Origin of the sequence: [Pseudopropionibacterium] massiliense (assembly GCF_900607225.1) — a bacterium.
GTDB classification, from domain to species: domain Bacteria; phylum Actinomycetota; class Actinomycetes; order Propionibacteriales; family Propionibacteriaceae; genus Arachnia; species Arachnia massiliensis.
Genome location: NZ_LR027842.1, coordinates 2,301,195 through 2,358,865, shown reverse-complemented (window position 1 = coordinate 2,358,865; position 57,671 = coordinate 2,301,195). Strand labels below are relative to the sequence as shown.

General features: G+C 68.0%; 43 protein-coding genes, 1 tRNA gene, 1 pseudogene and 2 riboswitches (2 of these 47 cut by a window edge). Of the genes and pseudogenes, 22 read left to right on the top strand and 23 right to left on the bottom strand.

The genetic code is table 11. From position 1 onward, the window contains the following. From E0E39_RS10510 to E0E39_RS16805, 3 genes and pseudogenes are all read left to right on the top strand, one after another. On the top strand, positions 1-340 hold the 3' portion of the coding sequence (locus E0E39_RS10510) for an S-methyl thiohydantoin desulfurase domain-containing protein (RefSeq protein ID WP_130874688.1). Its footprint begins 782 nt before the window's first position; only the last 340 of its 1,122 coding nucleotides appear in the window; its start codon lies off the left edge, out of view; it ends in the stop codon at positions 338-340. Next, positions 327-1,964, top strand: a complete 1,638-nt coding sequence (locus E0E39_RS10505; protein ID WP_130874687.1) for an HAL/PAL/TAL family ammonia-lyase — start codon at positions 327-329, stop codon at positions 1,962-1,964. The genes E0E39_RS10510 and E0E39_RS10505 overlap by 14 nt, the downstream gene beginning before the upstream one ends. 535 nt (positions 1,965-2,499) lie before the next feature. Further along, positions 2,500-2,904 (top strand): annotated as a pseudogene (locus tag E0E39_RS16805) (aminoglycoside phosphotransferase family protein); the annotation flags it as partial. Positions 2,905-2,991: 87 nt separating this feature from the next. Here the strand turns inward: E0E39_RS16805 and E0E39_RS10485 are convergent. Then, positions 2,992-3,618 carry a TetR/AcrR family transcriptional regulator gene (locus E0E39_RS10485; RefSeq protein WP_130874686.1) on the bottom strand — a complete coding sequence of 209 codons (627 nt, stop codon included), beginning with the start codon at positions 3,616-3,618 and terminating at the stop codon, positions 2,992-2,994. Positions 3,619-3,746: 128 nt separating this feature from the next. Between E0E39_RS10485 and E0E39_RS10480 the strand changes: the two genes are divergently transcribed. The 5 genes from E0E39_RS10480 (at position 3,747) to E0E39_RS10460 (ending at position 7,970) form a co-directional block, all read left to right on the top strand. After that, on the top strand, positions 3,747-4,922 hold the full coding sequence (locus tag E0E39_RS10480) for an alpha/beta hydrolase (protein ID WP_165444740.1): 1,176 nt from the start codon (positions 3,747-3,749) through the stop codon (positions 4,920-4,922). Between the two features lie 191 nt (positions 4,923-5,113). Continuing rightward, complete coding sequence (locus E0E39_RS10475) at positions 5,114-5,974, top strand: helix-turn-helix transcriptional regulator (RefSeq protein ID WP_130874684.1); 861 nt, start codon at positions 5,114-5,116, stop codon at positions 5,972-5,974. A gap of 111 nt (positions 5,975-6,085) precedes the next feature. Further along, the gene (locus E0E39_RS10470; protein ID WP_130874683.1) at positions 6,086-6,448 is read left to right on the top strand and encodes a PadR family transcriptional regulator; all 363 of its coding nucleotides are present in this window, start codon (positions 6,086-6,088) and stop codon (positions 6,446-6,448) included. Beyond that, entirely contained in the window at positions 6,445-7,269 is an 825-nt protein-coding gene (locus E0E39_RS10465) for an ATP-binding cassette domain-containing protein (RefSeq protein ID WP_130874682.1), read from the top strand. The genes E0E39_RS10470 and E0E39_RS10465 overlap by 4 nt, the downstream gene beginning before the upstream one ends. Beyond that, a complete protein-coding gene (locus E0E39_RS10460; protein ID WP_130874681.1) occupies positions 7,269-7,970 on the top strand; it encodes an ABC transporter permease in 702 nt (233 codons plus the stop codon). The genes E0E39_RS10465 and E0E39_RS10460 overlap by 1 nt, the downstream gene beginning before the upstream one ends. Before the next feature lie 704 nt (positions 7,971-8,674). Here E0E39_RS10460 and E0E39_RS16405 read toward each other — a convergent pair. Continuing rightward, positions 8,675-8,863, bottom strand: a complete 189-nt coding sequence (locus tag E0E39_RS16405) for a hypothetical protein (protein WP_245988277.1) — start codon at positions 8,861-8,863, stop codon at positions 8,675-8,677. Between E0E39_RS16405 and E0E39_RS10455 the strand changes: the two genes are divergently transcribed. After that, positions 8,784-9,197: a MarR family winged helix-turn-helix transcriptional regulator gene (locus E0E39_RS10455; RefSeq protein ID WP_245988473.1), complete on the top strand. Its 414-nt coding sequence runs from the start codon at positions 8,784-8,786 to the stop codon at positions 9,195-9,197. The two genes, E0E39_RS16405 and E0E39_RS10455, sit on opposite strands and share 80 nt — an antisense overlap. Here the strand turns inward: E0E39_RS10455 and E0E39_RS10450 are convergent. Further along, positions 9,159-9,231: transfer RNA gene (locus tag E0E39_RS10450), tRNA-Lys, on the bottom strand. The genes E0E39_RS10455 and E0E39_RS10450 overlap by 39 nt on opposite strands. A 54-nt stretch (positions 9,232-9,285) precedes the next feature. On the opposite strand from E0E39_RS10450, the gene E0E39_RS10445 reads away from it, so the two are divergent. Then, entirely contained in the window at positions 9,286-9,909 is a 624-nt protein-coding gene (locus E0E39_RS10445) for a hypothetical protein (protein ID WP_130874680.1), read from the top strand. A gap of 57 nt (positions 9,910-9,966) precedes the next feature. After that, positions 9,967-10,884, top strand: coding sequence for a cation diffusion facilitator family transporter (locus tag E0E39_RS10440; protein ID WP_130874679.1), 918 nt, complete (start codon positions 9,967-9,969; stop codon positions 10,882-10,884). Positions 10,885-10,983: 99 nt separating this feature from the next. Here the strand turns inward: E0E39_RS10440 and E0E39_RS10435 are convergent, their stop codons facing one another. From E0E39_RS10435 to E0E39_RS10425, 3 genes are read right to left on the bottom strand one after another with little or no spacing between them, the layout of a single operon-like run. Further along, positions 10,984-11,862, bottom strand: coding sequence for a pyruvate, water dikinase regulatory protein (locus E0E39_RS10435; RefSeq protein WP_130874678.1), 879 nt, complete (start codon positions 11,860-11,862; stop codon positions 10,984-10,986). A 45-nt stretch (positions 11,863-11,907) separates the two neighbouring features. Beyond that, a complete protein-coding gene (gene murJ / locus E0E39_RS10430) occupies positions 11,908-15,570 on the bottom strand; it encodes a murein biosynthesis integral membrane protein MurJ (protein ID WP_130874677.1) in 3,663 nt (1,220 codons plus the stop codon). Positions 15,571-15,601: 31 nt separating this feature from the next. After that, on the bottom strand, positions 15,602-17,527 hold the full coding sequence (locus tag E0E39_RS10425; protein WP_130874676.1) for a DUF6049 family protein: 1,926 nt from the start codon (positions 17,525-17,527) through the stop codon (positions 15,602-15,604). An 83-nt stretch (positions 17,528-17,610) separates the two neighbouring features. Next, a riboswitch (TPP riboswitch) is annotated at positions 17,611-17,713 on the top strand. 68 nt (positions 17,714-17,781) lie between these two features. Between E0E39_RS10425 and E0E39_RS10420 the strand changes: the two genes are divergently transcribed. After that, positions 17,782-18,417 carry an ECF transporter S component gene (locus E0E39_RS10420; RefSeq protein WP_130874675.1) on the top strand — a complete coding sequence of 212 codons (636 nt, stop codon included), beginning with the start codon at positions 17,782-17,784 and terminating at the stop codon, positions 18,415-18,417. Further along, complete coding sequence (locus tag E0E39_RS10415) at positions 18,410-20,638, top strand: ATP-binding cassette domain-containing protein (RefSeq protein ID WP_130874674.1); 2,229 nt, start codon at positions 18,410-18,412, stop codon at positions 20,636-20,638. Before E0E39_RS10420 ends, E0E39_RS10415 begins: the two co-directional genes overlap by 8 nt. 15 nt (positions 20,639-20,653) lie before the next feature. Here the strand turns inward: E0E39_RS10415 and E0E39_RS10410 are convergent, their stop codons facing one another. The 8 genes from E0E39_RS10410 to E0E39_RS10375 form a co-directional block, all read right to left on the bottom strand. Beyond that, the gene (locus tag E0E39_RS10410) at positions 20,654-21,997 is read right to left on the bottom strand and encodes an AfsR/SARP family transcriptional regulator (protein WP_130874673.1); all 1,344 of its coding nucleotides are present in this window, start codon (positions 21,995-21,997) and stop codon (positions 20,654-20,656) included. Continuing rightward, on the bottom strand, positions 21,937-23,250 hold the full coding sequence (locus E0E39_RS10405; protein WP_130874672.1) for a LysM peptidoglycan-binding domain-containing protein: 1,314 nt from the start codon (positions 23,248-23,250) through the stop codon (positions 21,937-21,939). Before E0E39_RS10405 ends, E0E39_RS10410 begins: the two co-directional genes overlap by 61 nt. A gap of 35 nt (positions 23,251-23,285) precedes the next feature. Then, positions 23,286-23,465, bottom strand: a complete 180-nt coding sequence (locus E0E39_RS10400; RefSeq protein WP_130874671.1) for a hypothetical protein — start codon at positions 23,463-23,465, stop codon at positions 23,286-23,288. 84 nt (positions 23,466-23,549) lie between these two features. After that, entirely contained in the window at positions 23,550-24,434 is an 885-nt protein-coding gene (locus E0E39_RS10395) for a hypothetical protein (RefSeq protein ID WP_130874670.1), read from the bottom strand. A 1-nt stretch (position 24,435) separates the two neighbouring features. Beyond that, positions 24,436-25,287, bottom strand: a complete 852-nt coding sequence (locus tag E0E39_RS10390) for a type II secretion system F family protein (RefSeq protein ID WP_130874669.1) — start codon at positions 25,285-25,287, stop codon at positions 24,436-24,438. Further along, positions 25,275-26,672, bottom strand: a complete 1,398-nt coding sequence (locus E0E39_RS10385) for a TadA family conjugal transfer-associated ATPase (protein WP_425470710.1) — start codon at positions 26,670-26,672, stop codon at positions 25,275-25,277. Before E0E39_RS10385 ends, E0E39_RS10390 begins: the two co-directional genes overlap by 13 nt. Positions 26,673-26,698: 26 nt before the next feature. After that, positions 26,699-27,502 carry a hypothetical protein gene (locus E0E39_RS10380; protein WP_130874667.1) on the bottom strand — a complete coding sequence of 268 codons (804 nt, stop codon included), beginning with the start codon at positions 27,500-27,502 and terminating at the stop codon, positions 26,699-26,701. Beyond that, the gene (locus E0E39_RS10375) at positions 27,502-28,212 is read right to left on the bottom strand and encodes an SAF domain-containing protein (RefSeq protein ID WP_130874666.1); all 711 of its coding nucleotides are present in this window, start codon (positions 28,210-28,212) and stop codon (positions 27,502-27,504) included. Before E0E39_RS10375 ends, E0E39_RS10380 begins: the two co-directional genes overlap by 1 nt. Before the next feature lie 391 nt (positions 28,213-28,603). Between E0E39_RS10375 and ptsP the strand changes: the two genes are divergently transcribed. From ptsP to E0E39_RS10360, 3 genes are all read left to right on the top strand, one after another. Then, entirely contained in the window at positions 28,604-31,189 is a 2,586-nt protein-coding gene (gene ptsP / locus E0E39_RS10370) for a phosphoenolpyruvate--protein phosphotransferase (protein WP_130874665.1), read from the top strand. A gap of 9 nt (positions 31,190-31,198) precedes the next feature. Further along, complete coding sequence (locus E0E39_RS10365; RefSeq protein WP_130874664.1) at positions 31,199-33,037, top strand: PTS transporter subunit EIIC; 1,839 nt, start codon at positions 31,199-31,201, stop codon at positions 33,035-33,037. Between the two features lie 228 nt (positions 33,038-33,265). Then, entirely contained in the window at positions 33,266-36,484 is a 3,219-nt protein-coding gene (locus tag E0E39_RS10360; protein WP_130874663.1) for a S8 family serine peptidase, read from the top strand. An 87-nt stretch (positions 36,485-36,571) separates the two neighbouring features. Here E0E39_RS10360 and E0E39_RS10355 read toward each other — a convergent pair whose 3' ends face one another. Beyond that, positions 36,572-37,036: a hypothetical protein gene (locus E0E39_RS10355; RefSeq protein ID WP_130874662.1), complete on the bottom strand. Its 465-nt coding sequence runs from the start codon at positions 37,034-37,036 to the stop codon at positions 36,572-36,574. Positions 37,037-37,431: 395 nt separating this feature from the next. On the opposite strand from E0E39_RS10355, the gene ppdK reads away from it, so the two are divergent. Beyond that, complete coding sequence (gene ppdK, locus E0E39_RS10350; protein WP_130874661.1) at positions 37,432-40,086, top strand: pyruvate, phosphate dikinase; 2,655 nt, start codon at positions 37,432-37,434, stop codon at positions 40,084-40,086. A gap of 126 nt (positions 40,087-40,212) precedes the next feature. On the opposite strand, the gene E0E39_RS10345 is transcribed toward ppdK, so the two are convergent. The 8 genes from E0E39_RS10345 to thiM form a co-directional block, all read right to left on the bottom strand. Continuing rightward, positions 40,213-41,025 carry an ABC transporter ATP-binding protein gene (locus tag E0E39_RS10345; protein WP_130874660.1) on the bottom strand — a complete coding sequence of 271 codons (813 nt, stop codon included), beginning with the start codon at positions 41,023-41,025 and terminating at the stop codon, positions 40,213-40,215. Beyond that, complete coding sequence (locus tag E0E39_RS10340) at positions 41,022-42,098, bottom strand: FecCD family ABC transporter permease (RefSeq protein ID WP_207302477.1); 1,077 nt, start codon at positions 42,096-42,098, stop codon at positions 41,022-41,024. The genes E0E39_RS10345 and E0E39_RS10340 overlap by 4 nt, the downstream gene beginning before the upstream one ends. Positions 42,099-42,102: 4 nt before the next feature. Next, positions 42,103-42,234, bottom strand: coding sequence for a hypothetical protein (locus E0E39_RS16630; RefSeq protein WP_281275591.1), 132 nt, complete (start codon positions 42,232-42,234; stop codon positions 42,103-42,105). Between the two features lie 209 nt (positions 42,235-42,443). Continuing rightward, complete coding sequence (locus tag E0E39_RS10335) at positions 42,444-43,256, bottom strand: ABC transporter substrate-binding protein (protein ID WP_165444738.1); 813 nt, start codon at positions 43,254-43,256, stop codon at positions 42,444-42,446. A gap of 154 nt (positions 43,257-43,410) precedes the next feature. Beyond that, positions 43,411-44,091 carry a TenA family protein gene (locus tag E0E39_RS10330; protein WP_130874658.1) on the bottom strand — a complete coding sequence of 227 codons (681 nt, stop codon included), beginning with the start codon at positions 44,089-44,091 and terminating at the stop codon, positions 43,411-43,413. Continuing rightward, positions 44,088-44,936 carry a bifunctional hydroxymethylpyrimidine kinase/phosphomethylpyrimidine kinase gene (gene thiD / locus E0E39_RS10325; protein WP_130874657.1) on the bottom strand — a complete coding sequence of 283 codons (849 nt, stop codon included), beginning with the start codon at positions 44,934-44,936 and terminating at the stop codon, positions 44,088-44,090. The genes E0E39_RS10330 and thiD overlap by 4 nt, the downstream gene beginning before the upstream one ends. Beyond that, positions 44,933-45,586 carry a thiamine phosphate synthase gene (gene thiE, locus E0E39_RS10320; RefSeq protein ID WP_130874656.1) on the bottom strand — a complete coding sequence of 218 codons (654 nt, stop codon included), beginning with the start codon at positions 45,584-45,586 and terminating at the stop codon, positions 44,933-44,935. Before thiE ends, thiD begins: the two co-directional genes overlap by 4 nt. Further along, positions 45,586-46,383: a hydroxyethylthiazole kinase gene (gene thiM / locus E0E39_RS10315; protein ID WP_130874655.1), complete on the bottom strand. Its 798-nt coding sequence runs from the start codon at positions 46,381-46,383 to the stop codon at positions 45,586-45,588. Before thiM ends, thiE begins: the two co-directional genes overlap by 1 nt. After that, positions 46,372-46,468, bottom strand: a riboswitch (TPP riboswitch). (Overlaps the previous gene by 12 nt.) Before the next feature lie 190 nt (positions 46,469-46,658). Here thiM and E0E39_RS10310 point away from each other — a divergent pair. From E0E39_RS10310 to E0E39_RS10290, 5 genes are all read left to right on the top strand, one after another. Next, a complete protein-coding gene (locus E0E39_RS10310) occupies positions 46,659-49,847 on the top strand; it encodes a S8 family serine peptidase (protein ID WP_130874654.1) in 3,189 nt (1,062 codons plus the stop codon). Positions 49,848-49,934: 87 nt separating this feature from the next. Further along, positions 49,935-51,425 carry a DUF2397 domain-containing protein gene (locus E0E39_RS10305; protein ID WP_130874653.1) on the top strand — a complete coding sequence of 497 codons (1,491 nt, stop codon included), beginning with the start codon at positions 49,935-49,937 and terminating at the stop codon, positions 51,423-51,425. Next, on the top strand, positions 51,425-52,537 hold the full coding sequence (locus tag E0E39_RS10300; RefSeq protein ID WP_130874652.1) for a TIGR02678 family protein: 1,113 nt from the start codon (positions 51,425-51,427) through the stop codon (positions 52,535-52,537). The genes E0E39_RS10305 and E0E39_RS10300 overlap by 1 nt, the downstream gene beginning before the upstream one ends. Next, entirely contained in the window at positions 52,537-56,640 is a 4,104-nt protein-coding gene (locus tag E0E39_RS15800; RefSeq protein WP_165444736.1) for an SbcC/MukB-like Walker B domain-containing protein, read from the top strand. The genes E0E39_RS10300 and E0E39_RS15800 overlap by 1 nt, the downstream gene beginning before the upstream one ends. Then, positions 56,637-57,671, top strand: the 5' portion of a protein-coding gene (locus tag E0E39_RS10290; RefSeq protein ID WP_130874651.1) for a TIGR02679 domain-containing protein. It continues 96 nt past the right edge of the window; the window shows 1,035 of its 1,131 coding nt (coding positions 1-1,035); the start codon lies at positions 56,637-56,639; its stop codon lies off the right edge, out of view. The genes E0E39_RS15800 and E0E39_RS10290 overlap by 4 nt, the downstream gene beginning before the upstream one ends.

Below are 57,671 nucleotides of genomic sequence, written 5' to 3'. Positions count from 1 at the left end.
AGGCGGCTGGGACCACGGAACCTTCCGGATCGGTGAGCACACCGTCCCCTATCTCAACGAGTACATGGCCATCGACGGCCCCGGCGGGCGCGTGGCCACCTACCCGGACACCATCGTCATCCTCCGGAGGGACACCGGGCTGCCGCTGGCGGTGAAGGACGCCACCGAGGGATGCGAGGTGACCCTGGTGAAGGTGGACGCCACGAAACTGCCGCTGTCCTCCTCGGCGGTGGACCGCGTCGCCGTCGGGGAGTGCGAGGAGATCATGGGCATCGAGTTCCTGAAATACCTCCCGGAACGCCGGGAAACCCCGGACGGCGGAACCCGTGCACAGGCATGAGACCCCCGAGAAACGCTCCCGGGCAGGGAGCAGGCCGCTCCGACTGACCCTCAACGGCGCCTCCCTGACCTGGCGCGACCTGGCCTCGGCCCTGAAAACCGAACACGTGGAGGTCGCCCTTGACCCCGTGTCACGCAGCCACATGCAGCGCGCCCGGGAGGCGGGGCTGGAAATCCTGGAATCGAACCCCGGGATGAGGGCCTACGGCTGGAACCAGGCACTCGGGCCGTTCAAGGACCGGCGGCTGGAGCCCGAGGAACAGCTGCGCTTCCAGGTCAACGTGCTGCGTTCGCACAGCACCGGCCTGGGCGAGGCGCTGCCGCGCCGGGTGTCGCGGCTGGCCCTGATCATCCGCGCTAACTGCCTCGCCAGGGGCACCTCCGGGGCCCGTCCAGAACTGGTCGAGCGGATGAACGACGCCGTCAACCTGGGGCTCGTCCCGGTGATGCCCGGCACCGGTTCCATGGGCACCGGCGACCTCCAACCCATGGCGGCCGCCGGGCTGGCGCTGACCGGGGACGTGGCGGGAAGGGTGTGTGGCGACGACGGTGCGGAACGCTGCGCACCCCGGGCGTGGGCGGCCATGGGACGAGACGTCGAGTTCCAGCTGGCACCGGGGGAGGCGATCGCGCTGATCTCGGGATCGGCCGTGCTGACGGCCCACCTGGCGCTGGCCGTCGAGGAGGTCTACCGGCAGGTTGAGACCTTCCTGGGCGCGTTCGCGCTGTTCTGCGAGGCCGCCAGGGTGGAACGCAACGCCTTCGACCCGCGGATCCACGCCGAACGCCACATGCCCTGGGAGATGCAGGCCAATGACCTGATCCTGAGGCTCATCGGCGACAGCCAGTGGGCGACGGACGAGGGCAGGCGCCGAGCAGGGGAGAGCGCCCCGCGCATCCAGGACGCCACCTCGGTCCGGTCGGTGCCGCACCAGATCGGCGTCATCCTGCGGGAACTGGAACGGGCCCGGGAGGACGTCACCCGCGAGGCCAACTCCTCGACCTGCAACCCGATGCTCATCCCGGACCACACGGGCGAGAGCTACGAGTTCCTCTCCGGCGGCAACTGGGACGCGACGGTGCTGGGGCACGCGGCGCAGTCGGTGAACAGCTGCCTGGCGCGGCTGGCGGTGCTCACCAAGGACCTGGCGGCCCGGCTGCTGCACGACGGCTGGAGCCACGGGCTTCCCGCCGGACTGAGCGGAGGGGAACCCGGCCTCAACTCCGGCATGCTCCTGCTGCACACCAGTGCGGCCGCCCTGATCCCCGAGATCCAGCTGCTCGCGAACCCCGTCGGGGCCCTGTCCTTCCCCCTCAAGGGTGGCCAGGAGGACTTCCACACCATGGCGATGGCCGCGGTCAACGGCCTGCGGGCCAACAGCCGCCGCTTCGACCAGCTCCTGGCGGTCCTGTTCATCATCAGCGGACAGGGCATCCACCTGCTGGAGGAACGAATGCGAGGACTGTCGCTGGGGACGGGATCGGCGCGCATCCACGAACAGCTCCGGGCTCGGGTCATGCCGCTGGGTGAGGACCGGGTCCTGACCCCGGAGGTCGACGCGTTGACGGATGCGATCGGCAGGGGGGAGTTCTCCGTCGTGGTCCACGACCTCCTGGAGGACTGACCGGGCCGGCCCGGAAGGGACCGGGATCACGCGGCCCAGTCGCCGAGAGCTCCTTCCAGGGCGCCCAGCGCGGCGTCGATGAGGGCCCACCGGTCCTCCTCCGGGCAGCCGTTGTCGACCCATCGCAGGGCGGCCGCGTCGATGAAACCGAAGTAGCCCCACAGGGCGTAGTCATGAAGAACGGGTCGACGGGGACGACGCCATCCGGCCGGCCTTCCCGGACACCCCCTCGGAGCTGGCGGACTGGGGTCGGGACATCCATCGCGCCCACCAGGACCTCATCGGGCTGCGGCGCCGCAATCCCTGGCTCGTCACCGCCACCACGACGCCCCTGCACCTGGAGAACACCCGCTACACCTACCGCGCCGGCGCGAGGGACGGGAGCAACCACCTGGACGTCGCGATCGACCTTGCCGATGCGCCCTCGCTCGCCATCGGGAACGCGAGCGGGCGCGTCCTGTGGGAATGGCGACACTGGAGTCATGTGGGTGGGTGATGGTGCTGCCTTCGAGCACTCCGGAATGCGAGAGTCGAAGTGATCCAGATCTCACGTGAGTTCTCTGCCGTGATCCCGGGCAGAGAGGGAGGGGCCACCCGGGACTGGCTGGAGACGTTGCCGGGTGCTGCGGCAGATGTGCTCGACGGGTGGCATCTTCGCCGGGAGGGGCCGCCGATGTACGGGATGTACACCCTGATCCTGCCTGTTCGGCACGCGGACGGGAAACACGCTGCTCTGAAAGTGAGCTGGGTCGACGAGGAGACCCGGTTCGAGTCCGTTGCGCTGCATGCGTGGAGCGGTCATGGGGCGGTCCCGGTGCTGCGCACCGACGAGGTGACCGACGCCATGCTGCTGGAACGACTGGATGAGTGGCGGGTCCTTCTGGACGTGCCGATTCAGGAAGCGCATGACACCGCCGCCGGTGGGGCAACCGCCGGCGCGTTCCTCCGGTTGGGGGCGCAGGCGGGGGTTGTGATCAAGGTCTCGGCCCGGGGACGGGCCTGGTCGATGATGTCTCACGCGACCGCCTCACCGCGGTGGGGCGGTCGCGTCGGGTGGAAGTCTCTCCAGCAGGTGCTGCACTCTTTCCCCGGCTTCCGCGGTGTCGGTTCCCCCGAGGATGGCCTCCTCGGCGATCAGGCCCAGCGCCGTGTGCAGAAGGATCTCGGCGGTCACATCCGGGGAACAGCCGACCACTCCCTCCGCCGACCACCGCGTCGCCAGGATCACCAGGTGGTCCCTGACGGTGAGGAAGTGGTTCCGCATCGCCTCGCGCAGTTCGGGGTCACGTGGCATCTCCGACCAGGCGTTCACCGCGATCCGTGCGGAGGTGTTGAAATCGGTTCCGGTGTCGCTGTCGTGCAGGAGCCCGAGGACCGACGCGAACGTCTCGGCCACACCCGGGAGCCTCGCATCCGTGGTCAGCTGGTCGAGCTGCTCCACCACGCGCCCGATCCTCAGGGCGCACACCGCACGGATGATCTCCTGCTTGCCCCCCGGGAAGTAGCGGTACACCGTTGCGGAGGACATCCCGGTCTCGCCGATGATGTCGTCCATCGACGTGGCGTGGAACCCGACGCGAGCGAACCGGTGGGCGGCCGCGACACAGATGCGGGCCCGCTGCCTGTCGCGGAAGGCCTGGGTCACTCGGGGCATGGGATCCACCTTGTCACACGCCCGCCCGGGAGGGCCGTGTTTGTGTCACACGGATCGACCGCATATTCTCAAATAGAAACGATCGTTTTTGTTTGAGATGGGAGCAACCCGTGCGACACACCTGGACCGTGAATGACTTCCCGATCGGCTTCGAGCAGATCCACCCCGAGTCGAGCATCAACTTCCAGCTCAACCGCCTCTATCACTTCTCCGGCGATCCGGTGCTGCTGAGGCAACTGAGGAAGGCGGCCCCGAACGTGCGTGATTTTGTCTCCCTGGTTGCCGAACTCGTCCCGCTGGCCGAGCAGGCCGAGGCGGATGGCGAATTCCTGAGGGCCGCCATGTGCTACCGCGGCGCCGCGTTCGTGACCTCCGCCTCGGATCCCCACAGGTACGACTGGTGGAAGCGATTCCGCGAACTCTCCAACGCCTGGTACGGCATCGGGCCGGAGGCTCGTGGCACGGTTCCGTTCGGCACCATCGACCTCCCGGTTCTTCGATTCGCCCCCGAGGGGAGAAGCCGGGGAACCGTCGTGCTGATGAACGGTTTCGACGGCTACCTGGAGGAGTTCACCCGCCCGATGCTGGTGCTGCGCGACGCGGGATTCGAGGTCATCGCCTTCGACGGGCCGGGGCAGGGGGAGGTGCTGGAGACCACTCGGAGCCCGATGATCCCCGAGTGGGAACGCCCGACCGCGGCCGTCCTGGATCACTTCGCACTCGACGACGTGACCGTCATCGGCTGCTCCCTCGGTGGTGGGCTCGCCGTGCGGGCCGCCGCCTTCGAACCCAGAATTGCGCGGGTCATCTGCTTCGACGTACTACCCGACCTCTTCGGTTCCCTCGCGCGGATCGCGCCGGCCCCGGTGCGGGAGTTGCTCCGGAGGATGGTCCCGCTGGGCATCGGCAGGCGGGCGGTCAACGCGGTGATGAATAGGATCGCCGCCAGGGATCCGCTGATCGGCTGGGGCGTCCAGCAGGGGAAGCTGGTCATGGGGGCGGACGACCCGTTCGACTTCATCCGCGCCACCCTCCGGTTCCGGACCGCACGCTACAGTCACCGCCTGACCCAGGACGTGCTGCTCATGGCCGGCGCCACCGACCACTACGTCCCGATCGAACACCTCCACGACCAGATGGCCACCCTCACCGGGGTGCGTTCCCTGACCGCTCGGGTATTCACGCAGGCCGAATCGGCCGGGAATCACTGCCAGCTCGGGAACCTCGGCCTCGCGTTGCGGACGATGCTGGACTGGTTGGAGCAGTTCGTTCCCGAGGTGAGAGAGGTCAACGTCGAGACGTGAGGGTCGACGACCCGGCTGACGGCGCCGGGGTGCTCCGGTGTGGGGCTCGTGATGCAGGCATGGACCGGGCGTCCCGGATGCGACCGTGCGCCCGTGCGAAGGTTCGATATCCGATGTCGCGGGCCTTCCGGGTGGTGCGAAGATCGCTGATTCCTCCCTCGCCGCCGCGCTGATTTCGTATCATGACCGACATGGATCACAGGGCGGAGGTGAGTGAGTTCCTGTCCACACGCCGGGCCCGGCTCCAGCCGTCGGACATCGGCCTTCCCGCGGTCGGCAACCGCCGCCGCGTGCCCGGCCTGCGCCGGGAGGAGGTCGCGATGCTCGCCGGCATCAGCGCCGACTACTACACCAGGCTCGAACGCGGCAACCTGTCCGGGGTCTCGGACGGCGTGCTGGAGGCGCTCGCGACCGCCCTGAGGCTCGACGACGCCGAACGCTCCCACCTGGACGACCTCGCGAGGTTCGCCAACACGGCCTCGACCAGGCGGATCCGGGAGGAGGGAATCCCGCAGGGTGCGCTGCGTCCCGGGATCGCCCGCATCGTCGACGCCCTGAGCGGAGTGGCCGGGTTCGTCATGAACGACAAACACGACCTGCTCGCCATCAATTCCCTGGGACGGGCGTTGTTTCCTCCCGTGTTCGCCGGCGAACCGCAGGAACCGGTGAACCTGGCCCGTTTCATGTTCCTCGATCCGGCGGCGCACGAACTCTTCAGGGACTGGGAGGAGGCCGCGGGCATGCTGGTCGGGAACCTGCGCACCGCCGCCGGTCGCAATCCCTACGACACCGAACTCCACCAGCTCGTCGGGGAGCTCTCCGCCCGCAGCGGGGAGTTCTCGAGGCTGTGGGCGGCCCACGACGTCCGCATTCACCGCACCGGGGTGAAGGTCTTCAACCATCCCGTCGTGGGGGAGCTCACCCTCGCCTACGAGGTCCTCGCGATCGCGGCCGACCACGGCCTGGCCCTGACCGTCTACATGGCCCGGCCCGGTTCGGTGGAGGAGGAGTCAATGGCCCTGCTCGCCGACCGGGGCGAGGCCGCCCGGTAGCGGTTCCGCAAGGCGGGGTGGGCCGAGATCCCGCACCCGAGGGCGGTGGTGGTTTGCGCGCGACAGGTGGATAGTTGGACTTACTACCGGTAGATAGCTAGGCTACCAAGCATGTTCGACGGCTTCCGGCAGCAGTGGATCCACGGTTTCCTCGACCTCTGCCTGCTCGGCATCCTCGCCCGGGGACGCGAGTACGGGCGCGGGCTGGCCGCGGGGCTCGCCGAGGCGGGATTCGGGGAGATTCCCGGCGGGACGCTCTATCCGGCCCTGCTGCGCCTGGAGAAACAGGGACTCGTGCGCTCGATCCGGGTGCCCAGCACGCTGGGACCGGTGCGCAAGTACTACGAACTGACGCCCCTCGGGGCGGAGGAGGCGTCGCGGCGCCGGGGCGAGTGGCGGAGTTTCCGTGACGCCGTCGAGCGACTCGTCTCAGGGGCGGCGGCGGATACCGGCGACGAGGGGCCAACGCGATGACCGGGGAATGGGAACTGATGCTGGCCGGGCAGCTCGTCGAGGCCGGTCTGGGCCGCGCCGAGGCGGACGGGCTGGCCCGCGACGCGGCGGCGGAGGCGCTGGATGCGGGCCGCGACCCCCAGGAGCTGTACGGACCGGCCGTCGCCTACGCCTCCACCCTGGTCAGGACCCTCCATGTCGCCGAGACCCGGGCGCTCGGCGCGAACCGGCGTGCGGGAGAGGTCGTGCTGCGGCTGCGATCCGTCTCGAAGAGCTACGGGAGACGCGAGATTCTCAGCGGCATCGACCTAGAGCTGCGGGCCGGTGAGATCGCCGCCGTGGTCGGCGCCAACGGCTCCGGGAAGTCCACGCTGCTCGGGATCTGCGCCGGCCTGATCCGCCCCTCCCGCGGTGTGGTCCAGCGGGTTCCGCGCATCGGTTACGCCCCGCAACTGGGAGGGGTCGCCCCGCTGCTGACCCCGGACGAGCACTTCCGTCTGTTCGGGGCGGCCAGCCGCATGGGGGCCCGGCGGGCCAGGGCGACGGGACGCCGGCTCGCCTCCCTGCTCGGCTGGCATCCGCGTCGCGATGTCGTGGCCTCACGGCTCTCGGGTGGCACCCGGCAGAAACTCAACGTGGTGCTCGCCGAACTGGACGGCCCCGACCTCATCCTGCTCGACGAGCCCTATCAGGGGTTCGACGAGGACTCCTACCTGATCTTCCGCAGCCAGCTGCTCCGCTGGCGCGACCGCGGGGCCGGGATCCTCATGATCACCCACATGCTGCACGATCTCGACGACGTCGACCACGTCATCGAGCTCCACCCGAGGGAGGGGCTGTGATGATCCGGGCCGTGTTCGTCACCAGCCTGCGGGACATGAGCCGGCGCCTCACGGCCCTGGTGTTCATCCTGCTGCTCCCGCTGGCCTTCTACCTGGTGCGCATCGACGTGCACTGGCAGGCGATCCGGTTCCTGTCGATCGGCATCGGCTGGGCCGTGGCGACCCTGTCGCTGTTCACCTTCATCGCCGCCCGCGACCTGGACAGGCGGTTGGTGGTGGCGGGTGCCTCGCCCTCGGCGCTCTTCGCCGGGCGACTGATGGCCGTGATCGCCGTCGGGCTGGGCCTGGCCGTGATCTACTTCGGGGTCGTCGCCCTCACCCTGGATAACCTGCCCCGGATGTGGGCGGTGTTGCTGCTGCTGGTCGTGACCGTGCTGATCGGGGCGCCGTTGGGTGCGGTGGTGAGTCTGGTGATCGTCAGGGAGCTCGAGGGCGCCCTCGCGCTGCTGGCGCTGATGGCCGTCCAGCTGCTCGTCGATCCCGACAGCTCCTACGCCGGGTTCATGCCCCTGTGGTCCACCCGTGAACTGACCGGTCATGCCCTCGACGCGCCCACCGCCAACAGCCTGTCCGACGGGCTCGGGCACTTCGCCGTCACCGTGGTGCTGTGCACGGTGGTGGCATGGGGGTTCAGTGCCCTCAGGCTGCGCACCAGGAGATTCGAGCCGATCCCGGGATTCCCGGGGGAGTCGCCGCGCTGAACCGCCGGGGCGCGACAGGAAACTTCGACGAGGCGGTCTCGTCCGTCGGCCCTGTTCCGGGACGAGAGGGGGCAGTGGCCCGCGGCGGCCCGTCCTGTACACCCCGATTCTCGACTCGCGCCGCGGGTTCTCGTCACCCAGTGGCCCGCCTGCCACGTTGACCGCGCGGCAGTGACCGCGTCCTCGTCGCTGATCCCGTGCGTACACGCAGAGAGGGCGACGACCAGCTTTCGGCTCGGTGTGGGAGTCCGCCGTCTGCAACACATCCGGGGTGCCGAAACGTCTGCATTGAACTGCGATGAATCGCGGGCTCCTCCGCGGGCCGTCGCGGCGCGTGCACCGTGCGGAGCCGCACTCACCTGATATGAGGTTCATGGAGGCTTGTTCATGGCCTCTCCGAAGCTGGTTGAGCCGGACCGCGACGAAGGAGCAGTCCGAGTCGAAACCACCCCATAGGTGTCTGAGGAATCCGGGGTCCGAGTGTGTTTCTCGGCCGCGTGGTGGTTTCGACACAGCCGTTCGCTGGCGCTCACGAGCTGGCTCAACCAGCATCCTGTGAATAAGCCTCATGCTATATGTAATTCGTATAATCTGGGGCGCGAACGTCGCACTCACGGGGCCGTGTCCGGCCGTGGTGTGCGGGAATGGCTCCATGTCCCGCGTCGTGAGGAGTGAGCAACCGTGAATGGAACCGCGTCGGCTGATCAATCGGCCAATCGGATGATTCTCGCGCTGCGAAGGCTGAACGGCGCGTTCGCGGCGAGCAACCGTGTCGTCGGTGAGGTGCTGGGGCTCAGGGACGGCGACTTCGCCGTGCTCGACGCGCTCAGCCAGGAGGGGCCGCGGACCCCGACCGAGCTGGCACGCCGCACGAGGACGCACGTGGCGACCATGACCGGTATCCTGGCCCGGCTCGAACGGGATGGTTGGATCGAGCGGCGTCCGGATCCGGCCGACCGCCGATCGGTACGCATCCACGCCGCCGGGATTGACCGGCTCACCGAGGCGTACTCCCGCATCAATGAGAAGCTGGCCGAACACGTCTCCGGGTGGTCCGCGGAGCAGGTGGAGATGATCACCCGTTTCCTCATCGGCGTCGGTGACATCGTCGCGGCGTTCTCGGAGAACATGGCCGGGAAACAAGAATCGCAGATGGTGGAGCCGACACAGGTCCACCGGACCCCCTCGTGCCCCCAGCGGGGATCGAACCCGCGACCCATGGATTAAAAGTCCACTGCTCTGCCAGCTGAGCTATAGGGGCGGACACAGTCTAGCCGCACTGCCTCTGCCCGGTCCACATGGCAGTCTTGGACCCATGGGTGAACTGGGTGGTTTGCTGTGGGTGCTGGCGATCGGGCTGCCGTTGCTGGCGCTGGCCGTCTGGCTGGATGTGCGACGTCGACGTCGGTTGGAGGGGAAACCCGTGCAGGACGCGATTGAGGAGGAGCCCGGATACCTGACCCAGTCGGAGATCGACGGCCTACCCGCTCCGGGCGTCCGGCGCCCCGTCCTCGGGGCCGAACCGAGAGGCGAACGGCTGGAGATCGGACTCGCCGATCCGGGGTTCGCCGACGTGAACGGTCGCGTCGACCTCGAGAACGCGCACGTGCTCGTCATCGAGGGGACGGGGGTGAGTATGCGAGAGTTGATGATCCCCATCGCCCTGCATCGGCCGCTCGTGGTGGTGGCGCGGGGAATCGACGGGGAGGTGCTGGCGACGCTGGTCGCCAACCGGAAGAGCCTGGCGATGCCGTTGGCGGCCGTGATCACCGACCTGATCCCGGAGGTCGCGGACCTGACCGGAGCATCGCCGGTATCGGTTGCGGACCTCAGGGCCGGATACCTACCGGCCGAACATCTCGGGCACGTCACCCGCTGGGTCACCGAAGGCACCCGTACCTGGATCGAGCCCCCACCCGCCCCGGTGGGAACGACATAAGGCAAGTGGAGCCTTCCAGGGGTTGATTCCGTCCCCGCGGAGATCGAACATGAGAGCGTGTCGCCAAATTCTCAACAATCCTCCGGTGTCCCGGACCTGAGTCGTTACGGCTGGCTGGCCGTGGCAACGGCCCTCGCCACCATCCTGCTCAAGACCGGGGCCTGGCTGGTCACCGGTTCCGTCGGGCTGTTGGCCGATGCCGCCGAGTCCCTGGTGAACCTGGTCGCCGCCGTCGTGGCGTTGATCGTGCTGAAGGTGGCGGCGAGACCTGCCGACGCCAACCACAACTTCGGCCACACCAAGGCCGAGTACTTCTCGGCGGCCGTGGAGGGCGTGATGATCTTCGTCGCCGCGATCTCCATCGTCGTTCTCGCGCTCCAGCGGCTTCTCACCCCGCAGCCCCTCGAATCGGTGGGGATCGGGTTGATGATCTCCGTGGCGGCCTCCCTCCTCAACGGTGCCGTGGCGTTGGTGATGATCAGGGCCGGGAAACGCCACCACTCCATCACCCTCAGGGCCGACGGCAAACACCTGATGACCGACGTGTGGACCTCGGCCGGGGTGCTGGTGGGGATCGCGCTGGTGTGGGTGAGCGGCTGGGGATGGCTCGACCCGGTGATCGCCATCGCGGTGGGCGTCAACATCCTGTTCACGGGCTACGGGCTGGTGAAGGAATCGACCGGGGGATTGATGGACGCGTCCCTGCCGGAGGAGGACAACGAAAAACTGCGCGCGATACTCACCAGCAGGACCGGGGCCGGGGTCGCCTTCCACCAGATGCGCACCCGGGTCTCCGGGGCCCGGCAGTTCATGGACTTCCACCTTCTCGTCCCGGACGACTGGAGCGTCAAACAGGGCCACGATTTCCTGGAGGATCTCTCCGACGAGATCGTCACCGAGTTCCCGCGGATGAACGTCACCGGACACATCGAACCCATCAACGATCCCCGCAGCTACGCCCACGAGGGCATCTGACCGAGCCACCCACACCGGCCGATGGCGCGGACCGGGGGAGGAGCGAGGCCCGGTGTCGCGCCGCGGCCGCGAGTCAGGGGCGGTGATCCTGCATTTCGCTCAAGGGGTGATGCGCAGCTGCCCCGCCGGTCGGCGGAGCCGGGAACCCGCCCTCCGGGCGCGTTCGTCGACGATGTCGATGATCCGCGCCGCGGCCTCTTCCAGGGCGAGACCCGTGGTGTCGACGACCGGTGCTCCCAGCCGCCGCTGGATGGCACCCACCTCGTCCAGTTCGTCGAGGATCTGCCCCAGATCCGCGTAGCCGTCGCGGGTACCGAATCCCCCCAACCCCTGCACGCGGCGCGACCGGATCTGCAGCAACCGTTCCGCGTCTATCGTCAACCCGACGATGCGCCAGCGGTCGATCCCGAACAGCTCCTCGGGCGGCCGGATCCCGGGCACCAGGGGAACGTTGACCGTCTTGTAGCCCAGATATCCCAGGTAGATCGACAGCGGGGTCTTGCCGGAACGCGACGCCCCGATCAGGCAGATGTCACACTCCCGGAGTGCCGCCGGCATGGCCCCGTCGTCGTTGCGGATCGCGAACTCCATCGCGGAGATCCGAACGAAGTAGTCGGCCTCCACCCCCACGGGGCGCATGGGAACCTCGTCGGCGGTGTGCCCGGAGATCCTCTCCAGGGCGACCAGCGCATCGCCCATCAGGTCGGTGTAGGGGATCGCGAGATCCTCGCAGGCGTTGATCACCAGGCTCCGCAGTTCAGCGTTCACCAGCGTGAAGAACACTGCGATCGGGCGGTCCGCCCGCTCCCTCAGGGTGCCCAGGGCCTTCATCATGGCATCCAGTTTCCCCAGCCGGGGGTGCCTGATGATCTCGAAGTGCGCGTCCGGGAACTGGGCGCGGGCGGCCCGGGCCAATCGCACCGCGGTCTCCCCGGTCGAGTCGGCCAGCACGTGGATCTCCAGGTTGCCGTCGGTCATGGGGACACCGTAGCGGACCCGGTCGTCTCCACGTCGACGGCGCTCTCACCCTTGTTTGACGACGATCTCGTTCACGGTACCCACGTAGCGGGCCCTCGATGCCTCCGGCAGTTTGGTGAGGTAGACCAGCACGTAGCGGCTGGTGACCTCCTCGGTGGGTTTCAGGACGGCCTGCTCCGAGGTGTCCTCGGCGGTGGCCACCGTCCTCCACTGGGCCTGGCGATCCATGGGTGCCCTGTCCGTGGCCTCCTTCTCCGGTACCCGCAGCTCGACGGTCTCGCCGGCCGCGGCGAAGGTCACCTCGACCTCCCCGAGCTTGACCGGTTTCCCGAGGTCGAGCACCAGGCCGACCCCCGGTTTCTCGCCACCCAGGTTGGGGTTGTCCCGGTACTGCATGGTGGACCAGCCCGTGCCGGGGTCACCGTCGATGGCGTTGTTCACCTGGTCCGGGTGTTCATCGCCGCTGCCGTTGTCGGCCCGCGGGTCGAAATCGGTGATGCCGGCCACGGGAATGACGGTGCCGACCTCCGGGGCCTCCTGCGACTCGCTGGTCGTGGGGGTGGGCGACTCGGGGCCGGGGACCTCGGGTCTCCGACCGATGCTGTTGATCGCGACCACGATCAAGGAGATCACGAGAGTGGCCACCGCAGCCACCAGCACCACCCACAGCAGAGGCCTGCCCTCGTAGGTGTTCTTGGTGGACTTGACGTCCTCCACCGCGCTGGTCTCCACCACCCGTTGGCGTTGCTGGGCCACTGCCGGTTGCACCTGGGTCGCGGCGGAATCGGGAACCACGGGGGCAGGCATGGAATCCAGCGCAGCGGGCCGCAGGTGGGTCGGGATCGGATTGTGTGGTTGCCTGACCCGGGCCTCCAGATCCGGGGAGGCATCCGCCGTTCCCAGTACCGAGGCGAGCGCCGAGGCCAGCTGTGAGGCGGTCGTGATCCGTTGATCCGGTGCGGTTTCCTGTCCTGCCAGAGCTGCCGCGCAGATGCGGTCCAGGGCGGGGGAGATGCCGGGGGTCACCGAACTCATCGGGGCTATTTCGCCGTTGATGAGCGAGGCGGCGGGAAGGCCCCAGGCGTCCCCGCCGGGCCAGTGCAGCACCAGCATCGCGTACAGCAGGCTGGCGAGTCCCCGCACGTCGGCTGCCTCGCGGTCGCTCCACTTCACCGATGCGTTCGGGTGGAAACCGGCCTCCACCCCGAAACCGACCAGTTTCACGGCGCCGAGGGTTGTGATCACCACGTTGTCGGGGGTCAGCTGTTCGTGGAACAGTCCCTGGCCGTGCAGCGAGGTGAGGGCGTCCGCCAGTTCCCGGACCACCCAGGCCGCTTCCAGTGTGCTGAGCGGGCCGTGTCTCAGCAGGTTGGCCAGCGAGCTGCCGTGCGCGTACTCGCAGACGATGTAGCCACCGATCCCGCGTGGATCGTTGTCCAGGCTGACCGCGTCCAGCACCCGCAGGAAACGGGAATCGGTGGCGATCGCGCCCTTGCGGGCCGCCTGCAGCAGATTGGCGGTGTAGGGGCTGTCCTCCGGGATGACGTGTGCCATGACGTCACGGGAGAGCACCAGATCGTGGGAACGCCACGTCTCGATGCCGTCCCGCACCGCGATCAGCTCCTCGATGCGGAATCGCGTGGAGAGCAGGTCACCGGTGCTCATCAGGCGTTGACCCGAGGTGATCTCGTCGATTCCGTCGAACGTGGAGGGCTCGTCCGGGCCGATGACCTGTGCCTGCATGCTCGCATCGATCGGTGAGGTGGAGGTCTCGGGAGACGGGGTCCTCTGTACGGCAGGGGTGATCCGTGTGGCCAGGAGATCGTCGGTGGAATTCGGATCGAGGTCTGCGGGATCCGGGGTGAGCTTTCCTACCAGACTTGGCAGCTCGAGGGCTGCGGCCATGGATTCCTCCGGTATGCGTGCCGCGTTCCAGCCGTTGAAGGTTCCGTCGGCGATGATCGTGTGCAGGCCCGTCGGCATGAGGTCGTCCACCAGGGCGGCCGCGGTGGCGGGTTCCGCACCAATGGTGGGGATGTGCGGAAGGGACGACTCCTTCTGCGGTTTCTCCTCGCCTGCGGGAGTGGAGGGTCTTCCCCGCCCGAGCCGGGAACGGATCATGTCTCCGAGACTTGCGAGTTCCCGAACCTTCAGCACCTTGCCCACCGCCAGGAAACCGGTCCCGATGATGCCGCCCCCCAGACACAGCGCCAACAGCGGGCCGACGATCCCGCCGGGGAGTGCGTCCAGAATCAGGGTGGACAGGAGCCACGCCACCAGGGCGCCGCTGCCCGCACCGATGCCCAGGCGGGCGACGTGCATCAGAAGATCCCGGCCGTTCAGATGGGGGATCTTCCGCTTGAGCTGACGCCAGCTGAGCTGGACCCCCACCAGGTAGGCCAGCGAATAGGCTCCTGCGAGCGCGGCCGCTGTCCAGGAGGGATCGTTGATCAGGTACACCAGCAGCAACGCGCCCCCCGCGTTCACGCCCCCTATCACGAGCTGCAGCCGGAACGGGGTGCGGGTGTCCTCCAGCGCGTAGAAGGTGCGCAGGCAGATGAACTGCACGGTGAACGGCACCGTGCCCAGGGCGAAAGCGCTCAGCGCCCAGGCGATCAGGTTGGCGTCGCGGCTGCCCTGACCATGGCCGAACAACAGGGTGGCCATGGGTTCGGAGAGCGCCAGGAAAACCATCGAGGCGGGTACCAGGGCCATCAACGACAGCCTCATGGTCTTGCGGGCCTCGGCCGCGACGCCCTCGAGGTCTTCCTCGGCGGCCAGCCGGGATGCGTTGGGAAGCATCGCGGTTGCCAGAGAGACCGTGATCAGGGAGTGCGGCATCATCCAGATCAGGCTGGCGTTGCCGTACACGTTGGAACCTCCGCCCGACCCGGCGGCCGTCGCGGAGGTAGCCAGGCGGTTCACCAGCATCAGCACGGCCTGGTTGATGAGGACGAAACCCAGGGTCCACTTCGCCAGTTGGAAGGTCTTGCCCAGCCCCGCTCCCCGGAGGTCGAAACGTGGCCGGAAACGAAACCCGACCTTCTTCACGAACGGGATCAGCACCAAGGCCTGGGCTGCGATTCCGGCTGTGGAACCGATGCCCAGAAGCAGTATCTGCTCCGTGGTGAACGCGCCCGAATGATCGCCGCCGGTGCCCCATATCACCAGGTAGAAACCCAGCACGATGATCGAGATGACGTTGTTGGCGATCGGTGCCCACATCATGGGGCCGAACTGGTCCCGGGCGTTGAGGACCTGCCCCAGCATCGTGTAGGCGCCGTAGAAGAAGATCTGGGGAAGGGTGCAGTAGGTCAGCGCCACCATCGAGGCGTACTGGGACTCCAGATCGGGGGTGCGCCAGGAATCCGACGAGTAGAGGAAGGTGATCAGGGGGGCTGCGAGTGTCAGGACCACGGTCACCACGCTGATGGCCAGCATGAATGCGGTCATGATCCGGTTCGTGAACGCCTCGCCGCCGTCCTCGTCGTGACGGATGGCGCGCACGATCTGCGGTACCAGGACCGTGTTGACGGCGCCTCCCACGAACAGGATGTACATGCCGTTGGAGATCGTGCTCGCCAGCGACAGGATGTCGGCCTGTCGGGTTCCGTTGCCCAGGATGAAGGCCACCAGCATTGTCCGCAGGATCCCGAGGCCTCGGGAAACCAGCGTTCCCGCCGCCATCAGGGCGCTTGCGGAAAGCAATTTGCGGCTGCTGCTCACACCGCTACTGGTACTACTGCTCACGACTCTCCCTGGTTCTTTCCCTCTGCACCGCCCTGATACGCAGGAATGTACCCCCGACCACTACTGCACCCGAGATGACGATGATGATCCAGCCGACTCGCCCAAGGCCGGTGGCCGTGATCTCAACGGGCACCACGGAGCCGAATACTGTTCCCTGTTCCGTCGTCAGCTGGGCCCTCACCGTCACGACACCGTTGGCGGTGGTGGACGGCGAGATGCTGACAGTGCGGTGCTCGCCGGGTCCGAGGGTGACCAGCTCGGAGGGGGCGACCCGGATCCGGTTGGGGGAGTCGCTGACGAACTGGACCCGCACCTTCACGGTGATGGGCAGCGGATTGCTGATCGTCACGGGGAAGTTGTTGGTTTCGGAGCCCATCACGAACTGGCTGGCGGCGCTCAGCCGGATCGCGGACGGGGTCAGTTTCTCACTCGGGGTCGCGCTGACGAAGTCCATCGCCTCCTGCTCGGATTGGAAGGCGCTGTTGAAGGCCCGCGCGGCGATGGTCGCGTTCAGGGCCGTGCGGTCGGAGCCCGTCAACTCCTCCAGGAGCTGGGTGGAGTCGAAGATACCCTGTATCTGGGAACGCAGCTTTGGCCATGAGGTGATCTGCTCCGCCGGTACGCCGTAGCGCGCCTGACCGCTGGGCTCGGGGAGCGGAGCGGCGGTTTCGGAGCCTGCAAGGAGTTCCGCACGGCTGATGTCCGCGGCTTCACGGACCATGTGGATCGTCGTCTTCTCCCCCAGCAGCTCCTCAGCCAGGCGGCGTCCTGAGATCTGGGCCCTCGTGAACGTGTTCCCGGGACCGATCCCGGGCAGATCCATGGAGGAAACGCGCAGCGCGTGGGCCTTGACCTCGTGGTTCGTGGTGCTTATCTCGCCGCTGGATGGGAAGGTGTTGCCGAAGACCTTCTGGAAATCATGGAGGGCCAGCGTCAACGCCAGGTCCTGGGAATCGTTCCCGCCGAGGTCGGCCACGAGGGGAACGTCGGCGAGGGTCGTCCCCAGCCCTGAGGCTTTCAACGCGGTCTCGGACCAGCCAAGAGCAGCCTCGAGACCGGACAGGTCCCCGGCGGCGTGCAGACGTGCCAGGTCGGGATTTCCGAACGGTAGCCGCATCACTCGCCCCGTGCCGATCAGACTGGTGAGGCGTTTCACGAAATCGTCGGCGGTCTCGCTCGGTGGAGCGGCCTGGCCGGCGACGGTGTGTTCCCCGGCCAGTACCTGGGCCTCGACGAGCAGGGAGGGGTCCAGCAGCGTGTAGGTTCCCGGTTTCTCAGCTGCCGTCAGCAGCTCCGACAGTTCTCCCACGAGCCGGGACTCGAGGGAGTTGTCCTGGAAATCGGTGTTGTCGAGCAGGGTCGGTCGGGTGGTGAGCTTCACGACGGTCGAGACCTGCAAAGGCTTCTTCGTGGCGACGGCGAACGCCCGGCCACGGCCCACGTTCCTGGGTCCCTGGGTGGAGGAGTTGGAGCGGACCAGCGCCCCGAGCAGGTAGACGGCGTCCGTCCTCGAGGACAGGGCCAGTTCCCTGATGGTCGCGCTCACCGTGAACTTCATGGAGGCTCCCGGCGACAGTTCCCCGAGGTCCTGGTAGTTCTCCTTGGAATTCGTGACCCGATTGCCCTGGGGCTGTGCGGCTCCGGAGGTGAGAACCTGTTCTAGTTCGGCGTGCTCCGTGATCGGTCTGGTTGAGCGCCAGAAATGGACGCTGGAGTTCTCCACGGTCTGTGAGGTGTTGTTCCGCACCGTCCCGGTGATGGTGATGAGCTGATCCGGTTGTGAGCGGTCCAACAGTTGGGGGGTGAGGGACTCGATGCTCACGTCGACGGGTTCATCGGCCCGGGAAGGGGTTGCGATGATGCTGACGGCGATGGCCGCCAACAGCAGCATCCAGGTCACCAGCCTTCTCGTCACCGGGCCATCGTAATAGGAGGTTCCGTCCATGCGGGAGGTCGTGGTCGGGATGCGCTGATGAAGCGCAGCAACTAGAGTTCGTTTCGACACGACAGGGGAGCGCGGCTGCGCTGAGAGTGCGGGAAACCGCAGACCCTCGAACCTGAACCGGTTAGCACCGGCGTAGGGAGTCGGGAATCTCCGGCCGAGACGGGTGTGCCCGTCACGGCCTCCCTGAGGAAACCGGGACAAACCGGCGCACCACAGGAGTTGACATGGCTGAAACCAGCAGGAGGACGAGGACACGGCTCGCGACGGGAGGACCCGCCGCGTGGCGTTCCGTGGATCTCGTGACCATCGCCGTTCTCGGCGTCGCGCTGGGTGTCGCCTTCTGGGGATGGGACCTGCTGCTGTATCCCGCGATGTCTGCGGCGCTCAACACGGCCTTCCCGCCCCTGGCGAGCCTGACCCTCGGCGTGTGGGTGCTGCCCGCGGTCGTGGGTGGATTCGTGGTGCGTCGCCCCGGCGCGGCCCTGCTCTGCGAGATCGTGGCCGCCACCGTCGAGGCGTTGCTGGGGAACCAGTGGGGGCTGAACGTGATGGTCTCGGGTGCTCTGCAGGCGCTCGGGGTCGAGATCGTCCTCGCGGTCTTCCTGTGGCGGGGATTCCGCGTCTGGGTGGCGATGCTTGCCGGTGCGCTCTCCGCCGCCCTCGAACTGTGCTGCTGGGAATGGTGGGTCTACCAGGGCGAGTACACCTTCGGCATGAAACTGGTGGCCCTCGGGTGCGCCGTCATCTCCTGCATCGCGATCTCCGGCGCCGGAGGGTGGGCCCTGGTCAGGGCGATGGCCGCGACCGGGGCGCTGAACGCCTTCCCCGCAGGTCGGGAACACCTGGTCCGGCGTGGCTGACCGGGGCCGGCTGCGGGCGGTCGCGCTCACCTGGCAGCCCCTGGGCGCCGATCACCCGCTCCTGGACGGCGTGACCCTCGAGATCGGGGCGGGGGAGAGGGTCCTGCTGGCGGTCCTGCTGGCGGGAGTCAGCGGGGCGGGGAAATCCACTCTGCTGCGGGCCTTCGCCGGGGTGCTGGAGGAGCACACCCCTGGGGAACTCTCGGGCGAGGTGACGGTCGGTGGAGTCCCGGCGGCCACGGGTCGCGGTGACGTCGGCCTGGTGGGGCAGCAGCCCTTCGACTCGATCGTCGCCGAGACCGTGGGGCGTGACGTCGCCTTCGGGCCGGAGAACCTCGGCCTGCCGGTCGCGGAGATCCGTGAGCAGGTTGCCGGGGCGCTGGAACTGGTTGATTTTCCCTTTCGCCCCGGACACCCGACGGCGGCGTTGTCGGGTGGGCAGGCCCAGCGACTGGCGCTGGCGGGGGCGCTGGCCATGAAACCCGGCGTGCTCCTCCTCGACGAGCCGGGGGCGATGCTCGACACCCCCTCGGCCGCCCGGCTGCGGGAGGCGGTCGACGACGTGGTCACCCGCACCGGCGCCACCCTGGTCGTCGCAGATCACGACATCGCCGGCTGGGACGGGATCGTGGAGCGGCTGGTGGTGATCGATTCGGGACGTGTTCTCGCCGACGGTCCCTTCGGGGATGTCCTGGGAACCATGGGCGCCCGCCTCCTCGGGCTGGGGCTGTGGGTCCCGGGGGCGCCCGACCCGGAACCCGCCGCAGTCGCCGAGCTCGGAGGGAACACGTGCGGGGAAACGGGGGAGGTCGTTGCCCGGGCCCGGGGAATCACCGTCTGTCGGAAAACGCCGCTCACCCTGGGAAACGCCCGGGATGACGAGCCGCGGCGGGTGCTGCACGACGTCGACGCGACGCTTCGCCGGGGGGAACTGGTGGCCCTCGGTGGCGACAGCGGAGCGGGCAAGTCCACCCTGCTGGCCGCGTTCCTGGGAACACTGCCCGTGGTCTCGGGAGATGTGAGGATCGGCGGCGACGACCCGGCGCGCCTCACCTCGCGGCAGCTCGCATCGAGAGCCGGCTGGGTTCCGCAGTTCGCGGAGGGCCTGGTGGTGGGGGACACCGTGCTGTCCTCCCTGACCGCCACCGCCCTGGCCCTGGGGCAGTCGCGAGATGACGTGGAGGCCCGGGCCCGGCGGTTCCTGGCGGCGGGGGGGCTCGGCGGCATGGGGGCCCGCCCCCCGTTGAGCCTGTCGGGGGGGGGACAGCGACGCCTGGCCGTCATCTCCTCGGTGCTCCACGCACCCGGGGTCGTCCTGGCGGACGAACCCACCGTGGGGCTGGACCGGGTGACCTGGGCCGCTGTGGCGGGGGTTCTGCTCTCGGCCCGGGAAGCCGGCTCGGGGGTGCTGGTCGCAACCCACGACGCCGCGTTGACGCGCCTCGCGAACCGGTGGATTCGCCTGCCATCGCCGCCCACGGGCGGAGAGGAACGCTCCTCGGAAACCACTGAAGGACCAGCACCCGGGAGCCTGCTGGGGAGAACAGGGCCGCTGTCCCTGCTGCTCGGGGCGGTCCTGCTCACCGCATCGGGGGTCGTCGCCGGGGGACTGCTGCCCCTGACGATCGGGGTGGTCGCCCTGGTGGTCACGGGAATGGTGTTGCTGCGGTTCCGGTTCCCGCCCGGGAGGCTGATGGCCCCCGGAATCGCGATCGCGTCCATCGCCTGGTCCAACTGGCTGCTCTCCGATCCCCGCGCCGTCGAACCCGCCCTGGTGGCCGCCCTGCGGGTGGCGTTCATCGTGCTGCCCGGTGTGGTGGCCGCCTCGTTCCTGGAACCCTCGGTCCTGGGGGACCATCTCGGATGTCTGCTGCGGTTGCCGTCGCGCCTTGTCCTGGCGGTGGTCGCAGCCCTTCGCCGCCTCGACGGGTTCGCGGAGCTGTGGCAGGAGATCTCGCGGGCGCGGCGGGTCCGTGGGGTCGGTCCGGGTCGCTCCCCGATCAGCAAGGCAGGCGAGTGGGGGGCGTTGTGCCTCGCTCTGCTGGTGGAGTCGGTCAGGCAGGCCGGGAGGTTGACGATCGCCATGGACTCGCGCGGCTACTCGGCCCCGGGCCCCAGGACATGGCTCGGGGAGGCCGCATGGAAACGCGAGGATACCGGGCTGGTGGTGATTGCCGCCTTGCTGGCGGTTCTACCCCATCTGCTCGGAGTGGTCATCTGACCCCAGCGTATGCGGTCATGCGACACCGGATCGTTCCGGGAGGTGTCCCTGACGGCAGGTCTGGAGGGCTTCCTGGATCATGCGCACCGACTCCGGCCCGAGGTCGCGTCCCGACGCACGTGCCGATCGCGTGAGCTGCAGCACCTGCCGATCCACTCCGGCCCGGTCGCCGCGCTGGGCGAGAGACCGGATCCGCCGCACCACCAGAGGTTCCACATCCCCGGCAGCACGGACACCTTGGGAAATTGCCCAATCGGCCAGCGTGTGTTCCCCGCGGGCCGTGCAGCGATCCGCCAGCACCGCCGAGGCGTCGACGATCATGCTCACCATGTCGCTGCGCAGCTGTTCCGCCCAGCTCCACTGGAACTCGAAGCTTCCCAAGGGCGCTCCCCTGACCAGCGCGAGCGCCTCGGCCAACGATGTTTCACTGGCTCGGTTGACCCCGCCCGCGAGCAGCGACTGGAACCTCTCCCAGTCACTCGAGACGCTGACGGACAACTGGATGTGCCCGGAATAGGCATCGGGGAGGTGCTCCCCCTCCGGGCCCCTGCCCAACCAGCTGCGCAACCTGGACATGTTCGAACGCCGGGTGCTCTCGGCGACCATCAGTGATTCCCGCATCTGGGTGGGGGTCGCCCCGGGATTTACCAGCAACCAGGCGCAGCATTCGAGGCAACGGCCGGCGGCTCGAGTGGGACGTTGCCCGTCGCAGGCAACCAGGTCCACCTCTCCCAGGAGAAGCAGCGTCGGTGAGTGGGGTTCGGCGGCCATGGGTGGTTCCTTGACGGAGCCGCTGCCGGGCAGCGGATTTTCAACGGGGGGAAGGAGATCGTCGCACCACCAGGGGGCGGGCTCCGACTCCGGCGCAATCGAGGATGCGAACAGGGTGACCAGGGCATGTCGGGCAGGGCCCGGTATGAGTTGCGGCTCGAAATCCTCCCCGGAATCCAGCGTCGCGGTCCGCGCATCCTTCAGCTCCAGATGTCTTCCAGGAGCGGGGGAATGCGCTCGAACCGGTGCGACGACGCTGACCCCGACCCGCCCGAGTTCCAGTGCCTCGGTGATGCGGGTCGTCTGCTGAGCGGTCAGGGAGTCGCAGAAGATGAACACCGCCGGGGCGAAGTTCGCAGCCCGATCCGGATCCGAGCGTGCGGCAGTGAGTGACCCCGTCCCGAGCGCCACGCGGCGACCGGCGCAGAGCCGCTCCAGGCGCGTCAACGCCTCGTCGGTGGACGGAAGAACCGTGAGGCGTGGATCATCGACGGCCTCCGCCCAGGCCTCGCGCGGATGAACCGCCATCACGTCGACCTCGGACGACCACTCCGCGCACAGCAGACTGGTCCAGGCGCTGGCAGCCATCCCCAGGACTTCCGGCTGGTTGCCGCAGACCCAGAGACAACGGCTCTCCTCGAGAGTGATCCAGACCTCTTCCTGCCCACGCCAGCCCAGGAGAACGGCCGTGGGGGACGGATCGGTCGGGTCGTCGAGTCGGTGTTCCGTGCCACGTCGCCCCAGAGCGGTCCAGAAACGTTCCAGGGAAACCGGGACGGAGCGGGAACGCTGCCCGAGGGGACGTGTGTGCAGGGCGTTTCGCCGCCGCAGTGACAGTCCGGTGATGACCCCGGCGGCCAGTAGGCCTCCGATCGGCCCGAGGTAGTGGGAAAGATCGGTGTGCTTCTCCTCGGATGGGGCCTCGACCACCGGGCCGGGGGGATTGGCCGGGGACGGCGTGGGTGCGGCGTGGGTGAGGGTGGGGCCGTCTCCTCCGGGGACGAGACAGGAGGTGGGATCGTTTCGTTGGTGACGGCCGGAGGGGTGGGGTGCAGCCGTGTGCTCGATTCCGCGACATCGGTCCCGGGCAGGGTGAGCACCCAACCGGCATCGATCTCGTCGGGATCGGTGATGCGGTCCCGGTTGGCCTCGTGAAGCTCGGGCCAGCGTTCGGGATCCCCGAGATGCCGTTCCGCCAGGTGCCAGAGGGAATCCCCCGACTCCACCGTCACCGTCATGGGTAGCCGCAGGATCGTGCCCGGGGGAGGGGGGTGATCCACGTCGATTCCCGGGTTCGCGGCAACCAGCTGGCGCCATCTTTCGCCTGCACCGAGTTCACGTGCCGCGATGTCCCACAGCTCGTCACCCGGTTGCACCTCGTACTCCCGCCACGCGACGGGCTCGCGCGGGGCGGTGCGGGACACCGCGTCGGTGGGTTCGGTCGGGCGGGCCTCCGCCGGCGCCGCGACCGCCACAGGAGCATCCGTCAGGGACGGGGACGCATTCGCGGCCAGCAGCGGCGACAGGGCGGCAGCCACCAGCAGCGCGACGACGGGACGGAGCCAGCCCGTGCCGGGCATGTGGAAACTGATCCGACCCCGTGAAACGGCGTGCAGCAGTTCGCCGATGGTGGTCAGGGCGAGCATCCCCCAGGCCAGCCAGCCACTCAGCGACAGCACCCCCAGGATGACTCGACCATCGTCGGGACGTGACAATGCGCCTCCCCAGTCGACCGTCGCCAGGTCCGCCAGCCGACCCCAGTGGAGCAACGCCCAGGGCACGCCCAGCAGCAGGATGGCGAGCAGGACCGTGGCGCCGGTGGCCTGTGCGACTCGTCTCATGCTGGGATTCCTTCCGGACGGTTCCGTTCGTCGCTTCACTTGGGAAGCTTCGCCTCCACGAATTTCGTGATGACACTGACCACGAGCAGGGCGATGGTCACGGCCCCTGCCAGGAGGATGGCGTTCTCTGTGGACTGCGACAGCCCGCGTTCGTCGCGTCGGGGTGGGATGAGCAGGGTCAGGTGCTGCTGGAGGAGAATCAACAAGGGCGACATGGTTCCTTCTTCCCTATCTGGTTTCATTGTGGGTGGCCGATCGGCGCGGTCTCCGTTTTCCACAGGTTTTCTTCATGCTGGTCCTCACATGCCGATGAGGATGAACAGCGGCGGGATGATGAAGCCCAGACCGAGGATCAGGGCGGGCAGGGTCATCCAGATGGTGAGGGCCTCGGTGTCCTCCTGGGCGCGGGCGCGTTGCTGCGCCAGATGCCCCTCCCGGAGTTCCCGGACCCTGGCCTGCAAGGTTTCGGCGAGCGCCGCCCCTTGCTCCTCGAGACGCATGATGTCGGCGAAATCACCCAGCTCCGGCACGTCCCACTCGTCCGCGATCCGGTGTAGTTCCCGCCACGGGGTGGTCTGCTCCAACCGACACCGTTCCAGGCCGGCCGTCATGCGGCGGAACAGCGGTGCGTCGGAAATGGTGGCCGCCTGGGTGACGGCCTGGGTAGCGGAGGCATTTGCCAGACGTTCCAGAGCGACGAGGTCGAAGAACGTGTGAACCGCCTCCGATGTGCTCCTGCTCACCTGCCGGGACGTTCTGGCCAGTCTCAGGTCAGCCAGGAAATATCCGCAGATCCCGAGAACAGGTCCCAGGAGCAGGGGAACAGGTGTCGTCGGATTTCCGAGGACCACCTGTATGACGAGCCAGACGGCGGGGAGCAGCAGCCCCGTCGTGGACAGCACCAGTTTTTCCGCGAAGAAGTCAGCGATGCTTCGTCCCGACAACAGGAGGAGACGTTGCTGGTTGCGGGTGATCGGTAGCCGGAGAGTGGTGTGCAACCACGCCCCGAGCGCTTCCAGGCCCCTGTGCTCCGGATGCGTCTCCCGCGGTTCGGGAGCGGAGCCGTCCAGGGCTGCGAGGGCATCTGCGAGACGTACGGGGGATCGCAGGGTCCCCATGACGGTCAGCAGGGTGCCGGCGCCGATCACCATTCCCATCACCATGAACGGGCCCATGATGCTCATCTCAGTCCCCCCTGAGGAAACGGGCCGCCGGTTTCGGGAGAGTCCTGCTGCGCAGTATCAGCAACGCTCCCACGTAGAGGGCGGTCAGTGTCAACGCCAGCAGCTGTCCGGTGGGTGTTGCGTAGGGGCCGAAATAACCGGGGGAAAGCAACCAGACCACGACCAGGATCGCGAGCGTGATGCCGACGACCTGGCGCACCACGGCCCGCGGTTTGGCCCGTTCCGCCGCGATCTCGCGCATGGTGCGCAATCGCATCTGGGTGTTCTCGGCCAGCGCGGTGAGCATGGGGCGGGCGCCGACCCCACCCCGTGAGGATGCGATCGCCAGGGCCGCCAGTACCCTGTCGGCGTCGGCGGATTCGAGCTCGTCGGCCATCGCGAGCAACGCCTTCCGGGTGGTCCACCCCAGGTCGAGCCGTGCGACAACCCGTGCCACGGGGGTCATCAGCACTGGAGGGACCTGGGCGCGAGTGGCGATGATCGCATCCCGGATCGATTTCCCAGTGGCTATCGAGGGTCCGAGGAAACGCAACCAACGGTCCAGGGCGGCGAGGATCTCCACCTCGGGATTCGGCGGTTCGCTCAGCAGGTGTGGGAACCCCAGCAAAGTCACCGGGATCAGGACCACGGCTGCCAACCAGCCGGTCCACGTCCCGATCACGATACCCGCGACCAGACAGGCAACGATCCACAGCCGGCGTCGCGGCCTCAGTGTTTTCCAGCGAGCCGTCAACCGTGCCGACAATGATGTGGGGAACGGGCTGGTGGGAGTCCGACGTTTCAACCCCGTCAACACCAGAACCACCCCTGCGACCAGCAGGGCGCCACTCCCCGCGGCGATCAGCGTTCCCATGACGCCTCCCGAAAAGCCGCGAGCTCGGTCGACATCGTCGCCTCCGGCTGGAACAGGGGGGTCGGGTCGGAGCGGTAGACGAGATGAGTGGTCGGGCGTTCGTTCTCGACGACCCCGGTCAGCTGGCGTACCTCACTGACGAAGCGTCGCCTGAGACCGCCGCGCCAGGTGTCGTCGCGCAGGGTCACGTGGACGATGAAGTTGATGTTGTGGGCGATCTGCCGCATCGCCTCCCCGATGCTGAGGACCCCACCCAGCGCTACGCGAGCCGCGAGGCGGTCGATGGTGGATGTGGCGGAGTGCGAGTGGGTGGTCGACAGGGTGCCGGCTCCCGCCTGCATCGCCTCGAACATCGCGCCGGCCTCGGCGCCCCGGACCTCCCCGACGACGAGCCGGGACAGGTTCTGCCGCAGAGCCTCCGGAATGAGATCGGCCACGCTCCATTCCCCGATGTGTCTGTCACCCTGTTGCTCCCCGAGGCCCATCTTCGCCTGGAGCGCCAGCATGTTGCGGCGTCCGGGCTGCAGATGGGTCAGCAGTTCGTAGTCGGTCTCCAGGGTTCCGAACCGTTCGGTCGGGGGTATTTCAGCGATCAGGGCACGCAGCAGGGTGGTCTTCCCCGCTCCCTGGTCCCCGGAGATCACTATCGACTTGCGGGCCAGCACGGCCTGCGCGAGGAGCCGGGCCACGGGAAGGGGCAGCATGCCGCCGTCGGCCAGTTCCTTCAACGTCACGGTGGTCAACGTGTGCTGGCGGATGATGACGGACGGCCGGTGGCTCAGCCCGAATCCGATGGCGTGCAGCCGGAAACGGCTGCCGAGCGCGAGAGTCATCGTCGGGTGGGCGTCGTCGAAGGGACGCGGCGGGTTCGCGGTTTCACCGAGGAACCGGATGGCCTCGATCAGTTCCTCGTCGGAGTCCGCCACGGGTGGATGGGATTCCCGATGCCCGTCGCCGTACTGGATCATCACCGAGTCCCACCCCGTGATCTCGATGTTCTCGGCCTCCGGGATGCTCAGGACCGGGCTCAGCCGTCCGTAGCCGAAGATGGCCTGTGCCACGGCCTCGGCGTAGTCGGTTTCCAGCTCCATGGGCCACAACGCCGCTCCCTCGCTGCTGAGCTTTTCGGCATGGGCGTGCACGACGGCGCGAATGATTGCCCTGCCCCGGGCCCTCCGGTCGTCCTCGGGCATCACCGTTCCGTGTTCGACCAGCCAGTGTTCGCTGGCCTGCCCGATCTGTTCCGCCGCTTGTCTGCGCAGTGACACCACGAGCTGCCAGTCGATGTCGGAACTCGGCTGGTGTTCCTCTTCGAGGAACCGGTGACGAGGTGTGGGTCGGGGATGCCAGTCGGAGGTTGCGAGGGCAGCGAACGCCCCGGACAGGCTGGGTGGTCTCGAGGCATCGCTGGTCACGGGGCACCGCCTTGGAGTAGTTCACGTCTGAGGGCCCCGGCGTGTTCGAGCCGCTGCGTGAGGTGCAGAGCCGCCACCCGGTACGAGCCGAGCAGGGGTGAATTGTTGAACCCCCGGGGTGGTGTCAGACCGTGGATCAACACCCCGGCCGGGCGTGGATCCCAGGGAATCCGGGCCCAGCAGTCGACCCCGAACTGTGCCGTGATCTCGTGGGTCGAGTAGGGGCGTCCCGGACCCACGATCACCAGCCCGAGCGGCCGATCCGCGGGAAGCATGTGGACCTGTTCCACCAGCAGGGGCAGGTACAGGCGCGACGCGGCGAGGGATTTCAGGTTGCTCTGCAGCACGAAACCGATGGCGTCCGCCACCTCCAGCAGCGCGGTGGGAAGACCATCGTGTCCCAGCCTTCCGGCATCGACGATGACATCGATTCCCTGGACGCCCAGGCCTGCGAAGGCCTCCGCGAGCTCCGGCCAGATGTGATCGAACAGCCGCACCGCACCCGGCTGGGCGAAGCCGGGAAGGAACCGCCGGTTGGTGACCTCGTCACGGGTGAGGGGGATGGTCTGTTGGAGCAGTTCCGGGCCGATGTCCCGGGTCTCGCGATACAGACGTGCCAGAACGGCCAGGCCCCTGCCCCCGAGGTCGAGGCCGCGGAGATACCCGGCGGGGACGGCCTGTGCCGGGTCGCGGTCGCAGTCGGAGAGCATCACGTCGCCGGGCCAGCAGAGCGTGAGGCCCAAGGAGGTCGTGGTGACACCGGGGGCGCCCGGCCCGCCGGTCAGGACGATCACCGACATCAGGGCTCCTGGAGGACGACGAGGATCAGTTGATCCGCAGCCGCGAGGGCTGCCACTGCGGGGGCTTCCTCCAGGGGAAGGCTGACATCCAGCAACCATGTGGCCCCGTCGGCCAGTTTCTCCGGAAGACCCGCCACCACTGCGGTTGTCGTCCTTGTCTCCGTGAGGCCGATCAGCTGGATCTTCTGACCCGGAGCCGGGGGAGCGGTGGGCATCTTTCCGGGCCCGAGTTTCAAGCCCAGGGTGACGTTCCCCGGAGGGAAGGACTGATCACCCAAGCGTTGCTCGGTGGGAAAGCTGCCCGCAGGCAGGTCGAACAGGGCCCGCTTCCCGATCAGGTCGTTCATCTTCTGTGGGTCGATGCCTTCCTCCTGGTCGCTGGGCAGTTCACGCACCGTCAGGTCGGAGGGGCGAATTTCCCGACCGCGGGTCACGTCGTTCGCCATCGCAACTGCTTGCCGGTGTCGGGTCGTGGTCGTGTACAGGGCGGCCGCCCCCAGCGCGCCCAGCACGATGAGGAGCACACCCAGGGCGATCAGGCGTGGGTTGCGTCGCGCGCGCAGTTGGACCCCCTCGGGGCGACTGGCGGAGGGTTCGGTCACGTCATTGTCCCTTTCGTTGTTCCGGAAGGCGTCGGGGCGTTCGGCCCGTGTCAGGTCCTTGACCGGGGCGACGAGTTCTCCGCGTCTTCGCGTTGTTCGGAAAGTCAACTCCTTCCGGGGGACGCGCGTGCGGAGTTAACCAAAAATTAATCTTCGAAAGTTTCGACAGGGGGTCCGCGGCGGATGGCCGTGATTCTGCCTCCCGGCGGCCCACCGGAACGTGTCGCTGCCAACGGGCATGCGACTCGCCGTGGTCGGGGCGTGCTCGAAACCGGGCGAACCGATCGGTTGTCTCCCGGGGCGGGTCGTGTCGACATCTCCGCGCCGTTCTTGCCGGCGACGCGCGCTCCTGGCCCGGGTCCCGCCGAATCCGCCAAATCCTGTGGAATCGAGGAAAAGGTGTTCCGATCGGGCCGGAATCCAACTAGGCTGCTGGGAAAATTGGGGAGCAGGTATGAAATCCGATGCGACACCTCCCCTCCTGAAAGGAAGTGCCGTTGTGAGTGCAGAGTCGACCGCGCGGGTGAGTCTCAGGGCGCCGTTGACCGGTGTCATGGTTCCCATCGAGGACGTACCGGACCCGGTGTTCGCCAGAAGAATGGTCGGGGACGGGTTCTCCGTGGATCCCCTGGAGGGGCGGCTGACCTCGCCGGTCCCCGGCGAGGTGGTGGATCTCCAGCCCTCCCGCCACGCCGTGACCGTGCGCAGCGCCGAAGGTCTCGAGATCCTCATGCACATAGGTCTGGACACCGTCAGGTTGGGTGGCGACGGTTTCCGCGCCCACGTTTCCGAGGGGCAGCAGGTCGGCGTCGGAGACCTGCTGATCGACTTCGACCTCGACGAGGTCGGTCGTAGGGCCAAGTCGCTGCTCACCCAGGTGGTGGTCACCAACACCGAACTCATCTCCGGCATCGTCCCGGTGACGGGCCTGGTCGGTGCCGGAATCGACGAGGCCGCCGTCGTGGAACTCAAACAACGCGAAGACTCCGCCGAGGATTCGGGCGCGGCCGTCGATGCGGCATCGGATGCCATCATCGTGCCGAACCCGACCGGGCTTCACGCCCGCCCCACCGCCACGCTCGTGGCCCTCGCGAAGCAGTACCGTTCCGACATCCAGTTGCGCCGCGGCGACGACACCGCCAACGCCAAGTCCATCGTCGCGATCATGAGTCTCGCGGTCGCCTGTGGCGAGAAGGTCGTGGTCACCGCGCACGGAACCGACGCGAAGGAAGCCGTCGCCGCGATCTCCCAGGGAATCCGGGAGGGCCTCGGCGAGGACTGCCCGACCCTCCCGAGCGGTGGCGTCATCGGCACGGAGGACACCACCCCCATACCCACCATCACGGAACCGGTTGCGGAACCCGCCGGGCCGCGGTCGGGCGACTGGAACCTGCTGCTCGGCGCCTCCGCGTCCCCGGGACTCGGCATCGGTCGCGTGGTGCAGCTCCACCACGAGGACATCGTGGTGGAGGAGTTCGCCGAGGATCGGCACAAGGAACGACGCAAGCTGAACTCCGCCATCGACCGGGCCCTGCTCGACCTGTCCGCCCTGCAGAAACGGATGTCCGAGGAGGCCTCCGAGGAGAAGGCGGCCATCTTCGCCGCCCATCAGGAGATCCTGGGCGACCCCGAGCTGCTCGACCTGGCGGCATCGGCCATCGACAAGGGCAAATCGGCGGCCTTCGCGTGGCGCGGTGCCTTCAACGCCTTCGCCGACCAGCTCGCCGCGCTGAAGAACGAGATCCTCGCGGGCCGCGCCAACGACGTGCGTGACGTCGGGCAGCGGGTACTCGAGGAACTGACCGGCCAGCGTTCCGAGAAGGGCGACCTGCCCGAGAACACCATCCTCGTGGCCGAGGAGCTCACCCCCTCCGACACCGCGCAGCTGGACCGCAGCCGCGTGGTCGGTTTCGCGACCACCGGGGGCGGCGCATCCTCCCACGTGGCGATCATCGCCCGCTCCCTCGACATCCCTGCCGTCGCGGGCATCGAGGCCAGGGCCCTCGACATCGCCGACGGCACCCTCGTGGTGCTCGACGGTTCGAAGGGCACCCTGCGCACGGGGGTCACCGACGAGGAGGTGGCCCGGCTGCGGGAGAAGCAGGCCCGGATGGCCGAACGCAAGGCCGTCGAGGAGGCGGCCAAGGATGAACCCGCCGTCACCACCGACGGCCACCGGATCACCGTGGTGGCCAACATCGGCGGCGTCGACGACGCCGTCGCGTCCATGGACAAGGGTGCGGAGGGCGTCGGCCTGCTGCGCAGCGAGTTCGTGTTCATGGGGCGCGCCACCGCACCCACCGAGGCGGAGCAGACCCAGATCTACACCGACTGCGCGAAGGCCCTGAAACCGGATCAGTCCCTGGTGATCCGGACCCTCGACGTCGGCGGCGACAAACCCCTGGCCTACCTGCCCATCCCCGCCGAGGAGAACCCCTTCCTCGGCGTGCGCGGCATCAGGGTCGGTCTGGAACAGCCCGAGGTGCTCCGCACCCAGATCCGGGCCATCCTGGCCTCCTCGGACGCCGGCGCCAGGCTGCACGTGATGTTCCCCATGATCGCCACCATCGATGACTGGCGCCGGGCCAAGCAGATCTTCGACGAGGAACGCTCCAAGGTGGCCGCGTGGGACCGGGTGAGCGTCGGGATCATGATGGAGGTTCCCTCCGTCGCGGTCATGGCCAGGCAGTTCGCGGCCGAGGACGGCTGCGACTTCTTCAGCGTCGGCACCAACGACCTGACCAGCTACACCCTCGCCATGGACCGGGGACACCCCAAACTGGCCAGCCAGGTCGACCCCTGCAACCCGGCGGTGCTGACCCTCATCGGGCAGGCCGCCGATGCCCTCCACGAACGCGGGAAATGGCTGGGGGTGTGCGGCGGTGTCGCCTCCGACCCGCAGGCGGTGCCGATCCTCGTCGGCCTCGGGGTCGACGAGCTGAGCTGCTCCATTCCCGCGATCCCCTCGGTCAAGGCCGCCGTGCGCGCCCATGACCTGTCCACCTGCCGAGCGCTGGCGGAGAAGGCCGTCAACTGCGCCACCCCCGCCGAGGTCCGGGCCCTGGTTCCCGTCGACGAATTCTGAGAGGCCGACATGAGTACTGCATCCGAGATCGTGGCCGCCGTCGGCGGACCCGAGAACATCCAGTCACTGACCCACTGCGCCACGCGGCTGCGCTTCGAGCTCGTCGACGGTTCCGTCGTGGACAACGCCGCGGTGGAATCCATCAACGGGGTGATGGGGGCTGTTCCCCAGTCCGGGGACCGCTACCAGGTCATCATCGGCGGCGCCGTTGCCACCGTGTTCAACGAGATCAACTCCCTGCCCGAGATGAGTTCCCGCAAGCCCATGAGCGACGCGGAGGTCAAGGCGGCGGCCCGGTCCAAGGCGCGCGGCAAGGTGGCCTGGCTGGACAACTTCTTCGAGTACCTGTCGGACAGCTTCCGGCCCCTGCTCGGCGTGCTGCTCGGGGCGTCGCTGATCCTCGCCTTCGCCGCAGTGCTGGACGCCTTCGGGGTTTTCGACTTCCAATCCGAGACCAAGGCCGCCCCGTGGGTGTTCCTCGACGCGATGTGGCGCGGTGTGTTCTACTTCCTGCCCATCGCGGTGGCCTACAACGCTTCCAAGAAGCTCGACGTGGATCCATGGCTGGGCGCGGTCATCATGGGTGCGCTGCTGACCCCCAACTTCATCAGCCTCGGTGCCAAGACCTACACCGAGACCGCGGAGGGCAGCGGCCTTTTCACGGAGGCCCTGAGGTTCGCCGAGACCACCTGCGTGAAGAATCCGACCCTGGGAACCGAGTCCTGCACCGTGAACATCTTCGGGTTGAACCTGCAACTCAACGACTACGGTGGACAGGTTTTCGTGCCGTTGATCATGGCCGCCGTGCTGGCCTTGGTGTACCGCTTCTGGAAGCGGGTCTTCCCGGAGAACGTCCAGATGGTCTTCGTCCCGTTCTTCTCGATGATCATCATGATCCCGCTCACCGCGTTCCTGCTCGGCCCCATCGGCATCTGGGCCGGCACCGGCATCGGTGACGGCCTGTCCTGGCTGAACGGGCACGCCCCCATCGTCTTCGCCATCCTGATCCCGATGATCTACCCGTTCCTCGTGCCGCTCGGGCTCCACTGGCCGCTGAACGCCCTGATGCTGCTGAACATCGACAATCTCGGCTACGACTTCATCCAGGGGCCCATGGGTGTGTGGAACTTCGCCTGCTTCGGGGCGACCGCGGCCGTGCTGGTGCTGGCCTTCCGGGACAAGGACGCCACGATGAAACAGACCGCATCCGGCGCTCTCATCGCGGGCCTGTTCGGCGGTATCTCCGAACCCAGCCTCTACGGCATCCATCTGCGCTTCAAGCGGATCTACCCGCGCATGCTGATCGGATGTCTCGTGGGAGGCATCACGATCGGCCTGCTGAGCACCTTCTTCACGACGGGAGACGTCAGGGGCGTCACCACCGGTGCCTTCGCGTTCACCTCGCTGCTGACCATCCCGGTGTTCAACCCGATGTGGATCTACGCCATCTCCGTGGTGGTTTCCTTCACCGTCGCCCTGTTCGCGGTTCTGATCTCCGACTACCGCACGCCCGAGGAGAAGGCCGCCGCGCGCCGCGCCGCCGAACCTGCGGAAGCAGCCGCCGAGCCGCGGGTGATCGTCGTGGGTGACGTCGAGACCAACCAGGCCAAGCAGTGGGTCGCCGCGCTCGGCGGGGAGGACAACGTGCGTTCCGTCGAGGCCATCGCCGAGACCCGGGTGCGGGTCGAGGTCGCCGACGACTCCAAGGTCGATGTCGACGCCCTGAAACGAGCCGGGCTGACGGCCGCGGTCAAGGTCGGTGAGGGGGTCTGGCACCTTGTCGCCGGACTGGAGGCCGCACAGTACGCAGAGGGAATGCGCCGACGGGTTGCTTCCACCGTCAGCTGATTTTCCTTTGCAGTGAGACCTCCGGGAATCCCCGGAGGTCTCATTTCTTTTCATGGATCAACTTTTTCGGGTGTCTCAGGAATACCAGCGGGGTTGGGTGGTGGTCTTGCTGCGGACTAATGTGCACTCGGTCGTCGTTTTCACTCGGAGCGGAGATCTGAGAAGGGGAAGGGAAACGAGGGCCTTTGTGGACCCGGGTGGGTCCGTCGTACAAGGAAAGGCAGAACCTTGCGAAGTAGGAAACTACTAGCTGTTGCGGGTGCCCTGGCGCTCGTTCTTCCGGTGTCCGTGGCCACCGCGGACGAACCGAGCGAGAAAGACCTGGCCAGTCTGATCGCTCCGGCCCCGGCCGGAAGGATCCGGGACGCCGCGATCAAGGAGGTCTTCGGCGGCAGTGCCAAGGTCACCATCATGGTGGAGCTCAAGGACGATCCCGTTGCCGTGGTCAAGGCCAAGAGCGGAGGCACAATCGACTCCGGTCAGGAGAAGCAGATCGAGGACAAGCTATCGGGCATCCAGGATCAGGTCGCCGAGACCATCAAGGCCAAGGGAGGCGCCGTCGAGAGCAAGATGCAGTCAGCCTTCAACGGCATGCGTGTGAGCATCGACAGCAGCGAATTGAAGACGCTCGAGACCCTGCCCGAGGTCAAGGCCATTCATCCTGCTCCGGTCCATGACCGCGACAACACCCACGGTGTTCCTGTAATCGGAACCCCGAAGGTGTGGGAGGGCACTGGCGGGGCCGGATACACGGGTGAGGGTGTCAAGGTCGCTGTTCTGGACACCGGAATCGACTACACCCACGCCACCTTCGGCGGACCGGGAACGGTCGAGGCGTTCAACGAGCAGACCGCCGCAGCCACCCCCAACCCGGCCTGGTACGGACCCGACGCGCCACACGTCAAGGGCGGGATCGACCTCGTCGGCGACGACTACGACGGCTCGAACACCCCACGGCCCGACAACAACCCCATTGACTGCGCCAAGGCCGGGCACGGAACCCACGTTGCAGGCACGCTCGGCGGGGCCGGTGTTCTCGCCGACGGAACGACCTACAGCGGCGCCTACGACCAGAAGACCTATGAGAACGAATTCAGGGTGGGGCCCGGTGTCGCACCCAAGGCCGAGCTCTACTCGGTTCGTGTCTTCGGGTGCACGGGATCCACGAACGTCACCACGGAGGCCATCGACTGGGCCGTGAAGAACAAGATGGACGTGATCAACATGTCACTCGGTTCGCCCTACGGCAAGAGCTCCGACGCCGAATCGATCGCGGCCTCCAACGCCGTCGCCGCGGGTGTCGTCGTGCTGGCAGCAGCCGGCAACTACGGCTCGCAGCCCTACCTGACCGGTTCCCCGGCGGCCGGCGCCGGGGTCATCTCCGTTGCCGCCAGCGATCCGACGGAGAACTATCCGGGCGCGCAGCTCACCGTCGACGGTGGCGACAGCGTCCAGGCGATGAACGCCAATGACGCGACGCTTCCCACCAGCGCTCCCGTGCATGTGCTCAAGGACGCGGAGGGCAACGTCTCCCTCGGCTGCCGCGACTCCGACTACGCCGATGTACCGGAGGGATCCGTCGTGGTCACCGCACGGGGCGATTGCGCCCGCGTGGCCCGGGCCCTGCTCGGGCAGAAACACAAGGCGGCTGCCGTGATCATGATCAACTCCAGCGATGACTACTCCGGTTTCGAGGGAAAAATCACCAAGAACCCGACTACCGGGGAGCAGCTGGATGTGACAATTCCCTTCCTCAGCGTCAAGCATTCCGACGGCGCCGCCCTGGCCGCTGCCGATGGCAAGCAGATGACCTTCGCGGCGAACACGATCCCCAACGCGAATTTCACCGGCTACGCCAACTTCACATCCGCCGGTCCGCGCAGCGGTGACTCCGCCCTGCGGCCCAGCGTGGTGGCGCCCGGCGCATCCATCGCCTCGGCCCTGGTCGGATCCGGGACCGAGGCCAACATCCTGTCCGGCACATCCATGGCCACTCCGCACGCGGCGGGTGTCGCGGCCCTCACCAAGCAGGCCCACCCGTCGTGGAACTCCCAGGAGATCGCAGCGGCGATCGTCTCGACGGCCGACGCATCCAAGGTGAGCAACTACGGTCCCACTCGTGGTGGTGGTCTGGTGGATCCCGCCGACTCCACCGCCACACAGGTCTTCGCGTACGGTGACTCCACCGATGTGGATGGCAAGACGCTCCGTGATTCCACGGTCAGTTTCAACTATCAGGAATCCAATGGCTCCTTCGAGGGAACCAAGACGATCACCCTCGTCAACAAGGGCAATTCGGAGGTCACCTTCACCGGGGAGGTCAAGGCCTCCAGCCAGAGCCTGCCCGCGCAGGTCGGTCTCAGCAGCACCAAGGTCACCGTTCCCGCTGGCGGCACTGCCGATGTCACGGTGGCCCTGGGGCTCAAGGCATCCGACGTCCCGAGCAGCCTCAAGACCGATGGCTCCCCGAATTTCTACGAGGCCTCGGGCAACGTGCAGTTCACCTCCGGGTCCACGACGTTGAGCATTCCCTACCTGATGGTTCCTCGCTCCACCACCAAGGTGACCGGGCAGACAAGTTCCGATGCCTCCGCGATCAGTTTCCAGAACCAGGGTGGTGTCTACACCGCCAGGGGTGACCTGTTCGACTGGGGCTTCACCGACCCGAAGGGTGACCTTCCGAAGGGCACGGACGTGGATGCGAGTGACGGTGTCGACATCGCCAACGTCGGTGTCCGCAGCGCCACGCTCAATGGTGAGAAGACCCTGATGTTCGCGATCAACAGTCACACACGTCACTCGAACGCGGCCGGCAACAAGTACTACGTCTCGATCGACACCAACGGCGACGGTGCGGCTGACCGTGTGATCTCCAGCATGGATTCCGGAAAGGCGCGGGATGACTACTACAACGGTATTCCCGAGGTGTTCGTCTCCGACCCGGCCAGCAACACGATCGCCGGAGCGGGAAGCTACACCCTGGCACCCAGCAACTCCAGTACCGTGATCCTCCAGGCCAAGGCATCCGATCTCGGTGTGACCGGCAGGTTCCAGTACTGGGTTGACACCGAGAACGCAGCCAACACCACCGTGAGGGACAGCACGGACGGCCATGCCACCTATGACCTGAACAACCAGCCCCTCAACGACGGCCAGAACTTCTTGGTGCCCGCCGGCGAGTCGAAGGACGTGCCCATTTCACAGGGCAAGGCGGCAGAGGTCGAGGAGCAGAAGTTGCTGGGATGGATGGCAGTGGTCTTCGACAACGATCAGGGAACGCCCGAGGCGATCACGGGTGCACTGACCGGAGCCGGCCCGACCGAACCGGTTCCTTCGGGCTCGTCGACCCCGGGAGATCCGGGTGCTCCTGCCTCACCCACCCCGACCAGCAACCCGAGCCGGACTCTGATCAAACCGGGTCTGCCCAAGACGGGAGATCTGGGATGAGGATCTGAATCGGATCTGAACCAGGGATGGCCCCGCTGATGCGGGGCCATCCCTGATCGCTGTCTCCCCAGCCGCCTGGGTCGGTGATCAGATGTCCGAGGGATCCTTGGTGGGTGCGCCGACGAAGGTCGGGAGGCTGTTCTCGCACAGCATCGGGGAGGGGGTCGAACCGAAGCGGTAGTCGTACGTGGTGTCCCCGACCTTCACCACCACCTGCCAACCATCCACCAGGGCCTGGGTGTAGACGGCCCCGGGGATCGGGCAACCCAGAGCGCCACTCCTCCAGGTTTTCCTGTGAGCCTCCACCAGGGTTGCCTCGGAACCGGCCACGCCACGTTCGTTCAGGTCGGTCCGGATGGCCTCCATGTGGGTTGCCGGTGGTTCCACCACGACCGTGTTGCTGGGCAACGCAGTGGGGGCGGGCATGATGGGGAGTCCGATGGGGGATTCCTCGGTTCCCGGATCCCCGGGATCAGCAGTGGCATCCACGACACATGCGGCCAGAGACACGGTCAACACCATTCCTGCAATTCCGGCCAATGGTTTCAACATGTAACAATTTTACTCACGCAACTGACAGCGTCAAGGGTCTCGAGGTTTCGCGGAACGACGCAATGAGACTTATTCACGGTCTCCCCGAAGCCGGGTGAGCCGGATCGCGACGAAGGAGCGGTCCACCTCGAAACCACCAGAGCCCGCCGCAATCCCCCGGACACGACCAACGGGGGTTTCGAGGCGGCCGGCTCGCAGGGCAAGCAGGCCGCCTCAACCGGTTCCCGCCCTTCGAGGCCGTGGCCACAGTCCCCTCGCCAGAGGACTGCGTCGGCCGGTGCCCCACCTGTGAATAAGCCTCAATGTGCGCAGATTGACCGGTCAGCGCGGGAAGCCGCTAAAGTTGAGGCCGGACGAGGTAGAACCGTCGCAACAATCAAGGGAGATAAACGCGAATGAGCGAGAAACGCTACATCTACGACCTCTCGGAAGGTGACGCGACCATGCGTAACCTGCTCGGGGGAAAGGGGGCGGGCGTCGCCGAGATGGCCCGGGTCGGGGTTCCTGTCCCCGACGCCTTCACCGTCACCACGACGGCCTGCGTGGAAACCATGAACCGGGGCGGCGAGTGGCCCGACGGCCTGGCGGACGAGATCAACGCGGGCCTGGCCCGGCTGGAGGAACGCACGGGACGCAAGCTCGGCGGCTCCGAGAACCCGCTGCTGGTCTCGGTGCGTTCCGGTGCCGTGTTCTCCATGCCCGGCATGATGGACACCATCCTCAACCTCGGTGTCTCCGACGACTCGGTGGCCGCCATCGCGAAGGAATCCGGCAACGAGCGTTTCGCGTGGGACTGCTACCGCCGTTTCATCCAGATGTACGGCGAGGTGGTCGAGGGTGTCCCGGCCTACGCCTACGAGGACGCACTGACCGAACTGAAGCGCAAACGCGGCGTCGAGCTCGACACCGATCTGGGGCCCGAGGACCTGAAGGAACTGGTCGCCACCTTCAAGGAGATCAGTAACGAGCACCTCGGCGGCGAGTGGACCTCCGACCCCGTCGAGCAGCTGCACCGGGCCGTGAACGCCGTGTTCCGTTCCTGGCAGAACCCCCGCGCCGAGGTGTATCGCCGCGCCAACAACATTCCCTCCGATCTCGGTACCGCCGTCAACGTCATGCAGATGGTCTTCGGCAACCGCGGCGACGACTCCGCCACCGGCGTGTGCTTCACCCGCAACCCCTCGACGGGTGCCAAGGAACTCTACGGTGAATTCCTGGTCAACGCCCAGGGCGAGGACGTGGTGGCGGGAATCCGCACCCCGCGGCCGCTCGCGGAGATGCGCGAGGTGCTGCCAGAGGCCTACGGCGAGCTCATCGACACGATGCGCCGCATGGAGGCCCACTACCGCGACATGCAGGACATGGAGTTCACCGTCGAGAACGGCAGGCTGTTCCTGCTGCAGACCCGCAACGGCAAACGCACCGCGGCCGCCGCGTTGAAGGTGGCCTCCGACCTGGTGGACGAGGGAGTCATCACCAAGGAGGAGGCGCTGCTGCGCATCGAACCGGACCAGCTCGACCAGCTGCTGCACCCCGCCATCGACCCGTCGCACACCGAGAAACCCATCGCCAAGGGCCTTCCCGCCTCCCCGGGTGCCGCGGTCGGCGAGGTGGTCTTCGACGCCGACACCGCCGCCGAACGTGGCGGGCGTGGTGAAGCGGTGGTGCTGGTGCGCTACGAAACCACCCCCGACGACATCCACGGCGTGATCGTCGCCCAGGGCGTGCTCACCGCCCACGGCGGCATGACCTCCCATGCGGCGGTGGTGGCGCGCGGCATGGGCAAACCCTGCGTCGCGGGCGCCTCCGGCATCCACATCGATGCCAAGGGCCGCACCCTCACCGTCGGCGACCGGGTCATCAAGGAGGGTGAGGTCATCACCCTCGACGGCTCCACGGGCGACGTGTTCGGACAGGAGATCGCACTGATCCCGCCGCACATCAACGAGGACTTCCAGCGCGTGGTCACGTGGGCCGACGAGGTCCGCGAACTCGGGGTGCGTGCGAACGCCGACAACTTCGAGGACGCGTCCAAGGCCCGCGAACTGGGCGCCGAGGGCATCGGGCTGTGCCGCACCGAGCACATGTTCATGGCCACCGACCGGCTGCCCGCGGTGCGCCGCATGATCCTGGCGGAGACCCACGAGGCGCGTGCGGATGCGCTCGACGAGATCCTGCCGATGCAGCAGGCCGACTTCGAGGGCATCTTCACCGCGATGAAGGGGCTTCCCGTCACTGTCCGGCTCCTCGACCCGCCGCTGCACGAGTTCCTGCCGAACCTGGTGGAGCAGTCGCTGCTGGTGCAGCGCCTCGAACTGACGGGCGGTGACGCCTCCGAGCTGGAGGCCGCGCGCGCCACCCTCGCCCAGGTCAAACGCCTCCACGAGCTCAACCCGATGCTCGGCACCCGCGGCTGCCGTCTGGCGATGCTCTACCCGGAGATCCCGGCCATGCAGACCCGAGCCATCATCCGTGCCGCCCTGGCGGTGCTGGAACGCGAGGGCGAGACGATCGGCGTGGAGATCATGATCCCCCTGGTGGCCCTGTCGAAGGAACTGGAGATCCAGCGCGAGATCGTGGAGAAGACGGTCGCCGAGGAGCTGAAGGCCGCAGGCAAGGAGCTGAAGGTGACGATCGGCACCATGATCGAGCTGCCGCGCGCCGCGCTGGTCGCGGACCAGATTGCCGAGTACGCCGACTTCTTCAGCTTCGGCACCAACGACCTCACCCAAACCGGCATCGGCATCAGCCGCGACGACGCCGAGAACGGCTTCCTCACCCAGTACGTCACGAGCAAGGTACTGGAACGCAACCCGTTCGAGTCCATCGACGTGGACGGCGTGGGCCAGCTGGTCGACATCGGTGTCGCGAAGGGACGCTCCATCAAACCGAACCTGAAGACCGGCGTCTGCGGAGAACACGGCGGCGACCCGGACTCGGTGGAGTTCTTCCAGTCCGTCGGCCTGGACTACGTCTCCTGCTCCCCATACCGGGTGCCCATCGCCCGCTTCGCGGCCGCCAAGGCGGTACTGAAACAGCGCGAGGACTGACCTCCTCGGAAGGTGTGTCCCGGTTCCGGAAGGGGCCGGGACACATCGTTTTCACGAGGTGCGGAATCTGAAGAGGTTCCCCGGGGCCCTCCGACGCGGCTCGGTTTCAACCGGTTCGAGGGATCCCTACCAGCGGGACTCTTTTTCTTCGAGGGCGGGACGGCAGGTGAGATATTCGTGGCCGTCGTCATCCGAGGCGGTCAGCACCAGCATGTCCATGTCGTAGACCTCGCTGAGGTTCTCCCTCGTCAGCACGGCCTCGCTCGGACCGGAGGCGAAGAAACGGCCGTTCTTCATCAAAGCGGTGCGTGACGGGTAGTAGAACGCCTGATCGGGCGTGTGGGTGATCATCACCACCGCCTTGCCCTGCTCGTGGGCGAGGGTGTGGGCGGTTGAGATCACGGTGGTGGCGTTTCGGTAGTCGAGGTGGCTGGTCGGTTCGTCCATCATCACCACTTCGGTGCGCTGGGCCAGGGCACGGGCTATCAGGATCAGCTGACGTTCGCCGCCGGAGAGCTGCGTGTACGGTTCCAGGGCCAGGTCCCGCAATCCCACCGTTTCCAAGGCCTCCAGGCAGATGGTCTGATCCTTGCGGGTGGGGGAACCGAACGGCGGCAGGTGCGGGGTGCGGCCCATTTTCACCACGTCCAGGACCGTGAACGGGAATGGGGCGGAATGGTCCTGGAAAACCATCGCCACCCGCCGGGCCAGTTGTTTCACGCCGAGCGAGGTCACCTCGTCGCCGCTGATGGTAATGCTTCCCGAGGTGGGTTTGTGCTCCCCCAGGATGGTGCGCATCAGCGTCGACTTACCGCAGCCGTTGGCGCCCAGGATGATGAACACCTCGCCGGGAGAGACCTCGAAACTGATGTCCCGTAGGACCGGTTTTCCCGGGTGGTATCCGAACTCGACATCCGTCACGCGCAGCACCGGGGTCATCGGATCCAGACCCCCTTGGAACGGCGCAGCAGCACCGCGAAGAACGGCGCCCCCACCAGCGCGATCGGGATCGACAACGGTAGGGAGGATTCGGAGACGGTGCGGGTGAGGCTGTCGATGATCAACAGAAAGGCCGCCCCCAGCGTGGCCGCAACGGGCACCAGTTTCCGGTGGTCGGGGCCGACGAGGATCCGGGCCATGTGCGGGATCACCAACCCCACCCAGCCGATGGCGCCGCTCTGCGACACGGCCGTCGCGGTCATGGCTGTGGCGCAGATGATCGTGACCATCCGGGTTCGCTGGGTGTTGACACCGAGGGACCGGGCCTCGGCGTCGCCGATGGTCAGCAGGTTCAGCCGCCACGAGACGATCATGACCACTACCAGCCCCGCCAGGATGATCGGGGCCGCGAAGGCCAGGTTGTCCCAGCGCATCCCGGACAGGGAACCCATCAGCCAGAAGGTGATGGCGGGCAGGTCGTTCTCGGGATCCGCCAGGTATTTCATGATCGAGACCCCGGCGTTGAAGATCGAGCTGACCACCACCCCGGACAGCACCAGCATGATCGTCGGGGTCATGCCCCTCACCTTCGCCAGGCCGTAGGCCAGCAGCACGCCCAGGATGCCCATACCGAATGCGAGGGTGGGAACCAGCGGTGAGAAGGCCCCCGCCAGCACGATCGCCAGTGCCGCCCCGAACGAGGCGGCGGCGGAGACCCCGAGAATGTCGGGGGAGACCAGGGGATTGCGGAAAACTCCCTGGTAGACCGCGCCGGAGCAGGACAGCGCGGCCCCGACCAGCACGGCCATCAGGGTCCTGGGCCAGCGCACCTCCCAGATCACCTTCGCGTCGAGTTCCCGCCAGGTGTGTTCCACGGTGAAGAACTTCGACGCCATGATCCGCATGGCCTGCCACGGGTCGATGGCGTAACGGCCGATCACGAAGGATACCGCGATCGTGATCACGAGCACCGCCAGCACCAGGGCGAGAACCACCGGGAACGGAACCGGGCGGCGGCCTTGGCGGTTCACCAGGACCTCCGCCCCTCCGGTGTCCTTCCCCCGGACCGCCACGGAATCAGCTTCGCTGGAAGCTGAAGACGTCTTCGACACCCTGCCCGTCGGTGAGGTTGAACAGGTGTTTGACATCGTCGTCGGTCAGGTCGAAACCGAAATACTCCTTGTAGAAGGCCTTCGTCTTGGCCTCCATGTCGATGTCCTTGAACAGCTCCGGATGGACCGCCTTGGCGAAGAAGTACTGTTGAGGTATTCCTCGGGGCCGTTGTAGGCCCAGGCCATGGCGCCGTTCGGGACGACGATGACGTTGTTGTTCTGCACCGCCTTCAGGCCGGAGAGCACGGGATCGGACTTGATGGAGTCGCGGATCTTGGCGCTGTCGACCAGCAGCAGCTCGGGGTCTCAGCTGAGAAGCTGTTCCGGGTCGATCTTCGTCTGGCCGGACGGGCCCTTCGACTCGCCCGTGGCCCCGGCGCCGGCGTTGATGCCGCCCGCGAGGGTGATGAGCTCCTGCCCGATGGCGGAGCCGTTGTTGGCCTGGAGGGAGTCACCCGCACCGGAGAGCTGCACCACCGTGGGGCGTTCCGCCTCCGGGATGCTCGCGGTTTTCGCCTCGATCTCGGACCTGATCGCCAAGTACTCCTCGGAGTATTTCTTCGCCTTGTCCAATTGCACACCGCCGATGACCTCACCGAGGTAGACCTGCCGGGCGCGCAGCTGGTCGATCTTGTTTCCCTGCTTGTCGCTGCCCTTGGGGCTGGAGACGGTGGCGATGCTGAGTTCCTGGAGCTGTTTGAGGTTGTTCTCCCCGTACCGCGAGGCGTAGATCACGAGGTCGGGGTCCTGTTTCGTGAGCTCCTCCATGTTGACCTCGTTGCCGGAGAAAACCACCGGCAGTTTCGCCAACTGCGGGTACTTGCCCTTGATCCATTCGTTCTTGCCGTAGTTGTCCTCCAGGGCGACGAGCTTGTCGGCCCCGCCCAGCAGCAGGACGGCGGTGGTGTAGGCCGGGGCGGTGGTCGCGATTCGTTTCGACTCGGCGGGGACCGTGATCTGCCCCAGCTCGTCGTCGACGACGCGCGTGGCACCGGATAGCGAGGCCGCAGGTGCGGAACTGGAGGAGGTCGCCGGGCCGCCTGCGCCGCAGGCGGTGAGCGTGAGCAGCGCGGTGAGCGCCAGGGCGGACAGGGAGGTTCCGAGTTTACGGAGAGCCATGGGGTTCCTTCGGTGAGGATGCGCGAGCATCAGGCGAGGAGGTCCCCAGCAATGTACAGCTATTTTGCGGGAAAATCTACCCAAAAAAACCGAATCTGCGGATCCAATGCCGGGTCCTGTCCCGCATCTGCCGCGGGATCCGCGCAGGGGTGGGTCACAGGGTCCAGGCCTCCAGGCAGTGGCTGCGTTCCCAGAACAGTTCCTCGTAGCGGGTGGCGTCGGCGAAGGTTTCGAGCATGACCGTTCTCGTCGCATCGTCGGCGGCCTCGGCCGCCTCGTCGAGCAGCTCGATGGCGGTGGCCGTGGTTTCCTGGAAGGCCGGGTCTGCGTAGGCCGCCACCCAGGTTCCGTAGGGATGGTTCTCCACCGCCCCGGCCCGTTCGGCCAGGTCCAGGCCCACCTGTGCGTAGACCCAGTAGCAGGGCAGCACCGCCGCCACCCCCACCGGGTACGGGTCGTAGGCGACCGCGGTCTGGATGAAGTTCACGTAGCCGCGGGTGGTGGGGGAGGGAGCTGCCGCGTGCGGGGCGGAGCGCAGCAGCGGGTCGTTCAGGAGGGCGTCGTGCATGAGCGTCTCGGCAGCGACGGCCTCCCCGGCGCTCTGCGCCCAGAAGGAACGTGCCCTTGCGTGCGGGGCCCGGGCGGCCAGCAGCGCCAGGGCCCGGGAATAGCCCTGAAGGTAGAAATCGTCCTGGACGATGTACTCGACGAAACGACGCGGCTCCAGGGTGCCGTCGGCCAACTGGAGCAGCAGCGGCAGCCGGTCGATGCGTTCCCGGATCCCGGCGATGCGTTCCCAGGCCAGGGCGCTGAACTCACGGGTACGCCAGATCATGTTCGTTCTCCTTCGAGGTTGATCAGGTGGTTGACCGGGCCGTGTCCGGTTCCGGGGGAACGACTGAGCCGCCACGCGGCCCCGGCGGTGATGGCGCGGTGCAGGAAGTCGCGGGCCCCGATGATCACGTGCTCCGGGATGAAATCACCAGGTGCGATTCCGGCGATTGCCGCACCGGCGGCAATCGCGGAGCTGAGGGTGCAACCGGTACCGTGCGTGTTCCGGGTGTCCACCCGGGAACTGGTGAACCGGGCGGTGCCGTTCGGAGTGGCCAGGAGATCGGTCAGCTCCTCACCATCCAGGTGCCCACCCTTGGCAAGCACCGCGCGAGCACCCGCCGCCACGAGGTTCTCCGCCTGCGCCTGGAGTTCCGTGATGTCGTCCGCGGGTGAGGAACCCGCCAGCACCGCGGTTTCCGGGACGTTCGGGGTGACCAGGTCGGCCAGCGGCAGCAACCGGGTGCGCACCACCTCGACCGCGTCGTCCGCCAGGAGCCTGTCGCCCGAGGTCGCGACCATCACGGGATCGAGCACCAGGAAACCGAAATCCGCGCGGCGCGCGGCGATCAGGTCCGCCACCGCCTCCGCGATCCCCGCGTTCGTGAGCATCCCGAGCTTGGTGGCGTGCACCTCGATGTCGTCGAGGACGGCCTCCACCTGCGCGACGACGAATCCCGGATCGACCGGCTGCGCGGCCCGCACGCCCTGGGTGTTCTGGACCGTCAGGCCCGCCAGCGCGGCCATGCCGTGCACCCCGAGGGCGGCGAAGGTCTTCAGGTCGGCCTGGATCCCGGCGCCACCGCTCGGGTCGGAGCCCGCTATGGACAGGGCGGTTCTCGGTGTCATGGTTTCTCCCAGAGTTTTCTCAAGCGTGCCGCGGCCTCCCGGGGACGGGCGGCGGCCGCGATCGCGGACACCACGCAGATGCCGTCCACCCCGGTCGCGATGACCTCGGCGGCGTTGGCGGCGTTGATCCCCCCGATGGCCACCGCGGGCAGGCCCGCGGGCCGGGCTGCAAGCAGTTCCCGGATCCCGTCGAGCCCCAGCGCCGGGGCGGTGTCGGTCTTGGTGCTGGTGCTCCACACCGGCGACAGGCCGATCACGTCGGCGCACCCGATCGCCGCGACGGCGTCCAGCTCGGTCCGGTTGCTGACGGAGATCCCCAGCAGCCGGTCCGGTCCGAGCGCCTCGCGGATCGCTGCGGGGTCGCCGTCGGACTGCCCGATGTGCAGGTGGGTTCCCAGCTCGACCGCGATCCCCAGGCGGTCGTTGACGAACAGCTCCGCCCCGGCCGCGCCCTTGGCCACGGCGGATTCGATGGCCTCCCGGCAGGCGATCACACCCTCCCGGAAGGCGTTCTCGTCGGCCTGTTTGTCGCGGAACTGGATCACCGTCGCCCCGCCCAGCACGGCCTGCTCCACGGTGTGGGCCACGCGGTCACGGCCACCGGACAGGTCGGGGTCGGTGACGTAGTAGAGCCGCCAGTCGACCCGCATCAGGCCTCCTCGACGGTGACCAGGGACGCGACCTCCTCGGGGGTCAGCGCATGGAGGGCGTCGCGCCAGGCGATCTCGAAACTGGCCGGGCCCCTCGCCTCGCGGCCCGCCACGATGCCCGCGGCCGCGAACAGGGCGTGGGCGGCGACGACCGTGTCGTGCGGGCAGGGGTGTTCCCGGGTGGCGCCGAGTGCCGCCGCGACCAGCGCGCCGAGCGAACATCCCGTGCCGATCACCAGCGGCATCAGCGGGTCGCCGCCGTGCACGCGGGTGGTGCGCGACGTGCTGACCACCACGTCGGTCTCCCCGGAGATCGCGACGACGCTCCCGTGCCCGTCGGCCAGCCCCCGGGCCGCATCCACCGCGGCCTCGACGGGGTCGGTGGCATCCACGCCCCGCCCCCCGGCGCCGGTGCCCGCCAGGCCGAGGATCTCGGACGCGTTGCCCCGGATCGCGGTGGGCGACAGCGTCAGCAGTTCCCGGGCCAGGGCGGTGCGCACCGGCAGCGCGCCGACCGCGACCGGGTCGAGCACCCACGGCGTGCCGGTCTCGTGGGCGGTCCTCGCGGCCACCCGCTGGGCGGCGTGCTGCTCCGAGGAGCCGTTTCCGACGTTGATCAGCACCGCGGAGGCGATCCCGGCGAAGATCCCCGCCTCCTCCGGGAGGTCGATCATCGCGGGCGCGGCGCCGGCGGCCAGCAGGACGTTGGCGGTGATCTGCGGCACCACGGTGTTGGTCAGGCAGTGGACCAGCGGGGTCGTGGCACGGAGGCGGGCAAGGACGGACGCGATGTTCATGGCGCTCCCTTCGTCAGTGCGAACTGCATCAGGTTCGACGAGTTTGATCTCAGCCCCTTGCGGTGGGGCACCCCGGCGTTCCGGAAGGGTAGCAGCAGTGACGCGAAGAGGGCGCGGCGCGACCATTTTCAATGCGAGGGGTTCACAAAACAGCCCGCGATAATTAAGGTTTGCCTAAAGTGCCTGGACGGCATGTCGCTACCTTTGCGGTGCCGGACAGGGTCGCACTCCCGATTATGAAAGGTAGAACTGTGCGACGTAGCAGACTAATGGCCATGATGGGGGTGCTGGCTCTCCTCACCCCCGTGGCAACCGCGACGGCTGACGAGACGACGGACCCGCAGAACATGTCCGACCTGATCAAATCAGCCCCCAAGACCGAGATTCCCGCCGAAACCGCGAAGAAGATCCTCCAGGAGAAGGGGCCGGTCACGGTCATGGTGGAGCTCGCGGAGGACCCCGTTGCGGTCGTCAAGGCGAACAAGGGCGGTTCCTTGAGCGAGGAAGAGGAAAAACAGATACAGGAAAGGCTCTCCAACTCCCAGGACAAGGTAGCTGCGCAGGTGACCTCCCTGGGAGGTACGGTCGAGAACCGTCTGCAGTCCGCCTACAACGGCCTGCGGGTGACGATAAACAGCAACCAGGTGGCTGAGGTCGAGGGTATCGACGGGGTCAAGGGTGTGCAGGCCATTCCCGTTCATGAGCGGAGCAACACCACGAGTGTGCCCTACATCGGGGCCCCGAACACCTGGCAGGGAGCCGGAGGAACCGGCTACACGGGCAAGGGCGTCAAGATCGCCGTCATCGACAGCGGAATCGACTACACCCATGCAACCTTCGGAGGAGAAGGAACCCCGGACGCGTTCACCGAGGCCACCGCGGCCACGGATCCGACCCCCTACTACGGTTCACGGGTCAAGGGCGGCTATGACTTCGCCGGCGACTCCTACACCGGGCAGAACACCCCGCAGCCGGACGACAACCCCATCGACTGCGAGAAGTTCGGGCACGGAACCCACGTGGCGGCCACCGCCGCCGGATCGGGTGTGACCGCGGACGGCGACACCTACAAGGGGCCCTACGACTCCACCACCTACGACAACGAGTTCCGGGTCGGTCCCGGAGTTGCGCCCGAGGCCGATCTGTACGCGTTGAAGGTCTTCGGGTGCGAGGGACAGAGCGACCTGACGGCCGACGCCATCGACTGGGCCGTCAAGAATCACATGGACGTGATCAACCTGTCGCTCGGTTCGCCGTTCGGCAAGGCCACGGATCCCGATGCCGTCGCCGTCTCCAACGCGGTGGCCGCCGGTATCGTGGTGGTCTCCGCATCGGGCAACGCCGGTTCGCAGCCCTACCTGACGTCCTCACCCGCGACCGGTGCCGGAGTGATCTCCGTTGCTGCCAACGACGCGCTGAAGAACTATCCGGGCGCGCAGCTCAGCATCGACGGCACGACGGTGCAGACCATCAACGTCAACGGTGCCAAGCTTCCCCAGAGTGCGAAACTCCACGTCCTCAGGACCGAGGACAACCAGGTCTCGACCGGCTGTGACCGCGACGAGTACGCCAGCGTTCCCCGTGGAGCGATCGTGGTCACCAGACGCGGTGACTGCGCTCGTGTGCTGCGCGCCATGAACGCCCAGCGCTGGGGGCTCGCGGGAGCCATCATGATCAACGACAGTGATGAATTCCCGCCCTACGAGGGCCTGATCACGGGCAACCCCGAGACCGGCGAGCAGTGGCGGGTCAGCGTCCCGCTGCTCGGGGTGAAGTCCTCCGACGCCGAGACAATCATCGCCGCGCACGACAAGGAAGCCACCCTGACCGCCACCGAGATTCCCAACGGGAGCCACGGTGGGCTCGCCGATTTCAGCTCGGCGGGTCCGCGCACCGGCGATTCGGCCGTGCGCCCGAACGTGACCGCACCCGGGGTCTCGATCCTGTCGGCGGCGGTCGGGTCCGGCAATCAGGGCCGCGTCGACTCGGGTACTTCCATGGCGACCCCGCACGTCACCGGCGTCGCGGCCCTCGCGGTCCAGGCCCACCCGGACTGGAACGCCCAGGAGATCGCGGCCTCGTTGGTCAACACCGCAGACCCCGAGAAGGTCAGCGGCTACGACCCCACCCTGGCGGGTGGCCTGGTCGATCCTGCCGAAGCGGTCGGCGCCTCCGTCGTCGCCTACGGTGACTCCTCGGACGTGAACGGCACCGTGGTGCGGGAGCCGGGACTCAGCTTCGGGTATGCGGAGTCGGCCACCACCTTCGAGGTCACCCGCAAGGTCACCCTCGTCAACAAGGGATCTGAAGCGGCACAGTTCACCGCCAGCTCACAGCCGGCCGAGAAGTCGAAGAAGGCCACCATCTCCTTCAGTCAGGAACAGGTCACGGTGCCAGCGGACGGTAGCGTGGATGTCGACGTCACGATCACCATGTCGGCCGCCGACGTGCCCAGCGGCATCAACAGCCCGAACTCGCCGTGGTTCTACGAGGCCTCCGGCAACCTGAAGTTCACCGGCGCCGGCGGGAAGACCCTGACCATGCCGTACCTGCTGGTTCCGCGTTCCCTGTCCAACGTGAAGGCGGCCAACACACTCACCCCCAAGGGCACCGACGTCACCTTCACCAACGAGGGCGGCGCGGTCGGCGCCTACACCGCGCTCTACACGTGGGGACTGAGCGACCCGGCCGACATCCCGGACGGGATCGACAGCGGCCAGGACCTGGCGAGCGTCGGGGTGGCGAGCTACGGCGACGAGTCGTTCAGAACCGTGAACTTTGCGCTGAACTCCAGCTCCCGGTTCTCCAACCCGGCACAGATCATGTACAACGTCGACATCGACAACAACAATGACGGCAAGGCCGACTACCGGATCATCAGCATGGACTCCGGGCAGGTTCGGGAACGGCAGATCAACGGGATCGCCGAGGTTTTCGTGGCGGATCTCTCCGACGGGCAGGTCTACGCCTCCGGCTCGGTGACCCTCTCCCCGACGGATTCCAGCACAGTGGTGCTGCAGGTCGTCGCCAGCCAGGTCGGCATCACGGGCAAGTTCAGCTACACCGCCAATGCCACCGACCTCAGGAACGTGGCGGCCGTGGACACCATTGAGCAGTGGGCGCAGTACGACCCGACGAACAAGCCCTTCAACGACGGCCAGTTCTTCAAGGTCAACCAGGGCGATTCGAAGACCTTCAACCTCGAACGCAACGAGGCCGCCTACGCCGACCAGAAACCGCTGGGATACATGGCGGTCGCCTTCGACAACGCCCAGGGCGTCACGGAGGCCATCACCGGTGAGGTGAACAAGGGGGCCGAACCGACGACCTCCCCGACTGCCGAACCGACGGTTTCCCCGACCGGCACCGCGACACCGCCCGGTACGGACCCGAGCACACCGGCCCGGCCCACAGACATGCCGCCGATCAAGCCCGGTCTCCCGAAGACGGGTGAAGGTCTCTGACCCCTCCCGCCACACACGATGATGGCCCCCGGGAACTCCCGGGGGCCACTCCCGTTTCCTGACGGGAGAGCTGGGTAGGGTGGTTTCGTGACCGAAGCGCGAGAAGGAGAACTGTCGCCCTGGAACCTGCTCGCGACCCCCGGGGAGATCCGCGCCGCAAGCTACCTCGTCGGTTCCCACGCCCGGCAGTACCGGCTCATCGTGGATGTGTTGGCGGCCCGGCAGGAGGTGTCGTTGACGGGGGTGGGCCACGACGAACTGACCGAACTGATCCGTGCCCGGCTGCCGGAGGAGACGGCAGCAGAACTCATCGGTGAGCTCAACCTTTCCGATCGTCTCGCGTCGCTGGTCTCCTGGGGCACCTGCGAGGCCTGGCAGGACCGGGCCACCACCGAGGAGGAGTTCCTCCGGAACCGCTACCGCTACCAGCTCACCGAGGCCGGGGCGGCCCTCAACCAGGCCGTCAGGGCCATCGAGGAGGACCTCGGGGCGGGTTCCACGGCGGTGCTGTTGGCCCCGGCGGTGCTGGCCGACCGGCTCCAGGCCGCCTTGGACGCCCTGGCGGGGGAACGCATCGAGGACGCATCAAGGGAGTTCTCCGTGGTCGAGACCACCCTGGAGGCCATGGCCCGGGAGGCCAACCAGTGGCAGTCGCGGATGGCCGCGGCGCTCGGCGGGGTTCCCGACCAGACCCGCATCACGCGCCTGCTGGAGACCATCCTCGCCTACGTCGACGCCTGGGGTGCCGGGGTGGATGCCTGGTCCGGGCGCATCACGGCCTGCCTGCCGGGCCTGAGGGAGATCGGTCCCGAAACCTGGCGGGCCCTGACCCTGCAGCGCCTCGGCGCCGAGATCAACACGGAGACGGTGACCCGGGCAACCACTCACCTGGCGGGCATCGTCGCAGTCCTGGAACGCTGGTTCAGCGGCGAACTGCCGCAGGCCACCAGACTCCGCCGCCAGATGCGTGACGCCGTCACCCCGGTGCTCCGGGGGCACCGGGCACTGCTCGCGGTCGGGGGAACGGTCTCCCGGGCCGCGGAGCTGGCCCGGCTGGCGGAAGCGGTCGCAGGGGCCGAGGACGACGCGGAGGCCTGGCGGGTCTTCGCTTCCGGCACGGGGCTCTACTCCGCCAGGCACCTGGCCCTGGAGGCCCCGGAGGTGCCGGGGGTCCCCAGCGTGTGGAAGGCGCCCCCCGTTCCGGTTTCGAAACGGCTGCGTTCCCAGGGCCGACGTTCCCTGTCCGGCCGGGCCCCCCGCGTGGTGGACCGTTCGCGGGCCAGGGCGCTGGCCCGCGCGGCCGCAGCCCATGATCAGGCCACGCTGCGGGAGGCCGAACACCGCCTGGTTTCCCGGTCCGGCACGCACCTCAGTGACTGGAGCGCCCTGACCGCGGAGGAGACCCGGCTCTTCCTGGACCTGCTCACCTCGGCCCGGGAATCAGAGGGGACGGGCACCACAGCTGATGGTAGGTGCACCATGAAACTGATCCCCGTCCATCCTCCCCGCTCCGCGGTCTGCCGGACCGAGGAAGGGCGGCTGGTGCTGGCCGATGCCCTGGTGGAGTTCACCTCGTGATGCTGGGCAACGACCACTCCGAGATCCAGGCCGCCTTCACCGGCCTGCTGGCGAGTCCCGTCGTCACGCCCTGGCGGCATCCCGAGCTGCACGTGCTGGTGCACCGACACGCCGCCACCCTGAACGTCTGGGCCAAACGGCTCGGCTATCTCCTGGTGGGCATCAACCGTTGCTACCGGCTGCGCAGGCCACCCATCGGAGGGGGAGTGGCCCTGCCCGCGGCCACGCCGCCGCCCCGTGGCCAGCTGGTCCTGGCCCTCTACGCCGCGAGCTGCCTGGAAGCCAGATCCGGGGAGTCCCTGACCCTCCAGGAACTCTCCGACGACGTGGCGCGGCTTGCGCAGATCAACGGCGGCTGGCCCTACGACCCGAACCGCCGCCCGGACCGGCAGCGGCTGCTCGCCGCCGTTCATCTGCTCACCGAACACGGGGTGCTGGAGGAACGCACATCCGGAACCCTGCAGAACGACTGGGAACGCACCGGATCCGGGATCGGCGCCGGCTACCTGCTGCACCGGGACGCCCTGATGCTGCTGGTGGACACCAACGACGTCGACCTGGCCCTGGCCCGCCGGGTCGACAGCGGCCAGGACATCCGGGGACAGGAGATGCTGCGGACCTTGGTGGAATGCCAGGCCCTGTACCCGCAGGAGCTTCCCGAATCCCACCGCGACTACCTGACCCGGCAGCGCAGCCGCCTGGCGGAGCGGGCCGAGGAGTTGACGGGCGGCCGGGTCGAGGTGCGAAGCGACGCCCTCGTGCTGGTGATGCCCGCCTCCCGGGAACTGCCCGAGGGGCTGGTCTGCGGCTTCCCCGACGCCACCACCCTGGACTGGGTGACGCTGGCCATGATCGACGCGTTGTGCCCGGGGGCGGAAGGATTCCACCGGGTTCCCGCCGACCGGGTGCTGGCCGCCGCGGCGGACATCCACCGCGACAGGGGCAAACAGCTCACGGTTGCCCTGCGGGAATCCCCGAGTGCGATCCGCGACGCCGTGGCGGGACGGTTGACGGAACTCGGCCTGCTGAGGGTGGAGGCCGGGGACTGGATTCTCACCCCGGCAGCGGGACGCTACCGCGATGCCGAACTGACCCAGGGTGAGGAGGAGTGATGCTTGATGCCGAGCAACTGAAGTCGTGGCGCGACGCCGTCGTCGCGGGGGAACTGCCCAGTCCCGCCCGGGCTGACCGCTGGCAGGTGCTGCGTGCGGGAGTGGTGAACCTGTGGGAGTTCGAGACCACCGAGTACTGGTACGCGGACGGCTGGGTGCAGCTCATGGGCAGCAACGAAACCGGCAAGTCGTCGCTGATGGCACTGACCACCCTGATCCCGTGGCTGGCGGACGTCGCATCCAGCAACATCGACACGCTGGGCCGTTCCGGGAAGACCTTCCGCTACTACGTCGAACCCACCGGCCGCGACTCAGATCGCCGCGAGGCCACCGCCTCCACCCACCACGGCTGGCTGTGGGTGGAGTACGGGCGCCGCACAGACGAGGGCGAGGAGTTCTTCACCACGCTTCTGTTCGCGGAGGCCCGAGGTGCCGCCGCCGACATGCGCCTCCACTGGTGCACCCTCTCCGGCGGGGACCGGGTGCGTGGCGGCTGCGACCTGCTGTCCGCCCGCCGCGTGGTGCCGCCCAAGGAAGTGACGGCCGAGGGATTCACCAGGCACCCGAGCGCTGCGGCCTACCGCAGCGAGGTGGCCTCCCGGCTGCTGGGCAGCACCGCCGAGAAACTGGAGGCGGTGGGGAAGCTGCTGCGGGTCACCCGCACCCCGAAACTGGGGGAACAGCTCCAGGTGCGTTTCATCAGCGATCGTCTGCACGACGCCCTGCCGGAGCTCGACCGCTCAGAGATCAATCAGCTCGCCGACGGCTGGGACCAGCTCGATGAGATCCGCGCCGACCTGGATCGCGCAGCGGAGGCCGTCGAGGTGGTGGAGGGATTCACCGTGCGTTCCTGGCGGCCCTGGGTGCGGGCGGTGCTGCGAAGGGCCGCGGACAGGGGCAGGTCCGCGATCACCGCGTTCGACAACGTCACCCGCCGAGAGCGGGATGCGCGACGGGACCTCGCGGAGGCGAACGCGCGGCGGGCCGTGGTGGAGGAGGAACGCCGCTCACTGGAGCTCGCGGGGGAGGGCGCCCGGGTGGCGGCCGAGGAGCTGCGGGACTCCAGCCGCTACCAGGATGCGCAGGGAAGACTGACCCGCCTGACCCACGCCCGCACCGTCGCGGAGATGGCTGGGCGGGAAGCCGCGGAGGCCAACCGACGCGCCGAGGCGGCCGAGGCGGCGGCCCGGAGATCGGAGGAGGCCCGGGAAGCCGCGGAGGCCGCTCTCGAAACCCGCCGCAGGGAGACGTCCGACCGGCTCGCCGATGCCCGATATGCGGCGCGGGAGGCGGGAGTGGACGTCGCCGACTTCGACCCGGTGCTGACGGAACAGCGGGTGAGCGACAGGCAACGTGACGTGAAACGCGCCCAGCAGCTCCTGGGCGAGGTGGTCCTGGCCGATCAGGAGGCCAGTCGCGCGGAGGACGTCGCGGCGGAGGCCCGGCAGCGCGCCGTCGAGTCCGGGACGCGGCGCGACACCGCGTGGGAGGCCGCCGAACAGGAACGAGACTCGCTGGCGGCCGCACTCGACGTCTGGGCGGAAGGGGTCGGAGGTGACCTGGATGTCGAGGCCTGGCAGTCCGCCCTGCCCGACGGCCGGACCCCACAGCGGCCGCTCAGGGAACGCATCCGGGAGGAATGGTTCGAGCCCGCGTGCGCCCCGGTCCAGGCGAGGCTGCGGGAATCCGAGATGCAGGGTCGGCTCGCCAGGGAACGCGTCGGCGAACTGGACGGACGCATCGAGGAACTGGATCGGGCCGGAACCACGGACCCGCAACCGCCCGCGCTGTGGGCGCGGCGTTCACGCCCCGACACCGGAGCCCCCGTCTGGCGACTCGTGAATCCGCGTGATGGCCTGCCGGGAAATGAACTGGCCGCCATCGAGGCCGCGCTCGCCGCGTCCGGGCTGCTCGACGCGTGGGTGAGCGACGAGGAGGTCGTCGCCGACGACATCCTGGCCGTCGCCGAAGAACCCGTCGAACGAGGTCTCGGCGAGGTGCTGGAGGCCGCTCCAGGTCCGTGGAGCGAACGGGTCGAGGCTCTGCTGGCGGGGGTCCATCTGGTCCACGCGGATCAGGAGCTGCCGGGAACCGGGCTCGCGATCGCGCTCGACGGGCGTTGGCGCAACGGTTCCCTGGTGGGTTGGGCCAGCTGCCCCGACGGGAACGCCGAGTACCTGGGGGAGGAGGCCCGGAAGGCGGGGCGGGCCCGGCGCAGGGCCGAGCTGAACCGCGTCCGGGAGGAGGCCCTCACCGAGGCCACGGAGCGTGAGGCCGAGGCCAGCTGGGCGGCCGCCGAACTGGCTTCCCTGCAGAGGGCGATGGCCTCGGCCCCTGACGACCGGGAGCTCTTCGGGTTGCTCCGGGACGCCGCGACCGCGGAGACCTTGGCGGCCTCGGCGGAGGAGACGGCGGGGCAGCACGAGGCCCGGGCCCGGGGATTGCGGGCGGAGGCCGACGCCAGGCGGGCGGGTCTGCTGACCTTCGCCACGCAGCATCATCTGCCGGTCCGGGAGACCGAACTGGCGGAGGTGCGGGAGGCCCTGCGCCGTACCGAGAACGCGCTGGGGATCCTGCGTCACGCCGGGGAGCGGGAGGAACTGGCCCGTGGCGCCTGGCAAGCGGCGTCCGCCGTGGCCTCGGAAGAGGAGGGGCAGCGGGACGAGGCCACCGCCGAGGCGCGCGCCGCCGAGGAACGGCTGGGATCTGCCGCATCCCGGGTGCAGGCCTTGGAGAAGGCCATCGGATCGGATGACCAGGAGATCGTCCGGGAGTTGGAGGCGCTGCATGCGCGGGCCGCCGAGGTGGCCTCGCAGGTCACCGCACTGGGGCGGGAACTGCTTCGGCTGGCCGGCCGGGTGGGCAAGGCCGAGGAGGCTCTCGCCGCCGCCGAACGGGAACGGGAAGTGGTCACCGCTGAGCGCGACCGCGCATTCGCATGGTTCCGGCGGCTCGTCGACGCGGGTCTGGCGGGGGAACTCGGCCTGGAGCTGCCGGAACCCGACTCGACGGCGATCGCGCAGGTACGGGCGCAGGTGCGTTTCGTCAGCCAACAGGTCACCATCCGCACCTGGAGCGAGGACCCGGACCAGGCCGACCAAGCGGTCCAGAACGCTTGGCGGAGGCTGCACACCGGCGCCAACGAGGCCCGCGGGGAACTGGAGGCGGGGGGCCGCAGCCTTCGTATCGACGAGGTGGATGACCTGCCGAGGGTCACCGTTGTGGTCGACTCGCACGGCGCCGGTCACCCCCTCACGGAGGCTCTCGCGAGGCTGCGGGCCATCCAGGAGGAACTGGCCCAGGGCTACGACCAACGGGTGCAGGACACACTCGGGCAGCTGCTCGGGTCCACCTTCATGGATCACCTGCGGGACCGGGTAGGTGCCACCCAGGCGCTCGTCGGGCGCATCAACAAGGTGTTGGAGGCCCACGCCACCCGCACCGACCGCACCGCGCTCAGGATCGTCCTCGAACCGAAGGACGCCGCCACCCGGCAGGTGTTGGAGGCCGTCGGCGGTCCCGCCTGGGGCAATCCCGAGGTGGAGGCCCGGGTCAGGGAGTTCCTCAGGGTCCGGGTCGACGAGGTGAAACGGGAGGCCCAGGGTGCGGGGCTGGCCGACTGGCGTAACGGTCTGGCGGAGCGGCTGGACTACCGGAGCTGGTACGACATCCACCTGGAACATCGTCGCGGCTCCGGGAGGTGGGGACCGCTGACCAGCCGGGGCTATGCGGAACTCTCCGGCGGTGCTCGCGTGGTGATGCTGATGATGCCGCTCGTGGCCACCCTCGCCGCCATGTACGAGGAGATGCCGACCGGGCCCCGGCCGCTGTGGCTGGACGAGGCCTTCGACGGGCTCGACGCCGCCAACCGCGCCACCGTGATGAAGCTGTTCAGGGAGTTCGACCTCGACGTGTTGCTGGTCGGGCCGGGGAGGATCGTCAACGTCGCCGCGGTGCCCGTCGCGGCCATCTACCAGGTGGTCAGGGCGCCCGCACCCATGCCCGGGGCCGACCTGGTGCTGGAACTGTGGGCGGGCGGTCAGCTGGAGACCATCGAAACCCCGGCGCTAGGAGCGCCTGAGAGGCAGGACCCGCTGCTGTGAGCGTGCCCGGCTACCTGCTGGACTGGGCGCGGCTACCAGGACCGGCTCGCCTGCTGGCGGAGGCCAGGAGACGCAGGGAACGCGGCTGGCGCGGGGACAGGGGTGAGGTGTCCCTGGATTGGTCGCCCTCGGAGCGTCGGGACATCGGGCGGTTCCTGAAGGCGGAGTGGAGGGAATCCGGCAGGGGGGTGAGGGCGGCGGAACTCAGGCAGGGGCTGAAGGCCCACGGCGTCGGACTGGACGAGTTGCTCGTCGCGCTCGGGGGACCCCTGCGGGATCTCCGGGGGGAGAGGGCCGAGGCGGAGCAGGCGCGGGAATCCGACCGGGCGGCCGGTCTGGCGCTGCTGCGAGATGCGGTCGGCGGCTGGGGGGAGGACCTGGCGGCGGTGGCCCGGGGCATTCTGCAACCTGCCCCGTCGTGGGCGCTGCTGGCCGGTGAGGTCGCGGACGTGCTCGCGGCCACCGGGGAGGAGCCGCGTCGACTGGCGGAACTGGCCGCCGCCCTGTTCAGGGATCCGCACGCCCTGGACCGTTCGACGCCGCTGGGGCGGGCCTGCGTCAGATCGCTGGAGCTGCGCCGCGCCGCCGCCGAGGGCGGGAGCTACCGCGACCCACTGGAGGACGCGCAGCTGTGGTCGGCGGCCTGGGCGGGCGCGGGGGTGATCTGCGACGCGGTCTCGGCACAGGTGCTGGTGCTGAACCTGCCCCTGACCGGGAACGCCCCGGCGGTGCGGCTCTGCCACGCCGCCCCGGGGGAACCGGTGTGGCTGACCCTGCGGTCGCTCCGGGGTGGCTGGGGGCTGGCGGAGGGCACGGAGGTTTTCGTCTGCGAGAACCCGACCGTCCTGGAGGCCGCCGCGGATCGCCACGGCGCGGCGTCCCGGCCGCTGGTCTGCACCTTCGGGCTTCCCGGCCAGGCCGCCTGGGAGCTGCTGACGGGTCTCGGCGATGTCCGCTGTCACGTGCGGGCCGACGGGGACGTCGTCGGCTGGCGGATCGTGAACCAGCTCCGGGACCGGCTGCCCGGTGCG

Bases quoted from the DNA above. Each gene is read 5' to 3' on its own strand.
- E0E39_RS10485 (WP_130874686.1), bottom strand. From the start codon at position 3,618: ATGCCCCGAGTGACCCAGGCCTTCCGCGACAGGCAGCGGGCCCGCATC.
- E0E39_RS10475 (WP_130874684.1), top strand. From the start codon at position 5,114: ATGGATCACAGGGCGGAGGTGAGTGAGTTCCTGTCCACACGCCGGGCC.
- E0E39_RS10470 (WP_130874683.1), top strand. From the start codon at position 6,086: ATGTTCGACGGCTTCCGGCAGCAGTGGATCCACGGTTTCCTCGACCTC.
- E0E39_RS10465 (WP_130874682.1), top strand. From the start codon at position 6,445: ATGACCGGGGAATGGGAACTGATGCTGGCCGGGCAGCTCGTCGAGGCC.
- E0E39_RS10460 (WP_130874681.1), top strand. From the start codon at position 7,269: ATGATCCGGGCCGTGTTCGTCACCAGCCTGCGGGACATGAGCCGGCGC.
- E0E39_RS16405 (WP_245988277.1), bottom strand. From the start codon at position 8,863: ATGGTCGCCACGTGCGTCCTCGTGCGGCGTGCCAGCTCGGTCGGGGTC.
- E0E39_RS10445 (WP_130874680.1), top strand. From the start codon at position 9,286: ATGGGTGAACTGGGTGGTTTGCTGTGGGTGCTGGCGATCGGGCTGCCG.
- E0E39_RS10435 (WP_130874678.1), bottom strand. From the start codon at position 11,862: ATGACCGACGGCAACCTGGAGATCCACGTGCTGGCCGACTCGACCGGG.
- E0E39_RS10420 (WP_130874675.1), top strand. From the start codon at position 17,782: ATGGCTGAAACCAGCAGGAGGACGAGGACACGGCTCGCGACGGGAGGA.
- E0E39_RS10410 (WP_130874673.1), bottom strand. From the start codon at position 21,997: ATGGCTGCCAGCGCCTGGACCAGTCTGCTGTGCGCGGAGTGGTCGTCC.
- E0E39_RS10405 (WP_130874672.1), bottom strand. From the start codon at position 23,250: ATGAGACGAGTCGCACAGGCCACCGGCGCCACGGTCCTGCTCGCCATC.
- E0E39_RS10400 (WP_130874671.1), bottom strand. From the start codon at position 23,465: ATGTCGCCCTTGTTGATTCTCCTCCAGCAGCACCTGACCCTGCTCATC.
- E0E39_RS10395 (WP_130874670.1), bottom strand. From the start codon at position 24,434: ATGAGCATCATGGGCCCGTTCATGGTGATGGGAATGGTGATCGGCGCC.
- E0E39_RS10390 (WP_130874669.1), bottom strand. From the start codon at position 25,287: ATGGGAACGCTGATCGCCGCGGGGAGTGGCGCCCTGCTGGTCGCAGGG.
- E0E39_RS10380 (WP_130874667.1), bottom strand. From the start codon at position 27,502: ATGTCGGTGATCGTCCTGACCGGCGGGCCGGGCGCCCCCGGTGTCACC.
- E0E39_RS10365 (WP_130874664.1), top strand. From the start codon at position 31,199: ATGAGTACTGCATCCGAGATCGTGGCCGCCGTCGGCGGACCCGAGAAC.
- E0E39_RS10355 (WP_130874662.1), bottom strand. From the start codon at position 37,036: ATGTTGAAACCATTGGCCGGAATTGCAGGAATGGTGTTGACCGTGTCT.
- ppdK (WP_130874661.1), top strand. From the start codon at position 37,432: ATGAGCGAGAAACGCTACATCTACGACCTCTCGGAAGGTGACGCGACC.
- E0E39_RS10345 (WP_130874660.1), bottom strand. From the start codon at position 41,025: ATGACCCCGGTGCTGCGCGTGACGGATGTCGAGTTCGGATACCACCCG.
- E0E39_RS16630 (WP_281275591.1), bottom strand. From the start codon at position 42,234: ATGGAGGCCAAGACGAAGGCCTTCTACAAGGAGTATTTCGGTTTCGAC.
- E0E39_RS10335 (WP_165444738.1), bottom strand. From the start codon at position 43,256: ATGGCTCTCCGTAAACTCGGAACCTCCCTGTCCGCCCTGGCGCTCACC.
- E0E39_RS10330 (WP_130874658.1), bottom strand. From the start codon at position 44,091: ATGATCTGGCGTACCCGTGAGTTCAGCGCCCTGGCCTGGGAACGCATC.
- thiD (WP_130874657.1), bottom strand. From the start codon at position 44,936: ATGACACCGAGAACCGCCCTGTCCATAGCGGGCTCCGACCCGAGCGGT.
- thiE (WP_130874656.1), bottom strand. From the start codon at position 45,586: ATGCGGGTCGACTGGCGGCTCTACTACGTCACCGACCCCGACCTGTCC.
- thiM (WP_130874655.1), bottom strand. From the start codon at position 46,383: ATGAACATCGCGTCCGTCCTTGCCCGCCTCCGTGCCACGACCCCGCTG.
- E0E39_RS10310 (WP_130874654.1), top strand. From the start codon at position 46,659: ATGATGGGGGTGCTGGCTCTCCTCACCCCCGTGGCAACCGCGACGGCT.
- E0E39_RS10300 (WP_130874652.1), top strand. From the start codon at position 51,425: ATGCTGGGCAACGACCACTCCGAGATCCAGGCCGCCTTCACCGGCCTG.
- E0E39_RS15800 (WP_165444736.1), top strand. From the start codon at position 52,537: ATGCTTGATGCCGAGCAACTGAAGTCGTGGCGCGACGCCGTCGTCGCG.